Annotated in this window: 47 protein-coding genes and 1 tRNA gene (2 of these 48 cut by a window edge); 7 read left to right on the forward strand and 41 right to left on the reverse strand. The window is 44.6% G+C overall.

Translation table 11 applies throughout. The features are described from left to right. Positions 1-1,153: the 5' portion of an LptF/LptG family permease gene (locus tag EWM62_RS16375; protein ID WP_129877757.1), read on the reverse strand. 269 nt of this gene lie to the left of the window's left edge; 1,153 of the gene's 1,422 nt are visible here — the first part of the coding sequence; the start codon lies at positions 1,151-1,153; its stop codon lies off the left edge, out of view. Positions 1,154-1,248: 95 nt separating this feature from the next. Beyond that, the gene (locus EWM62_RS16380) at positions 1,249-1,629 is read right to left on the reverse strand and encodes an START-like domain-containing protein (protein WP_129877758.1); all 381 of its coding nucleotides are present in this window, start codon (positions 1,627-1,629) and stop codon (positions 1,249-1,251) included. Positions 1,630-1,976: 347 nt separating this feature from the next. Between EWM62_RS16380 and EWM62_RS16385 the strand changes: the two genes are divergently transcribed. From EWM62_RS16385 to EWM62_RS16395, 3 genes are all read left to right on the forward strand, one after another. Next, positions 1,977-2,050 (forward strand) — tRNA-Met (locus EWM62_RS16385). A gap of 46 nt (positions 2,051-2,096) precedes the next feature. Then, positions 2,097-2,324, forward strand: a complete 228-nt coding sequence (locus tag EWM62_RS16390; RefSeq protein ID WP_129877759.1) for a GIY-YIG nuclease family protein — start codon at positions 2,097-2,099, stop codon at positions 2,322-2,324. A gap of 194 nt (positions 2,325-2,518) precedes the next feature. Continuing rightward, the gene (locus EWM62_RS16395; protein ID WP_129877760.1) at positions 2,519-2,866 is read left to right on the forward strand and encodes a hypothetical protein; all 348 of its coding nucleotides are present in this window, start codon (positions 2,519-2,521) and stop codon (positions 2,864-2,866) included. Between the two features lie 71 nt (positions 2,867-2,937). Here the strand turns inward: EWM62_RS16395 and EWM62_RS16400 are convergent, their stop codons facing one another. Beyond that, positions 2,938-5,295: an alpha-L-rhamnosidase-related protein gene (locus EWM62_RS16400; protein WP_129877761.1), complete on the reverse strand. Its 2,358-nt coding sequence runs from the start codon at positions 5,293-5,295 to the stop codon at positions 2,938-2,940. Positions 5,296-5,387: 92 nt separating this feature from the next. On the opposite strand from EWM62_RS16400, the gene EWM62_RS16405 reads away from it, so the two are divergent. Next, entirely contained in the window at positions 5,388-8,048 is a 2,661-nt protein-coding gene (locus EWM62_RS16405) for a glycoside hydrolase family 2 protein (RefSeq protein ID WP_129877762.1), read from the forward strand. 8 nt (positions 8,049-8,056) lie between these two features. On the opposite strand, the gene EWM62_RS16410 is transcribed toward EWM62_RS16405, so the two are convergent. The 20 genes from EWM62_RS16410 to EWM62_RS16495 all read right to left on the reverse strand — a co-directional run bounded on the left by EWM62_RS16410 (position 8,057) and on the right by EWM62_RS16495 (position 38,381). Next, entirely contained in the window at positions 8,057-9,091 is a 1,035-nt protein-coding gene (locus EWM62_RS16410; protein ID WP_129877763.1) for a substrate-binding domain-containing protein, read from the reverse strand. 123 nt (positions 9,092-9,214) lie between these two features. Then, on the reverse strand, positions 9,215-10,438 hold the full coding sequence (locus tag EWM62_RS16415) for a sugar MFS transporter (protein WP_129877764.1): 1,224 nt from the start codon (positions 10,436-10,438) through the stop codon (positions 9,215-9,217). Between the two features lie 109 nt (positions 10,439-10,547). Continuing rightward, positions 10,548-12,824 carry a GH92 family glycosyl hydrolase gene (locus EWM62_RS16420; protein ID WP_129877765.1) on the reverse strand — a complete coding sequence of 759 codons (2,277 nt, stop codon included), beginning with the start codon at positions 12,822-12,824 and terminating at the stop codon, positions 10,548-10,550. 110 nt (positions 12,825-12,934) lie between these two features. Beyond that, on the reverse strand, positions 12,935-13,597 hold the full coding sequence (locus EWM62_RS16425; RefSeq protein WP_129877766.1) for an SGNH/GDSL hydrolase family protein: 663 nt from the start codon (positions 13,595-13,597) through the stop codon (positions 12,935-12,937). An 81-nt stretch (positions 13,598-13,678) separates the two neighbouring features. Further along, entirely contained in the window at positions 13,679-14,857 is a 1,179-nt protein-coding gene (locus tag EWM62_RS16430; RefSeq protein WP_129877767.1) for a DUF4185 domain-containing protein, read from the reverse strand. Positions 14,858-14,882: 25 nt separating this feature from the next. Continuing rightward, positions 14,883-16,049: a prolipoprotein diacylglyceryl transferase gene (locus EWM62_RS16435; RefSeq protein WP_129877768.1), complete on the reverse strand. Its 1,167-nt coding sequence runs from the start codon at positions 16,047-16,049 to the stop codon at positions 14,883-14,885. 114 nt (positions 16,050-16,163) lie between these two features. Continuing rightward, on the reverse strand, positions 16,164-19,280 hold the full coding sequence (locus EWM62_RS16440) for a SusC/RagA family TonB-linked outer membrane protein (protein WP_129877769.1): 3,117 nt from the start codon (positions 19,278-19,280) through the stop codon (positions 16,164-16,166). 38 nt (positions 19,281-19,318) lie between these two features. Next, on the reverse strand, positions 19,319-21,025 hold the full coding sequence (locus EWM62_RS16445) for a RagB/SusD family nutrient uptake outer membrane protein (protein ID WP_129877770.1): 1,707 nt from the start codon (positions 21,023-21,025) through the stop codon (positions 19,319-19,321). 26 nt (positions 21,026-21,051) lie between these two features. Then, positions 21,052-24,147: a SusC/RagA family TonB-linked outer membrane protein gene (locus EWM62_RS16450; RefSeq protein WP_129877771.1), complete on the reverse strand. Its 3,096-nt coding sequence runs from the start codon at positions 24,145-24,147 to the stop codon at positions 21,052-21,054. An 88-nt stretch (positions 24,148-24,235) separates the two neighbouring features. Then, the gene (locus tag EWM62_RS16455) at positions 24,236-25,240 is read right to left on the reverse strand and encodes a DUF4961 domain-containing protein (RefSeq protein ID WP_129877772.1); all 1,005 of its coding nucleotides are present in this window, start codon (positions 25,238-25,240) and stop codon (positions 24,236-24,238) included. Positions 25,241-25,261: 21 nt separating this feature from the next. Next, entirely contained in the window at positions 25,262-25,699 is a 438-nt protein-coding gene (locus EWM62_RS16460; protein WP_129877773.1) for a DUF5004 domain-containing protein, read from the reverse strand. An 18-nt stretch (positions 25,700-25,717) separates the two neighbouring features. Then, complete coding sequence (locus EWM62_RS19495; protein WP_203235067.1) at positions 25,718-26,533, reverse strand: RagB/SusD family nutrient uptake outer membrane protein; 816 nt, start codon at positions 26,531-26,533, stop codon at positions 25,718-25,720. Beyond that, positions 26,512-27,468 (reverse strand): RagB/SusD family nutrient uptake outer membrane protein, encoded by a 957-nt coding sequence (locus tag EWM62_RS19500; RefSeq protein ID WP_203235068.1) that lies wholly within the window; start codon positions 27,466-27,468, stop codon positions 26,512-26,514. The genes EWM62_RS19495 and EWM62_RS19500 overlap by 22 nt, the downstream gene beginning before the upstream one ends. A 294-nt stretch (positions 27,469-27,762) precedes the next feature. Then, positions 27,763-28,605 carry an alpha/beta hydrolase gene (locus EWM62_RS16470; RefSeq protein WP_238989375.1) on the reverse strand — a complete coding sequence of 281 codons (843 nt, stop codon included), beginning with the start codon at positions 28,603-28,605 and terminating at the stop codon, positions 27,763-27,765. Next, positions 28,605-29,414 carry a hypothetical protein gene (locus tag EWM62_RS19505; RefSeq protein ID WP_203235069.1) on the reverse strand — a complete coding sequence of 270 codons (810 nt, stop codon included), beginning with the start codon at positions 29,412-29,414 and terminating at the stop codon, positions 28,605-28,607. The genes EWM62_RS16470 and EWM62_RS19505 overlap by 1 nt, the downstream gene beginning before the upstream one ends. 62 nt (positions 29,415-29,476) lie before the next feature. Continuing rightward, complete coding sequence (locus EWM62_RS19510) at positions 29,477-29,989, reverse strand: GDSL-type esterase/lipase family protein (RefSeq protein ID WP_203235070.1); 513 nt, start codon at positions 29,987-29,989, stop codon at positions 29,477-29,479. 6 nt (positions 29,990-29,995) lie between these two features. Continuing rightward, positions 29,996-32,320: a GH92 family glycosyl hydrolase gene (locus EWM62_RS16480; protein ID WP_129877774.1), complete on the reverse strand. Its 2,325-nt coding sequence runs from the start codon at positions 32,318-32,320 to the stop codon at positions 29,996-29,998. A 202-nt stretch (positions 32,321-32,522) separates the two neighbouring features. Next, the gene (locus EWM62_RS16485; RefSeq protein ID WP_129877775.1) at positions 32,523-35,099 is read right to left on the reverse strand and encodes a glycoside hydrolase family 38 C-terminal domain-containing protein; all 2,577 of its coding nucleotides are present in this window, start codon (positions 35,097-35,099) and stop codon (positions 32,523-32,525) included. Positions 35,100-35,104: 5 nt separating this feature from the next. Beyond that, on the reverse strand, positions 35,105-36,493 hold the full coding sequence (locus EWM62_RS16490) for an SGNH/GDSL hydrolase family protein (RefSeq protein WP_129877776.1): 1,389 nt from the start codon (positions 36,491-36,493) through the stop codon (positions 35,105-35,107). Positions 36,494-37,043: 550 nt separating this feature from the next. Further along, entirely contained in the window at positions 37,044-38,381 is a 1,338-nt protein-coding gene (locus EWM62_RS16495) for an APC family permease (protein WP_162499860.1), read from the reverse strand. Positions 38,382-38,654: 273 nt separating this feature from the next. On the opposite strand from EWM62_RS16495, the gene EWM62_RS16500 reads away from it, so the two are divergent. Both EWM62_RS16500 and EWM62_RS16505 read left to right on the forward strand, forming a co-directional pair. Next, positions 38,655-38,903 (forward strand): hypothetical protein, encoded by a 249-nt coding sequence (locus tag EWM62_RS16500; protein ID WP_129877778.1) that lies wholly within the window; start codon positions 38,655-38,657, stop codon positions 38,901-38,903. Between the two features lie 26 nt (positions 38,904-38,929). Then, positions 38,930-39,733: a tRNA pseudouridine synthase A gene (locus EWM62_RS16505; protein WP_129877779.1), complete on the forward strand. Its 804-nt coding sequence runs from the start codon at positions 38,930-38,932 to the stop codon at positions 39,731-39,733. Between the two features lie 79 nt (positions 39,734-39,812). On the opposite strand, the gene EWM62_RS16510 is transcribed toward EWM62_RS16505, so the two are convergent. Next, entirely contained in the window at positions 39,813-40,616 is an 804-nt protein-coding gene (locus EWM62_RS16510) for a glycoside hydrolase family 16 protein (RefSeq protein ID WP_129877780.1), read from the reverse strand. 312 nt (positions 40,617-40,928) lie between these two features. Further along, a complete protein-coding gene (locus EWM62_RS16515; protein ID WP_129877781.1) occupies positions 40,929-42,689 on the reverse strand; it encodes a fasciclin domain-containing protein in 1,761 nt (586 codons plus the stop codon). A 193-nt stretch (positions 42,690-42,882) separates the two neighbouring features. Between EWM62_RS16515 and EWM62_RS16520 the strand changes: the two genes are divergently transcribed. After that, a complete protein-coding gene (locus EWM62_RS16520) occupies positions 42,883-44,253 on the forward strand; it encodes an APC family permease (protein ID WP_129877782.1) in 1,371 nt (456 codons plus the stop codon). Here the strand turns inward: EWM62_RS16520 and EWM62_RS16525 are convergent. From EWM62_RS16525 to EWM62_RS16600, 16 genes are all read right to left on the reverse strand, one after another. Next, positions 44,210-45,052 carry an amidohydrolase family protein gene (locus tag EWM62_RS16525; RefSeq protein WP_129877783.1) on the reverse strand — a complete coding sequence of 281 codons (843 nt, stop codon included), beginning with the start codon at positions 45,050-45,052 and terminating at the stop codon, positions 44,210-44,212. The genes EWM62_RS16520 and EWM62_RS16525 overlap by 44 nt on opposite strands. Beyond that, on the reverse strand, positions 45,039-45,896 hold the full coding sequence (locus EWM62_RS16530) for a fumarylacetoacetate hydrolase family protein (protein WP_129877784.1): 858 nt from the start codon (positions 45,894-45,896) through the stop codon (positions 45,039-45,041). The genes EWM62_RS16525 and EWM62_RS16530 overlap by 14 nt, the downstream gene beginning before the upstream one ends. Before the next feature lie 119 nt (positions 45,897-46,015). After that, complete coding sequence (locus tag EWM62_RS16535; RefSeq protein WP_129877785.1) at positions 46,016-46,780, reverse strand: SDR family NAD(P)-dependent oxidoreductase; 765 nt, start codon at positions 46,778-46,780, stop codon at positions 46,016-46,018. Positions 46,781-46,852: 72 nt separating this feature from the next. Beyond that, positions 46,853-48,517 carry a UxaA family hydrolase gene (locus EWM62_RS16540; RefSeq protein ID WP_129877786.1) on the reverse strand — a complete coding sequence of 555 codons (1,665 nt, stop codon included), beginning with the start codon at positions 48,515-48,517 and terminating at the stop codon, positions 46,853-46,855. Between the two features lie 167 nt (positions 48,518-48,684). Further along, positions 48,685-49,512 (reverse strand): OmpA/MotB family protein, encoded by an 828-nt coding sequence (locus EWM62_RS16545; protein WP_129877787.1) that lies wholly within the window; start codon positions 49,510-49,512, stop codon positions 48,685-48,687. 18 nt (positions 49,513-49,530) lie between these two features. Then, positions 49,531-50,193, reverse strand: coding sequence for a DUF2461 domain-containing protein (locus EWM62_RS16550; RefSeq protein ID WP_129877788.1), 663 nt, complete (start codon positions 50,191-50,193; stop codon positions 49,531-49,533). Between the two features lie 68 nt (positions 50,194-50,261). Continuing rightward, positions 50,262-50,537, reverse strand: coding sequence for a hypothetical protein (locus tag EWM62_RS16555; protein WP_129877789.1), 276 nt, complete (start codon positions 50,535-50,537; stop codon positions 50,262-50,264). A 9-nt stretch (positions 50,538-50,546) separates the two neighbouring features. Then, complete coding sequence (locus tag EWM62_RS16560; protein ID WP_129877790.1) at positions 50,547-51,122, reverse strand: DUF420 domain-containing protein; 576 nt, start codon at positions 51,120-51,122, stop codon at positions 50,547-50,549. An 89-nt stretch (positions 51,123-51,211) separates the two neighbouring features. Then, positions 51,212-51,910: an SCO family protein gene (locus EWM62_RS16565; protein WP_129877791.1), complete on the reverse strand. Its 699-nt coding sequence runs from the start codon at positions 51,908-51,910 to the stop codon at positions 51,212-51,214. Then, positions 51,910-52,257 carry a cytochrome C oxidase subunit IV family protein gene (locus EWM62_RS16570; RefSeq protein ID WP_129877792.1) on the reverse strand — a complete coding sequence of 116 codons (348 nt, stop codon included), beginning with the start codon at positions 52,255-52,257 and terminating at the stop codon, positions 51,910-51,912. The genes EWM62_RS16565 and EWM62_RS16570 overlap by 1 nt, the downstream gene beginning before the upstream one ends. 20 nt (positions 52,258-52,277) lie before the next feature. After that, the gene (locus EWM62_RS16575) at positions 52,278-52,997 is read right to left on the reverse strand and encodes a cytochrome c oxidase subunit 3 (protein WP_129877793.1); all 720 of its coding nucleotides are present in this window, start codon (positions 52,995-52,997) and stop codon (positions 52,278-52,280) included. 6 nt (positions 52,998-53,003) lie between these two features. Further along, entirely contained in the window at positions 53,004-53,588 is a 585-nt protein-coding gene (locus tag EWM62_RS16580) for a cytochrome c oxidase subunit 3 (RefSeq protein ID WP_238989376.1), read from the reverse strand. Then, positions 53,585-54,454: a heme o synthase gene (gene cyoE / locus EWM62_RS16585; RefSeq protein ID WP_129877794.1), complete on the reverse strand. Its 870-nt coding sequence runs from the start codon at positions 54,452-54,454 to the stop codon at positions 53,585-53,587. The genes EWM62_RS16580 and cyoE overlap by 4 nt, the downstream gene beginning before the upstream one ends. Beyond that, the gene (locus EWM62_RS16590) at positions 54,451-55,512 is read right to left on the reverse strand and encodes a COX15/CtaA family protein (RefSeq protein WP_129877795.1); all 1,062 of its coding nucleotides are present in this window, start codon (positions 55,510-55,512) and stop codon (positions 54,451-54,453) included. The genes cyoE and EWM62_RS16590 overlap by 4 nt, the downstream gene beginning before the upstream one ends. Before the next feature lie 108 nt (positions 55,513-55,620). Next, complete coding sequence (locus EWM62_RS16595; protein WP_394342866.1) at positions 55,621-57,399, reverse strand: cytochrome c oxidase subunit I; 1,779 nt, start codon at positions 57,397-57,399, stop codon at positions 55,621-55,623. Positions 57,400-57,532: 133 nt separating this feature from the next. Continuing rightward, positions 57,533-57,671: the end of a cytochrome c oxidase subunit II gene (locus EWM62_RS16600; protein WP_129877797.1), read on the reverse strand. The gene runs 1,061 nt beyond the window's last position; the window shows 139 of its 1,200 coding nt (coding positions 1,062-1,200); its start codon lies off the right edge, out of view; it ends in the stop codon at positions 57,533-57,535.

The following is a 57,671-nucleotide window of genomic DNA, read 5'->3' on the forward strand; positions in this document are numbered from 1 at the left end:
CCCCCAAAGGCGCACCGATCAGGAACAGTACTATACATGCTGCGCCCAGGGTGAATTTCTTTTGATACTCCATTATATAACGGCGTATACTTTTTGATGTTTCTTTGTGCCTGTCGGCGCGATTCTTTAAAATATCTATCACCTGGCGCACCTCGCTCGCCGAATTATTCAAAGCATTAAATTTCTCACTTACGCTTTTCAGCTTAATACTATCTGCCGGTACCACCTGCTTTATCTTTGATTTTTGAGGCATTGTAGTATATTTCAGGTTGGCCGCTACCAGCGCATAATTTCCGTTCACATTGCTGTCAACCTCCCTGTTTGCCGAATCGATATAGTGCTGAAGTTGGTGCAGGTTCATCATCATTGATGCGCTCCTAAATTCGTTCTCGTCGGTACGGGTCATCTTAAACCCATCTAAACTAAACTTTTGTTCGGTTTCTTTAAACCTAAAACGGGTAAGTCGTTTGCGGGGCATGGCGTTACCTTCGTCGCCGGGGCCTTCCATGTAACGTATACCATCTTTTAATTTAAGTATCAGGAACAGATCATCTTTAGACCGGTACATCAGGCCCGATTTTGCGAACAAAACATCCTGGTTGGTTTCCAGCGTACCTTTTGAGTAGATCATGATATCGTGCAGGGTTTGGCCGTCATCATCCTTTCTTTTTACGCGTATGGTGTATCCGGGGAAACGGTTGCTGAATATGTTTTCGGGCAGCAGATCGGCCGATTTTTGTTTACGGGCATCGTATAACAGCGAGTAATATTTAAGATTGGCCACCGGCAGCATATAATCCGAAAAAATAAACGCAGCGCCGCTAAGCACCAAAACAACTACCATCATGGGGTACATGGCGCGGCGCAGCGATATACCTGCCGATTTTATAGCAACCAGCTCGTAATTTTCGCCCAGGCTGCCATAGGTCATGATTGATGAAAGTAATACAGAGAGGGGCAATGCCATGGCTACGTTGGTTGCCGAATTATACATCATCAATTCGAGGATAATGTACCACTGGAAACCTTTGCCTATAAGATCATCGATGTATTTAAACAAAAATAACATCAGCAATACAAACATCACTATTAATAAGGTTACTATAAAAGGCCTTATAAATGATTTAAGCAGTAACAAATGTATTTTCTTCATCAGGGCAATTGCGTACAGGGATTGAAACGTATATGCGTGCAAATAATTGTTGCATACAAGCCGTTTTCACAGCGCAAAAATACAGAATAAAAATGTTAAGCGCCCAGGGTGCTTATGAGGTAATCAATTTGGTTGTCCCAGATGAGTTTGCGTTCGGCGATGGTTTCTTCAGTAGCAAAGTCGGTAATGCTAAGTGCCACATCGTTTGTTAGTTCGTCCTGAATAATTTCCATTTCAAAATAACATTGAGGCTCGTCATCCAGCCATTTAAACCTAACCAGTTTGTTCTCTTTAAGGGTTACCAGTTTGGCGTTTTGTTTCTCATCATCCCATGTAAACGTGTATATCTGGTCGCGCACGCTCACATCATCTGCAAACCACTGGGTAAGGCCGTTGGCTTCGTTCAGGAAAGTGTATAGTATTCTTGGTGACGATTTTATCTCGTACTCAATATTAAATTTCTTCTTCTCAGACATAGGGGTTCAATCGTTACAAAAATCAATCAAGGGGCAAAAGTGAACATTTTTTCTAAAGGAAGCGAATTTCTGCTATATTTGCAAACCTTTTTCGGGAACCATAGAAATATATATGAAGAAGGGTAAAATGTAAGGCGGGGTAGCTCAGATGGTTAGAGCGCAGGATTCATATCCGTTAGCAAACGGGCGGCAGTTCGATAAACAGATACTATCAGGAGCAAGTCCTGAAAAAATAAATACGGCGGGGTAGCTCAGATGGTTAGAGCGCAGGATTCATATCCGTTAGCCAACGGACGGCAGTTCGATAAACAGATACTATCAGGAGCAAGTCCTGAAAAAATAAATACGGCGGGGTAGCTCAGATGGTTAGAGCGCAGGATTCATAACCCTGAGGTCGGCAGTTCGATCCTGCTCCCCGCTACTTGTAGAAGGCCCCTTATGGGGCCTTCCTAATTTAATTACAACGTATGTTTACCGTCTACGTTTTGTATTCTCCTTCTTTTAACCAAATCTATATCGGGTATACATCCGACTTAAACAATCGCTTTACCTCTCATAACGAATTGGCAACAAAAGGTCATACGATAAAATACCGCCCCTGGATTATTGCATATACAGAAGAATATGACAACAAAGCTGCTGCAACAAAAAGAGAAAAGCAGCTAAAATCATCAAATGGCCGGGCGTTTAATTAAGATCTTACGAAATATAATGTATAAATGATGGCTGAAAATTTCATCTTATCAGGCATAAATAAATAATAAAGGATATATTTGTCCTTTATTATTTTATGTGTTAGATTTGTGCTGCTCAATTAACACTCGTCGAACTATATCAAATAAAAGGATAAAAAGATATTTATATATTATTAACAATCAATTTACATACCATGCTTACTATTAAACCAAACACCACTGCCAACTGGACCGTTAAACCAACAAGAACGATAGCTTTTAACCCTGTAAAAAGTTACCTTAAATATGCCGACAGCCAAAAGGGAAACCACACCCTGTGGTGGTTTGTAAACCTGATGGTGCATGGTAACCTGGTGCTGGCAGTGCCTGCAGTTTTAATTTATTACTACCATGCCCCGGTTATTATATTAGGTATTACCGTTATTGGCTTTTTTGGTAACCTGGTGGCCAATATGTGCGGAGCAGGTATCAGGGTAACGCTTACGGCATTTTTTGCCAGTTTGCTTATCAATATGGCTATGCTGCTAATTTTTATACTTTAACGCCTATGGCAATACAAATACGAAAGCCACCTTATCGGCGGCTTTCTATTGTATAATTTTAGGAATTATACCTAAATCAAAAACGAATTAGTACCTGCCTTTAACATATAGCGTTTGGCTTTCCAGATCAGTACGCCCGTAGTTTTTTGCGGCAGGCTGATATTTATTCGCCACTTGCCTTTATCAAAAGTATAAGCAGCGGCAATCTTCCCGTTTGGATGAGGCATTTCGCCACTTATGGTTGTTAGTGTACCTAAGTGAGGTTCGACTTTAACTTTAGCAAACCCCGGCGCATCGCTATCGATACCTAATACGGTCCTAAAAAACTCGATGTTAGGGCTTGCACCCCATGCATGGCAGTCGGACCGGGAGGTGTTAACATCAGAATACTCGGCCCAGGTGGTAAGCCCCATCGCTATATTCTGGCGGTAAATATCTAACCACTTCATATAGTCGTTACCCAAGCCTGCTTTTACCAGCGCCTGGTGCAGGTAATATTTAAAGTAAACCGAACATTGGGTTAAACTTGTATCGCTAAGCATCCTTTTAGCCACAGCCGGCATATTCGCATCGCTAACCGTTCCTGTAAGTATGGCCAATGCGTTAACATGCTGCGAGTAGCCGCTTCTCCCTTTGGTATCGGCATATAACCTATTTACAGGGTCCCAGTATTTACGCTGTATGGTAGCCTTTAACTGCGACGCCTTGGCAGAATAGATCCTGGCATAATCCTGTAAACCAATCTTGCCTTCCATTTCTGCAGCCCACTGGTAGGCCATAAGCAGTTGCAGGTCGTAAATAGCCGCGCTGCCATCCTTATCGCTTACTTCGCCCCACATATTACCGGCCCAATCAACAAAGGCCCAGTATGGCGTGTCTTTTAACGAGCCATCGGCCTGCTGATATTTGCTGAAAAAATCAAGCACGCCACGTTCGCCAAGCAGCTTGCCTTTAATAAAGTTATTATCGCCGCGGTACATCCAGTAATCGTGCAGCATGCCGATGTACCATAACGAAAAAGGAGATATAACCTGTGTTCCCCTCGAAGGGTAGCAACTGGCGGTTATGCCTTCGGGCAAGCGCGAGTGGTCCATTTGTGTTAGTGCATTTCGCGCCAGCCGGTTATCACTGGTATTATAGTACGATACCATGGCCTGTATGCGGGTATCGCCAATGTATTGCAGCTGCTCGTAATAAGGGCAATCCATATAAGTTTCCCAGGCGTTGAGCCTTGCGGTACGCCAGCCAATATCCAGCATTTGCTTTATCTCGGTATTGTCGGTATTTAATACCGAGACGCGTTTAAAGGGATAGCCGGTGAAAGTACCATAAAGGTCATCAATAACCAGCGGTTCATCTTTGGTTTGTACGATGAGCCTGATATAACGGAAAGTACGGAAGTTTAATGTAGTGTACGATTGCCCTTTGCTGCCATCCGCTATCAGGCTGTCTATCCGGCCAACAAATTCTTTCCCCTCTACATCGTTACGGTTGCCTTTAATAACGCCCTTGCTGCCTTTTTTGTAAAGCGATTCGGCGTAGCCGATGGAAATCCCCGCATCCTTACCGCCGCTAAAATTCAGGGTAACGTAAGCATTTGTTTCAAAGGTCTGATCAAGCAATATGGAGGCCAGCGTGTGCGCGGGTACGGTCACCTGCGCCTTATTCTCAGGGAACGTGGAAGGGACGCTTACATTAACCGCTCCCCGTAATTTAAGCAGGCGTTGGTAGGTCATTTCCCTTGCCGGCAAGGTAGAGGGCACCAACGCCCATTCAATGCCCCAGGCCGAACCTTTAAGCTTACCTTCTGTGAGCTGTGTTGTACCGGGCCAGGTGCTGTCGTCATAGCTCACCGTCGTCCAATCACCCTTAACAGCATGGTTCATATTTACCATTTCGCCTTTGCTGGCTGCAAAAAAATAACCTGGAATAGGCTGATGCCCAACATCTCGAAGGCACTTCCAGCTATTATTGGTATTTAATATTTCTTCGATTGATGAATTACCCTGCAAGATAAACCCTGTACGTACGCTGATCTGCGCTGCCGGGCTGTACTGGGCTTCGTTCCAAACCAGCGCAGCTACAGTATTTTTGCCTGTTGTAAGATACGGCGACAAGTCGACCGTTTCGTAGTTCCAATAGTAGGTATCACCCCGCGCAGGCCCTAAGGATACCAGGGTACCATTAACGTATAATTTATAGCGGTTATCTGCAGATACGTGTACAATAAAAGATGCCGGTTTAACCTTTAGCTCAATATTCTTGCGGAAATAAAAAACCCCGTAGCTTGTACCATTGTCACCGGGTGCGGTTACCCATTGCGCGTTCCATTGTTTTTTGGGAAGTTTTGCAGCTGTTGTTTGAGCAGAAGCTTGATCCGCAATGCCTAACCCAACTATTAAAAGTAATATCGTAAAAAAAGGCTTCATCAAGGTTTTATAAATTATGTCGCAATATAATAAATAGTTGTTAAATCGATTTAGCAAATTTTTTATAAATTGCACGCCGAAATAAAAACCGCATGCGCTCTACTTTTAAATTAACCTTAAGCATAGTGCTTTTACTGGTATTGCAAACCATAACAAAAGCACAATCCATAAAATTAAACTGGAAGCTGTTCCCGCAGAATGATAGCTTATATACTGTAAAGCAATTATCCTCCCCAGGATTCAGGACCAGCAATTGGATAGATGCCGTTGTGCCGGGCACTGTGTTTTATGCATATGTTAAGGCTGGTAAGGAAAAGGATCCCGATAATGCTGATAATATTTACAAGGTTGATAAATCAAAATACAATAAACCCTATTGGTACCGTACAACGTTTTTGTCTTCATCTTTTAAACCCGGCAAAACCATATGGCTCAATTTTAACGGTATACACAAACGGGGCGAGATCTATATAAACGGGCAGCATATAGGTACTATAAAGGGTATTGTAGAACGGGGCATTTATGATGTTACTAAATACCTGAATAAAAAAGCGCCAAACGTAATTTTGGTTTTGGTTGTACCGCCACGTAACGATCCTGAGCATAACCACCCCCTTGCCAACTGGGAAAGCCCAACCTACATACCCAGCGGGAGCTGGGATTGGATGCCCGCCGTACCCGGCTTAAACAGCGGAATTACCGATACTGTTAGCTTAACGGCTACCGGCCCCGTGGCGCTTCAGGACCCATCGGTACGCACCCATTTGCAGAACTTAAAAGCGGCAGACCTGACGGTGAGTGTTGATCTTAAAAATGCCTCCTCCAAACCGGTGAGCGGGATAGTGAAATTCATGATCAACCCCGGCAACATCACGGTAACCGGCCCTAAAATAACTTTGAAAGCCAGCAGCATGGAGACCGTGACTTATAGCAGCGAGCAGTTTCCGCAGCTGCATATTGATAACCCCAGGTTATGGTGGCCAAACGGCTACGGCGGCAAAGCCGACGGAACGCAGAACCTTTATACCTGCAGCGTTAGGTTTGATGCCGATGGCAGCGGCGTATCCGACAAGGCGACTAAAACCTTCGGGATAAGAAAGGTTACTGCCGATACAACATCGGTGAACGGGCCATTGCGGGTGTATGTTAACGATGTGCCGATACTTTTAAAAGGCGGTAACTGGGGCATGAGCGACTACATGCTTAAAGCACGAGGCAAGGATTACGAGACCCGCATCCGCTTTCACCAGGACATGAATTTTAATATCATCCGCAACTGGACCGGCGAAGTTACCGACGAGGCCTTTTATAACTACTGCGACAAGTACGGCATAATGGTTTGGGACGACTTTTGGCTGAACAATTTTGGCCAGATTGACAGCCTGGGTATTTTTAAAAGCAATGTCATTGAAAAGGTTAAAAAATTCAGGCACCACCCGTCCATAGTAATTTGGTGCGGCGCTAACGAGGGCGTGCCTGGTGGCAACCCCAACGGGCCGTTAAATAATACCATTAAGGCGGCCATTAAAGATAACGACAGTGATGACAAGCTGTACCTTGCCCGTTCAAATGCCGGCGAAACCAATCCGAATTTCTCCATTCATGGCGGCAGCCACATGCTATCGGGCAGCGGCCTTTGGAGCAACGCCGACCCTAAAACGTACTTTACCGATCCGCATAACGGGTATCTTTTCTCGAAAGACTCGTATGGCATGCGCAGCGAACTGGGCACCGCTACTTTTGTGAACGTGGAAAGCTTTAAAAAATTTATGCCGAAGGGTTATTGGGTTGCGCCTACCCCTGCTGCGGTGAACAGTAAAACCAATATGTGGGCGATGCACTATTTTAGTACAGATGGCGCCCTGGGAGGAGGAGCCAACCCTGTTACATACATCAACAGCGTTAACAACAGCTATGGCAAGGTAATATCGTTGGAAGATTTTTGCAAAAAAGCCCAGATGCTGAATGTGGAAACCATGAAAGCCATGTACGAATCGTGGAACGACCACATGTGGAAGGATGCCACCGGGATGCTGATATGGATGAGCCAGTCGGCTTACCCATCTATGATATGGCAGACATACGATTACTACTACGACCTTACCGGTGCTTATTTCGGCGCGAAAACGGCTTGCGAGCCGCTCCACATTCAATGGAATGTTGCCACAAATTCTGTTAAGGTAATTAACAACAAACCCTACGGTATAAAGGGCTTGCGCGCCGAAGCATTTGTTTACAATATGGATGGCAAAGCAGTACCCGAGTACAATATTTCAAAAACGCTAAACGTAGAGCCTACATCGGCTACCGAAGCTTTTATCGCGTTTAGTAATAATAACAAACAGCTGTTATCGGGTGTGCATTTCCTGAAACTCAAGCTTATCAACAAAGCCGGGCAATTGGTGTCTGAAAACTTTTATTGGATAGGTAATACCTATCTTGATTATACCGCCTTAAATAAAATGCCACATATTGGTACAAGCCTGGTTCAAAGCAAGGTTAAAGTATCTAATGCTAAAAACAGTGTTAATAAATTGCTTCAGTATAAGATCGTTAATAAATCAAAAACTACCGCTGCATTTGGTATCAGGGCGCAATTGGTAGATAAAAAGGGCAATCAGCTTTTACCTGCCATTTATAGCGATGGTTATTTTTCCCTGATGCAGGGCGAGGCAAAAACGTTTGAGGTAGAAATAGACCCCAAATTACTTACCAGGGGATATAAGTTGCAATTGAAGGCGTACAATAACTAAGTAGCGAGCTATTTAGCCACTGCCTTTTCGGCTTTTTTGGATGATCCCCGGATGTTGAAGTCAGTTTTAAGGATGATGGACTGAGAGCTAATGTGCTGGGATGAAGTGTTGAGTTTATTCAGCAATACCGTTATCACGCTATCTGCTATCGCCTCAATGGGCTGTGCTATCGCGCTAACCGGCGGTGAAAAAAGCTTGAAAACATCGTAATCATCAAAAGACACCAGCGCAAGATCATTTGGAACGGTTAGTCCAAGGCTATTAATTACCTTTAAGCCACAGGTGCCTACGTGATTGGTGCCAAAAAATACGGCGTCAAGGTTTTTATGTTTTTTGAGGAAAGCGCTTAGCGGCGCCATAATAAGTTCTTCGTCCTGGCTAAATACAATTTCCTGAATAAAGGGCTTTAAACCGTTCTCATCTAACGCGTTTTTATACCCTTGCAAACGCGCCTGCATTTGTGTTTGGTTTGATGCGAAAGTTATATATGCTATGTTTTTATACCCTTGCTGTACCAGGTGCATGGTAGCATTATAGGTACTGAAAAGATTATCTATTTCAACAAAATCGGTGTTTACTTTTGGCAGGTGCCTGTCAAACAGCACCACGGGCATACCGTCCTTTATCAGGGAGCTGATATCATCCTCAATGCCCTCGGGCGGGGCAATAATGTAACCGTCAACGTGCCTGTCGCGGAACATGCTGATCAGTTCGCGGGTTTTCTGCGTGTCGTTGTCAGTACTACAGTAAATAATTTTGTAGCCGTTTTTATAGGCACGGTCCTCTATCAGCCGGGCAATGGATGCAAAAAATGGGTTGGATATATCCTCTACCATCAGCCCTATAATGTTTGATTTACCCGTACGCAGGCTTTTAGCCAACGAGTTTGGCTTGTAACCTACTTCATCCACAAACTTCTGTACACGCTCAACCAGGTCCTTTCCTATCCTTTTCTCTTGCGCGCGGCCGTTCAGGATAAATGAAATTGTGGTTTTTGATACGTTTAGGTGGTTGGCAATATCAACAATAGAGAGTTTTTTCACGTGCTGTTTTAGTAATCAAATATAAATATAGTTAATAAAAATAGCATCTAATTATCATTAAATCGATTTAACAATAATTCGGGCTGAAATTTTAGCGCCATGGATACTGATAGATCATAATGCTTAAACGCTGCTCTTATTAAGTCGTTTGTAAGTTAACCCAAATACGAAGATGACCGCATAACAAATTATTGGCAGGTAGTAAGCCGTTGCCACATTGTGGTTGGCTATTTGCCCCATCAATAACGGGAATAAACCGCCGCCAACAACCCCCATTACTATGAATGATGATGCCTGCTGCGTTTGCTTACCCATATTTTTTAAACCCAGGCTAAATATGGTAGGAAACATGATACTGAAAAAGAAATTAATAAATAGTAAGGCAATAAAAGATGGCCAGCCATACCCCTGGGCCACAATAAGGCACATTACCATATTGCACAATGCAAAAGCCGCCAGCAGTTTACTGGGCGCAATATATCGCATCAGGAAGGTACCCGCAAAGCGACCGATCATCATCATTACCATACTTAACGAAAAAAAGTAGCCTGCCTTACCATCACTAAAATGCATGATATCGTGGCCGTAATTGATAAAGAACGCCCAGGTACCGCCTTGTGCGGCCACATTAAATAGCTGCGCCACAACCGCAAAAACAAAATGCTTGTGCTGAAAAAGCTTTTTATCCGCATGAGGCACCTCGGTTGGCGAATAAGAATCGGGCGAAACGCTATGAGGGTCTACCAATGCCGGAACTTTCACAAAAGAAAACGCCAGTGCTATTACCGCGATAACCGCTCCGATAACAATGTAAAGGTGTTTTACCGAAACAAGGTCCTGCTCCTGGCCAAAAATAAAATAGCTTCCGATGATAGGCCCGATAATACCCCCAACACCATTGAACGCCTGCGAAAAATTGATGCGCTGGTCGCTTGTACGCTGGTCGCCCAGGGATGCTACAAACGGATGGGCCACGGTTTCTAATGTTGCCATACCGCAGGCAAGGATAAATAAAGCGATCCTGAAAAAAGTAAACGATTGGGCATCAGCAGCCGGGATAAATAAAAATGCGCCCGCCGAGTAAAGCAGCAAGCCAAGCAACACGCCGTTTTTATACCCAAATCTCTTCATGAACAACCCCGCCGGGATGCCCATAACAAAGTATGCGCCAAATATGGAGAACTGCACATATGCCGATCGCGCCTTGCTTACATGCAAAACGTTCTGAAAATGCCGGTTTAACACATCGCCAAGTGTCATAGATATGCCCCACATTAAAAACAACGAGGTTACAAATATGAGTACTAACATGTACCTGCTTTCGGTAAACTTTGGCTTATCGTGCATTGGGCGATGGCTTAATTCAAGTTTAATTGGTTCTGTAAATTAAATCAAATCTTTACATCAACCAAAAGCTTATTGTTAAATTTTGGTCCGAAAGGTACGCGTATCAACACTAATCGGCCTTTGATAGCGAAAACGGTTTATCCTCAGCTGCCAAACCACGGGTTAAATTAGGCTTGTCGCCCATCTCCAGATGCAGGGTGCCGCCGTTCATGATATCAGTATGGCTTATCCAATTGTGCGTATAAGGTTTACCATTAAGCGTAGCCGACTGGATGTAAACATTCTGCTTGCTGTTGTTATTAGTCTCTACAATAAATTTATTACCGTTTTCGAGGGTAATGGTCATTTTGCTGAACAGCGGGCTGCCAATTACATATTGATCTGTACCGGGGCATACGCTGTAAAATCCGGCGGCGCTCAATACAAACCACGATGACATCTGCCCTTCGTCCTCGTCACCGGGGTAGCCGTTCTCTGTCGCGTTATACATTTTGTCCATTACTTCGCGCAGGTGCTGCTGGGCTTTCCAGGGCTGGCCGGCGTAGTTGTACATATACAGCATATGGTGGATAGGCTCGTTACCCTGTGCAAACTGGCCCATTTTAAAGGCCGCCATTTCGGTCATTTCGTGGATCACAGCACCGTATCCGCCAACCTTGATCGTACCCGGCTCGGTAAACACCGAATCCATCTTGGCCGTGAAATTTTTATCGCCGCCCATTAAGTTTATAAGCCCCTGCGTATCATGGAAAACCGACCACGTCCAGTGCCATGCATTGCCTTCGGTATATGGCCCGCCCCAATCCATCGGGTCGAAGGGCTCTATCCAGTTCCCCTTAGCATCTTTAGCGCGCATAAACTTTGTACCGGGATCGAAAAGGTTTTTATAGTTATACATTTGGCGGGCAAATACGTTCTCGTAGTATTTATTGCCGGTTGCCTTTGCCAGTTGATAGGCGCAAAAATCGTCGTAGGCAAACTCTAACGTCCAGGCAGTGGCTCCTTCTGTTTGTTTGGAGTAAGGCACATAGCCATCGGCAAAGTATTCTTTCCAGCCGGGGCGGCCGTTGGCGCTGCCCCATGGGCCTTTGTTTGTGGCCTCGTGATAATAAGCTTCAAGCGCCTGTTTCGGGTCAAATGTACGGATGCCCTTCATCCAGGCATCTGCCAGCAGGGAAATGGAGTGGTTACCCAGCATCCCGCCCGTTTCGCCAGGGAACGACCAGGCCGGCAGCCAGCCGCATTGTTTTTGCGCATCCAGCAGCGCCTGCACCAGTTGCCCCTCCATTTTGGGATGCATAATAGTATTCAGCGGGAACTGCGCCCTGAAGGTATCCCAAAATCCGTTATCGGTGTACATGTAACCATCGTGCAGTTTCCCGTCGTAAGGGCTGTAGTAATAAGGTTTACCTTCTTTATTATATTCAAAAAACTGGTGCGAGAAAAGATTTGCATGATAAAGGCACGAATAAAAAGTGGCTTTCTCTTCTTCGGTACCACCTTCTACCGCCATGCGACCAAGCAGGGTATTCCAAACCTTATCGGCAGCTTTGCGGGTATCGTTAAATGACCTGTATTTACCCAGCTCGGCTTGCAGCGTTACTTGGGCTTGCTCAGGGCTGATGTATGATGATGCCACCTTTGCCTGCACTGTTTCACCATCCTTAAACCTGATATAAGCCCCGGCGCCCTCGCCTTCGGCCTGTTTATTTTTAGCGCTCCGGCTGTTCTTTTTATTTTCCCAGGTGCCATAGTCGGCAAATGGTTTATCAAATGTGATAACGAAATAATTTTTAAAGTTTTGCGGTGCCCAGCGGCAGTTATTTACATAACCGGTTATTGTGCGTGTAGCCGGGTCTATTTTAACCCCGCTCATTTTTGTGTAGCCATCCAGCACCAGGTACGAGCCCTTCCCTTTCGGGAAGCTGAAACGCAGGTGTGCACCGCGCTCAGTAGGGCTCATTTCTGTTTTGATACCGTTATCAAACTTAACGCTGTAGTAGCTTGGCTGGGCTATCTCGTTATCATGGCTGAAGGTTGATGCCCGCTCATCTTCGTTCACTACCAACTTACCTGTTACCGGCATCAACGAAAACACGGCGTAGTCGTTCACCCATGAACTGCACTGATGCGATTGCTGAAACCCCCTTATCTTTTTCTCGAAGTACTGGTACTTCCACCCATCGCCATTTTTGCCGGTTTGGGGTGTCCAGGTGTTCATACCAAAAGGCAGTGCGGTAGCCGGGTAGGTATTACCGTACGAAAATTCGTATTTAGTGTTGGTGCCCTGGCGCGTATTCACATATTTAACCAGGTTGGCATGCTGGGCTTTTAAGGCACCTGCCGTAAACAATGCAACAACAAAAAAAAGTAGAGGCCTTTTCATATAATTTCCGGGGGTGTAATAATGCTTTTGTTAGGTTTTGATCTTAAAAAAAGGAGGCGCCACCGCCTCCTTCTAACCAATCAAACCCGATATATAATTAACCAAATCTGCTATTTAATAAGGGCTGCGTAAAACTCGTCGGCAACTAACTTGTTGCCGGCTGCATTTAAGTGCACCCCATCTACCGTAAGGATATCCCTATCCTTGTTCTGCGGATTATTCTTTAACCCATACTCGTGAAATAATTTTCTGAAATCAACCAGCCCGCAGTTGCTTTGCGCGGCAAGATCGCGGATGATTTGCGAATGTTTGTTCAGATCGCCATCCAGTTCGTTACTGTAGTCGGTTTTTTCGCCAACGCTTGCCGGTGTGCAAATGGTAACTTTGATGCCCTTTGCCTGAAACTTTTTGATAAGCGCTGTATAAAATTTGCCAAATTTATCCCAATCGGTACCGGTACCAAACATGCGTTTGTGCCATACATCGTTCACACCCACCCAAATAACTACTACATCGGGGTTTTTGGCCAGCACATCTTCTTCGTAACGCAGGTATAGGTCGTAGATCTTGTTTCCGCCTATGCCGGCACCTGCTACTTCATAATTGCCCGCCTTATTATTATCCTTCAGCTTTTGCTGAAATAAAGTGATGTAACCATCGGGCCGTACGCCGTATTCGGTAATAGAATCGCCAAAGAAAACGATCTTAACAGGCTTTTGGGTTTGGAAGCTGCACATAACTACAACTATCGCAAGCATAAAAAACTTTTTCATTTAAAAATGATTATCAGGTAATGCTAAATTGATTTAGCTAATGTATATAATATTTTTAAAGTAACAAATTATACTTTATAATTATTGGAATTTAACACGGATAAATCGCGGGCGGTATAAGTTGGGGTGCACTTTCAGGTCTTTTATAAACTCAAGTGAGTTAATGTTATAGCTGATAAGCAACTCGCCGGGTTTAGATAGCGTGGGGTGCGCCTTGGCATTGTAAACCACAAAGGTTTTTTCTGTAAGGTCAGCTTTGCAATCCCATAACTTTATTACCGGACCAAACGGGCCTATCGGGCTTGCACCTATGCGCATCCCCACGGTTGTGCTCATGCCGCCGTGTTGAAAAACCAATGCATAACGGCCATCCGGTAAAGCCGACAGGCTTAATTCATTAGATACCCCCGTAGTAACTGTCGCGGCTTTATTGATATCGCCGATCCATGAGTTACCGTCCCAAAAAGTCCATTTCTTAAAATCTTCAAAATCGACCGGAAGAACGCGCGCTACCGACAGGTTTTTAGCCATACCTGTAACGCCGTACACGTAGATATATCCATCGGGCTTTGGTGCGCCTGCACCTTTGGTATTTACGTATATGCCGGCCCCAAAAGAGCCTATTTCGTTTTTTCCATCGGTTAAATAAAGAGGCGTATCCATTTGTTTGGCATCTTTATATGGCGGCTGGTCGCCCGGCGCTAATTTAATAAGCGTGTTCCCTACTTCCCTAAAGCCAAAAGGCCCGCTGCCTACATTTCGTACACGGTAACCAAATATATAAGTGGCCTTATTGGCCTGGTTTACAAAACCATCGCCCAGCCAATAGTAATCGCTGCTATCTGCTTTAGGGGTTGCCGGGATAAAAAGGGATTCGGCTTCACCCTTTTTATCGGTATCCCAGTAAAATTTTATTTGGGCTGCAATTGGCTTGTTGCCGTTTAGTACCGCTACCGCGTTATGGATCATTTTAAAACCGGGCGCCATAGTGTTGTCGCGGATCTCGCCTATCATGCTATCGCTGAATATGAAAAGGGTTTTAATATGTGGGCCTGATGGCTTGCTTTCTACCCCGTTTAAGGGTATAGTGTATATGCCGTCACCGCCGAACCAGCCGGTACTGCGTTTCAATAAAGCCGACCACTCGGGCGCTTCTTCTACAGTAAATTTAAGATCGGTTAGGTTTACAGATTTAGTTTGTGCGATGCTTTGGGACAACGCGGTGCAAATGTACAGACAAACAAGCGTAAGCCTTTTCATAAGGATCTAATCAATTAAATATAGTTTATGCAGGTTTACGGACAGGCTTAAAGCGTTTATAAGTAATGATAGCTATCCCAATAACACCACCAAGCAACATCAGGCCACCAATTAATTCTGCTTGTGTAAATGTAATACCTAAAAACCTGTAATTAAAATTTATGCGGATATGTTCTATTAAAAACCGCTCGCCGCCATTAAGGATAAGGTAAATACAAAACATTAGCCCCGGTATCTTTATTTTTTTACGGAAGGCCCACATCAACCCGAAAAACCCTATACAAAGCACCAACTCATAAAAAGATGTGGGATAAACGCCTTTTACAAGCTGGTTACAATAATTGCCATTACAGCCGGGTATAGGTACGCCTGCATTTATTGCGTTATGCGGATATTTAAAACTCCACATCCAATCGGGTACCCAGCTAAGCCAGTGGGGTTTGGCATTGTTGTTAATTATTCCCCAATCGCCATCGCCTGCCAGTTGGCAGCCTATACGGCCAATACCGTAGGCCAGCATCATACCGGGCGAGCCGATATCTGCCAGGTGTACCTGCTTCATCCCGTGGCGATAACCAATGTACAAATAAGTAAGAGCGCCAAATATTAACCCACCATAATATGCAAACCCGTTTGCCGAAAACAGTACCCCCACAGGGTTGTACCAAAACTGGCTTATATGGTCGGCTATATCAAAAAATTTAGCGCCAATAAACCCAAAAAAACCTACGCTGAATACGATGAGCCCCATCAATTGGTAAGGGTGCCGGGTTTGTTCAACCACTTTTGGTTTGGCTAACTGATGGCGTTTTTTATCTACATAAACCCATATTGCAAAGCCCGTTCCTGCTATTAAGCCCGCAATAAGGTTGCCATGGAGCGAAAGAATAAATCCGCGCGGGTTAACAGCAAAGCTATTGTAATTAAAAAGCGCTCCTAAAACTTTAAAACCGAAGGCAAAACCCAACAGGAAATTTACCCCCATATCTAACACAGAAGCAGGTGTCCCTAAAACAACCGTGCGTTTAAAAGCATGAATCTTGCTATTGGCTTCGTACCTTTTAAACTCCGAACTAAATACGATATAAGCTAACAAAAACGATAAGGCCACAAAAAACCCGAAGGTTTGTATGGGGAACAAAAACCGGGCATTGAACAGGTATTCAAACAGATCGCCGATAGTTGGAAACATATTGCTAATGTATAAAATACCCGTTAAATTCTGGTTGCACAGTGCCGGGCACCGGGGGTTGGAAAACAGGGACCAAACACTTTTAGATGCTGATCCCTGTTTGTATAAATCAGGCTAAAATCCCAACTGGATACCAAGGTTTATCACACGCTGGTTAATGTAGGCATCGCCCGCGGTGTTGGTCGAGATCTCGGGGTCCTGTTGATATTTATTATAGTTATCCCAGGTAAACAAGTTATAAGCACTCATATAGACCCTGGCGTTGTTGATCTTGAAAGGCAGTAGTTTGTTGGGCAGCTGATAGCCTATATCAATGGTTTTTAAGCGGATGTAGTATGCGTTAACCAACCAGTAATCGCTGAAGTAAGAGGTTGGGCTGTTAACCGATGTTGGGTTGAAACCTAACCTTGGAAAGTTTGCTGTAGTAGCTGTTGCAGGGGTCCATCTTTCCTGGTGAATAGGCTGAAACTGGCTCTGGAACGGCTCGATACCGGTACCCAATACCGCGAAGCTGTAGTTAAATGATCCCTGAAATAACACACTAACACTAAACCCTTTATAAACAGCCTGCAACGAAAGGCCCAGCGTAGTGTTTGGCAGGTTTGGATTACCTATAGCCCGTTTATCAAACACGTTGATCACACCATCGCCATTAAGGTCCTGGTAACGCAGGTCGCCGGGTTGTAAAGGGATACCGTTATCCGGCAAGGCAACCGGGTTACCTACATTTGAACCTTCGTGTGCATCCCTATAAGTAGTAATAGCGGCGATATCGTTAGCTGTATAATAGCCCAGGAAGTGATAACCATATTGCTGCCCTATAGAATAACCTGTTTCTGCCAGCCATGGATAAGCAGGGGCGGCTTCGTCTTTAAACAATATTTTGTTTTTAGCATACGAGAAAACCAGGCCGGTGTTGTACTGGAAGTCGCCGATGTTGCCATGATAGCTAATCTGCCCGTCGAAACCCTGGTTCTGGGTTTTACCAATATTAACAGCAGGCAGGTCGACACCCAATATTAAAGGTACACTGCCGGGTTTAATCAGCTGTTTATCCCGTACATCGTGAAAATAATCAAACGTTACCGATATCTTATCGTTAAACAAGTTCATATCCAATCCGATATCTAACTTGCGCGCGCGTTCCCAAACCACAAAAGGGTTGCCCAGCGCACCTTCGTAAATGGTAACATACTCCTGCTGCGACTGGCCGAAATTGTAGCCTCCGCCATTGTTATAAACCTGGTTATATACATAACGGTTACCGGGGGCAGCATCAGAACCCACCAAGCCGTAACTGGCCCTCAATTTAAACAGGCTGAATATAGGCAACGCCTTTGAAAAGAAATCTTCTTTTGCCAGGTTGTAGCCCACACTCACTGCCGGGAACACCCCAAAACGATGGTCGGCTGCAAAACGGTCGGTACCGTTATAAGCTACGTTAAAGTCTATCAGGTATTTTTGCTTATAATCGTACCCCACTTTACCGGATACCCCCCTGAATTTTTGCGGCACTCCAACCAGGTCTGCCGACAGCAGGTTGGCCGCATACAAGGTATTTGCTGTTTGATTGAACAGTACCATGCCCGAAAAATGATGAGCGGCACTGAAGGTGCGGTCGTAGTTAAGAAATACCTGTAAGTTGTAATTATTGGTGTTGATATCGGTATTACCCGTTAACCCGTAGTTTTGATAAACATAAGTTGCACCAGGGCGAAGCGAATACTGACCTGTTACAGCATCGTAGTGATACGCCGGGATACCTTCGTTAAATATCTGTTTGGTGTATTGCTCTGTGCTTGAGTAAGCAATGCGGCCTGTTAACGATAGCCCGTTGGTTAGTGCATCCAGTTTTTGGGTGGCCCCAAACAGGAAGTTAAAATCAGTTCGGCGCGAGTGCTGGTAACCACCCGTGGCCAGCCTTGCATTCAGCGTAGGCAGGTGATCGGGGTTAAACGATGAATAAGCATAGCTATATGAACCGTTGGGGTTTAAATAGGGTGCTGTGAATGGGGTTTCTTTGGTGAAATTGTACACTTCGCCAACCGCGTTTTGATTATACGGTTGGTTAAGGTCAGAAAAACGCGTGGTGACATCTAAACGCAGGTCGAGTGTTTTATTCACCTTCAGATCGAGGTTAGACCGAAAGTTATACCTGCGGAAGTAGTAGTTGGTGTTCACTAAACTTTGCGGGTCGGCAAAATCACGTACCAGGCCATTTTGATTTAACGCACCGCCTGATATAAAATATTTTAAAGCGTTAGACCCGCCCGAGATATCTAAATTAGCATTTGCCTGGTAGCTTTGCTTTTTAAAGATCTTATCGTACCAGTTCACATTAGGATGGCCGTATGGGTCATCATTATTTTTAAAATGATCGAGATCTGACTGACTGAAGGATTGCTGAAGGCCATCATTCACCTGTGCCTCGTTTATCAGCAAAGCAGCGTTATACGAATCCAGAAATTGTGGTGTTTTGGTTGGCTGCTGCATACCCGCCTCTACCCTTACATTAACTTTTGGGGTACCGGCTTTACCACGCCTGGTAGTTACTACAAGTACGCCATTGGCACCCTTAATACCATAAACAGCGGTGGTAGATGCATCTTTAAGGATCGAAATGCTTTCAATTTCGTTTACGTTTATTTGCTGTAACTGGTCATAACTGTATTCAATATCATCTACAATTATCAGCGGCTGGTTGCCTGCCGGGTTTAACGAACTTACCCCGCGAATGTAAAAGTCTGATGCATCCTTACCCGGCTGGCCCGATCCCTGTTGCGAAAAGAACCCCGGTAATTTACCGGTAAGCGCGTTTTGCACGTTTGCTGTTGGTACAGTACGGATATCGCTTGCCGAGATAGAGCTAACCGCCCCGGTGTTGGTGATACGTTTACGTGTACCATATGCAACTACCGATACCTCGTCCAAACCGTTGGTACTTGTTTGCATGATAATATCAAGCGCTTTGTCGCTTACTCTCACTTCCTGGTTTACGTATCCTATAAACCGTAATATAATCGTGTTCGACTGGCCTTTTAAGGTAAGTGTAAATTTACCATTCACGTCAGATATCGTGCCGTTGGTAAGTATGCCTTTTTCTACAACAGATACCCCCGGCAAAACCCCCGCTATATCGCGCACCTTACCGCTTACAGTTGTATTTTGCGCATACAAAGCCATCGGTAGTAACGTAATTATTATTTGAAAGAAAAGTATTATTTTTCTCATAGCTGCTTAATTAATTAGTTTAATTGATCTTCTGGTAATTACCATCCGGGGTTTTGTTTCATATTAGGGTTCTTTTGTACCTCATCGTACGGTATTGGGTATAAATACATTTTTGGTGCATCAAACCTGGTGGTTAATACGTTGGTGGGGTTGTAGCTTATTGCAGATCCTACTTTTGTGATAACCATACCTGTACGCGGCTGGTTCATGGTGGTTTCGGCCAGTTTCCACCGGCGGAGGTCCCAAAAGCGGCTTTCTTCAAATGCCAGCTCTACACGGCGCTCGGTATGTATCACAATACGCATTTCATCCTTTGTCATTCCGGCTTTTAAGCCATATTGGTTACCTGCGCCAGCTTCGATACCTGCGCGTTTACGAATGCTTATTAAAGCGTTGTATACATCAGTAGTTGGCCCTTCAGATTCGTTCAGCGCTTCGGCATAACCCAAAACAAGGTCGGCATAACGCATGATCAGCCAATCGGTACTATGCGAGCTGTAAGCATTGGCATCTTCAAAATTGCCCATAAACTTGCGCATGTAATAGCTTGTTTTTGTTTGCTGCAGCGTACCGTTTGGTTTGCTTTGGCCGCCTTCAAAAGTTTGTATTTCGCTGTTTAACCATTGTGCACCATTATAAATAATGGTGTAGGTAAGCCTTGGGTCGCGTTTAACATAGGGTTTTTCGTTATCGTAGCCTGATGCGGGGTCAGTAATTGGCAGCCCGTTTGCCATCGGGAATGCATCAACTAATTCCTGCGTTGGGCTTGTTTGGCCTTTACCTGTTGCAGCCGTAAAACCTACCGGCCCGTTGTTGGTTTCTACGTTATTGTTGTCGCCACCCTGGCGCATAAATAAAATCTCGGGGTTGTTCTGCGTTAAAAACACATCCTTAAAATTTGGCAGCAGCGAATAGGTGTTCAGATCCATTACAGCTTTTGCAGCAGTAGCGGCGGCAGCCCACCTGGAAGCATCAAAGCTGGTATAACCTGTTAAATTATTGGTTGCTGCTATATTGCCGCCGTTAAACAGCGGGCTTGCAGCATACAGTAATACCCTCGCCTTTAAAGCCATTGCCGAGCCTTTTGTAGGGCGGTGGCTATCTGCATCCGGGTCGCTTATCGGGTATACCAATAGCGAGTCTTTTATGGCATCGCACTCGCTTACTATGTATTTTACGCAATCGTCAAAAGAGTTGCGTGGTAAGGCTATATCGTCAGATATGGTGTAAACCCGGTTGCCCATTAACGGTACGCCGCCATAGCGTTTTATCAATTCAAAATAAAACATCGCACGTAAAAAACGGGCTTCGCTTTTCCATACATATTTCATGGAATAGCCATTGTATTTAGCCAGTACCGGCACCACATCTATATTATTTATAAACTCGTTTGCCTGGCGGATGCCTGCGTAATAAGTGCCAAATAAATTCTCATCGCCGGGTAGCGTATACGAGTTGTATGCCGCTGTAGACAGTATGGTAACAACGTTTGATGGGCTGGATGCTGAAGATATGGCATCGTCGCTTGCCGCGTCGAGGTAATCGCCGCCAACACGGTTGTGGCCGTTCCTTAATACAGAATATACACCATACAAATATTTTTGCGCATTAACTCCGGCCGAGTCCCTTGGATCAAAAATTTTATCAAGTGGGACTTTATCTACAGGTATCTGCTCGTATTTTTTGCAACCTGAAATTGCCAGTATCACTGCTATGGCTGCTATAATTATTTTGTAATTTTTCATGCTCGTATTTTTATAATGGCCAAAGTTTAAAGCTTAACGGTAACACCAACGTTTACTACCCTTTGTATGGGGTAAGCCCCATTGCTTACCTCGGGGTCTATCCCTTTGTAACCATAAAAGGTTACCAGGTTTTCGCCGTTTGCAAATACCCTTACTCCCGATAATCTTAATGTTCTTATCCACTGGTAAGGCAGGTTATATCCTACCTCGGCATTTTTCAGCCTGATGTAATCGCCGGAGCGTAAGTAAAGTGTAGAGTTGGCTGTATTATTGGCATTGCCCAGCGATAAGCGCGGAAGCGTAGCCGTGGCCGCTGTTTCGGGCGTCCACCTGCCGGTTAGGCCGTCATAGCCCTGGCCTGCGTAGGTAAGGCCCAAAAAGCCGATGCCTGCAAAGCTGTTACTCATGGCGTTATTGAACATAAACTCCCTGTTTTTTAACCCCTGGATGATCATGCTGAAGCTGAAGCCCTTGTAATTAAAGCCCAGCGATGTGCCGTAGTATAGTAGCGGTTTTTCGTTTCCGAGAGAGGAAATATCAAATTGGTTGATCACGCCATCGTTGTTCAAATCTTTGTACTTTACATCGCCCGCTTTAGCAGTATAACCTGTTATAGTCGGGCTGCTTGCCGCCTCTTCTGCGTCTTTAAAGAAACCTAATGCGGTATAGCCGTAAACAGCGCCGGTTGACCTGCCCGTGCGGCGCAGCCACGGATATGGCGACGGCGTTTCATCGCTGTAAATGCTTTTAGATGATTGCAGCGATGCATTACCTGATATAAAGTAATTAAAATCGCCAACGTTGTTTTGGTATGTTACCGTAAGCTCTTCGCCCTGGTTAAGTACTATACCAATATTTTCGACAGAGTACGGTGCACCTAACAATAAGCTGTTACGGCCACGTACCTGTAACAGATCTTTATACCTGTCGTGATAATAATCAAAGGTTAATTTAAGATGATTGTTAAACAGGCCTATATCTGCTCCTACATCAATCTTATCGGCTTTTTCCCAACTAATGAATGGGTTGGCTAACTGGTCGGCGTAAACGCCTTGGACATCGCCGCGCACAACACCTGTGCTGTATTGATACCCGTTTGGCGAGCTGTAAGTTTGAACAAAGTTATAGTAGCCTACGTTATCTACGTTGGCGTTACCGGTACGGCCGTAAGTAGCGCGCCACTTCCATGATGAGATCCAGCTAAAATTATCTTTAACAAAATCTTCTTTACCCATTTGCCAGCCTATACCGCCCGCGTAAAACAAACCAAATTGCTTGCCCGGCGGGTACCTGTTGTAGCCGCTGCGGTTTACCGCGCCTTCTATAAAGTATTTTCCATCATAATTATACCCGGCTTTAAAAGCCTCGTTTGTGGTTACGCTTGTTAAATCGAAGTTGAGGTTTACCGAACGGGTATCGTATAACACCATACCTGTAACATTATGCTTGCCAAATTGCCTGTCGTAATTAACGGATAGCTGCGCGAACGAATAGCGGGCGTTTGATATGCTGGTAAAATTATTTATCTGCGCTATGGGCGAGCCGACACTGGCATAACTGCTATCGGGCTTTAATAAAAACGAGTTGTTTTGTAACGATCTGTTAAGCAACCCCTGCGATGACAGCGCCATATTACCTTTAGCCTTACCCGAAAGGCCCGGTGTAATACTGCTCATATCATAGGTTAGATCTAAGTTGGCCAATACATCGTTACTGCTTGTGCGCTGGTAACCAGAAAATTGTGTTTGCGATAAAAGGTTGTTGGTAAATGTTGTTGTACCACCAAAAGAGCCATCGAGGTTTGTGGCGGGATAAGCATTGTTTGGTGTCGAATATATGCCGCTAAGGATATTTCCGTATCCCGCGCCAGGTTGAGTACCCGACTGGATACGCCCAAACAATTGCAGATCTACAATGAATTTTTTGGTAACATTAACCGTTACGTTTGAATTGATAATGTACCGGTTAAGGTTGTTATTGGTATTGTATGGCACCGATGATGCTGTTTTAAACATCCCATCCTGGTTAAGGTAATTTAACGATACGTTATACCGGGCTATTTCCGAGCCGCCGCTCACATTTAGTTTATAACTGGCCATGGGCGAATTTTTACGCAATAAGGTATTGTACCAGTTAACATCCGGGTGGCGCGATGGGTCGGAATGATCGCGGTAGGCATTAAAATCCGCGGCGCTGTAAATGGGCAGCTTACCATCATTTTGTAAAGCCTCGTTATACAGGTAAGCGTATTGATAGGCCGGCAAAGGCGATGGCAACCCAAGCGGCGATTGCAAGCCTGTTTGCGCGGTAAACGAAATGCGGGGTGTACCTGCCAGCGCACGCTTGGTGGTAATTAATAAAACACCCCTGGAGCTGTTTACACCTAATAAAATATTTGAAAGCCCATCCTTTAACACCGATACCGATTCAATACTCTCCGGATCAAGCGATGCTATTTCGCGCTGTACACCATCTATAATGGTAATTGGCACCTGTCCGCGCAGCGATAATCCAAATTCGGTATTATCATTGGGCGAATAGTTGTTGTGCGCTACAACATTCCCTATAAAATCGGCGTGGGTTTGCGCGGTAGTTTGCGGTGTTGCAAAACCACTGTACTGAAATGTATTTAAGCCTGCAAGCTGCCCCGGCAGGGCGTAGGTATATAGTGTTGCGGGCGTAGTAGTAAGCTGGTTAGTATAAACGGTTGATATAGCGCCCAGGTTTTTGCTTACATCGGCAGTACCGTATAGCACATCAATTTTAGATGGCGCTTTAATGTAGGTATCAATAAGCCTAACCGTTATTTCCTGGTTACCTTTTACTTTTACCTGTTGCACATTATAATTTGGATACTTAAACACCAGTATTGTGTTGATAGCGGCGTTGATTTCAAAACGGCCGTACATATCGGTACTGGCAGTATCTGATGTCCCCTTAACCGCCACCTTTACACCTTTTAAAGGCTTGGCATATTCATCAAGTACGACACCACCGGCCATGCCGGGGCGGGCATTAATTTTCGCGGTGGTATCCTGCTGCATGGCGTGGCTGCTTGTGCCCACAGCCAGCATCAGTATCACCAAAGCCGTAAAATATTTATTTAAGTAGCATTTAGCCATTGTGTAAAGTTTAAATTGTTGGCAAAAAATAAAATATCGTTTTAGCAGGGTTGCATTAATTGCTTATCCCCCGGTTTATTAAAGCTTATCATCCGCACTTAAATGTATATACAAACGGCTCCAGGGTGTTCCCATACCCTACTTTGGTTGTACCCGCTTTATCGGTTACGAAGTACTCCATCTTAGTAATCGTTTGCGCATCGGTGGTATTAAAAAATGCCTTAGGCCAAAAAGTTAACCGGTACCGCTTACTTGTGGGTGATGTTTGCACCAGTTTTGTTTTATCAGTTTGCTCGCATACGGCTATGGTTTTGCCGTCGCTGGTGTAGGCTGTTGCACACAAGTACAGCTCGTTTTTGCCACTAAGCGGGGTATCTGCAACATTACCATCAAAAGTGAGGGTTACAAAATCGTTATCTAAAGATTTAGGAGGGTCGACAATAGTAAGCTGCGGGTTACAAAAGTCTACCAGATCGCCGCTGCCGCCTGTAACTTCAAAACATGTTTTTGACATTACAACACTATAATAAGTACCATTACTATCGCTGGTGAAGCCATTACCGCTATCGGTAATTACATAGCCCAGTTTTACAAGTGTGTTATTGTTATCGGCACCAACTTTTAAGTTTATCAATATATCGCCGGTAAAAGTGTTACCGTTGTGAGTGTATGATTTTTCTGACTGGTAGGCAACCCACTCCATATCATCAATAAGGTTAGCACCAATACCAAAGGTTTTTTTCATGTACGCAGGCCAGGTTAGCCCGCCGCCGTTTTTTGGCAGGGTAGCATCAGTTAAAAGCGTCATTACGCCGCCGCCCAATGCCTCGCTGTTGTAAGTAATTTTAGCGTTTTGCGCGGTTTTCCAACCCTTTGGCACCAAAAAACCAAATATCAGGTAATCCGGCCCGCCATTACCTGCGGTGGGTATATTGATATGCACCGTAATGGGTACTGTTGAACCTACAGTGGCGGCGGCCGGCTGGTCTACGCCGGTAATTTCTTCGCCGCAGCAGGCCAGCATAATACCCAATATAAGACAGGTACATGCCCTCCATAATTTTTTACCTTTTATATGTAAATTTGATCTCATAATCTGTTTTTTGATATTGGCTTAATTAACTCTTTGCAGTACGTACACGTAAGAATTATTGGAGCAGCCCGGGCTAAAAGTGAGGCTGAGCTGCCTTTTGCCGTTTACTATAGGATATGTAAATGCTGTTGACACTGCCGTACCGCCTGTTGCTGTAAATGTAATTTTATAAGGGTACTGCGGGTCGTCGAGGGTAAACACCCCATCCTGGTTCACTATAAAAGGCAGCTTGTTGGTAAGCTTATAACCAGTGCCGTCAAAGCTTATCCTAAACTGGGTAAAATCTACCAGCGCGGCCAGGTCTGTACCGTTACGGGTTGCTGATATTACCTGCCAGCTTCCGCTCACATCCTTCAACGCTTCCTGTTGCGGCAATACCTTTTCTGTTTTGCACGATGCCGCCATTAAAACTACCATCAGCAGCAGCAGCACATGTTTTATGTTATAATTCTTTTTCATTCAATTATTTTGTGAATATTAATAACCGGGGTTTTGGATCAGTTCGGGCGATTTGGCCACTTCGCTTTGCGGTATAGGCCACAAGTACATTGCCGTACGGAAATTACGTTTACGCACATTAAAAATTTTGTAGGTAGCCGCGTTTCCGTTACGGGTGATCTCCATCCCCTTTGTTTGTATGTTATCGGTTTGCTCGGCTATTTTCCAGCGGCGCACATCCCAAAAACGGTGTTCTTCAAACGCAAGTTCGATACGGCGCTCGTTTTGTATGGCTAAACGCATTTGTTCCTGGTTTAAACCGGTGGGCAACTGATATGGAGACAAACCGGCCCTTTGCCTGATAGCTTCTACCGCCGCATACACATCTCCCGAAGGCCCATTGTACTCATTAGCGGCTTCTGCATAATCAAGCAGTATTTCGGCATAGCGTATCAAAGGCAGCACCCTGTTGGTACGGTGCTGAAAATCCTGCGATACCGCATTAGGCGAAAGCATTTTGTTGGTGTAATACCCGGTAGATGTACCTATGTATACAGCATCGGGCCCGGTTGATACACCTTTGTAAGTACCCTGGTAAATATTAATAGGAGAAAACCCCGAAACCAGCCTGTTTTGCAGGGGAGTTTGATCGCGGATGACGGTAAAATCCAAACGCGGGTCGCGATCGGTGTAGGGGTCTTGCGGATTGTATCCTGAGGTGGGGTCGGTAATAGCCTTTCCATTTTTCATTGGGAAAGCATCAACCAGTCCCTGTAAAGGGAAAGCCCCGTTTTTACCAGTGCGCGATGGCGGCTGGAATAATTCTTCCAGATCTACATTATTTGTAGGGCGCATCTGTTCAAATATATACTCGCTATTATACCGCTTGGTAAAAGAACCTGAAAACCAATGCCGGGGGTAGAATTATCTACATTTAAACTAAATGCACCCAGGCTTATAACAGCCTCTGCAGCATCCTGCGCCAGCTTCCACCTTTCTTTGTTATAGGCCGGGTAACCTAAAAGCGCATCATTTTTTGTGCCGGTAAGCGATTGCCCATTAAATAAGGGGCTTGCAGCATACAAAAGCACCCTTGCTTTAAGTGCCAGGCAAGCGCCTTTTGATGCCCGGCCATAATCTACCCCGCTTTGCGCGTTTGGCAGGTCCTGTGCCGCCGCATCACATTCAGATATGATATAGTTTACGCACTCTTCGTATGTATTACGGGTAGCAGGGATCTTATCGGTGTAGTTATAGATGCTATCGCCCACTAAATGCACACCGCCATAATGTTTAAGTAAAATGGCATAATACCAGGCCCTTAAAAAGCGCGCTTCGGCCTTCATCTGTGTTTTTACAAAATTATTAATGGGTACGTTAGGCAGGTTTTTTAAAAGCTGGTTAACCGACCTGATATTGGTATACGATTTTTTATAGGCATCATCAGTAACAACCGCAGCGTTAATGGTACCGGTTTCCCAGGCTAACGCGGTAGACCCACCCGAATTATACACTTCGGCCTCATCTGAGGAAGCATCTAACCCGCCGTTAGGTGTTTGATGAAAAACATCGGGCCCATAGGTAAACCGCTTTGCCGAAGCACTAAACCCAACATTTTCATAAATGCCGGCCAAAAATCTTACAGTATTGGTACTATCCTTAAAAACAGTTTCCTCTGTTAGGTTTGATGTAGTGGTCTGGCTCAGGAAACCTTCCTTTTTACATGATGCGAAAATAAACAGCATCATGAAAAATGAATAAGCAGTAAACTGAAAGTAAATTTTTTTCATACTATAGGGTTATAATAATAAAAGGCATTAAGCTTGGCGTATTATATTAAGCATCAAAAAATCGTTTTAGCATTTTAATAAAACGCACTATCCCGATCTTCACTTTGGCTTAAATAATTGGTTTATAATTATTGGTGTATAATTTCAATGCTAATATAAGTTGTAAAAACGATTTAGCAAACTTTTTTTGAACATTTTTTTTCTTTTGATAAATCATACTCATAACTGCAACGGTTTATCATTTTAATAAGTTTTATAGCAGAGATGCCCCATATTTACAAAAGGTGCATCCATTTACTTTGCATTGCTAAAGTACCTGCTAAAAAACAGCGCCTGATAGTTTATAGCGTTGCCCCAGTACTCCCATGAGTGCGCTCCCGGCCGCACCGTATAATCGTGAGGAATCTTTCGCTGCAGTAACTTTTCGTGCAATTCCTGGTTGCCGCTGTACATGCCATCATCATAACCACAATCAAACGTAAGGGCCAAAGTGTTAGGTTTAAGCAGGTAAACTAAGCTAACAACACAATGTTGTTCCCATATATCCGGGTGTTCGCTGTATTTGCCTAATACCTGCTCAATGCCATAGCTATCAGGAAACTGGCGTATATCCAATACCCCGCTCATGCTGCCCGCAGCCCCAAAAATGTCCTGGTGCTTAAAGGCCAGGAAAAGCGCACCATGCCCGCCCATGCTCAGGCCTGTGATGGCCCTGCCTTTTCGGTTAGTAATAGTAGCATAATGTTTATCAATATAATTTACCAGTTCGGTAGCCACATACGTTTCGTACATCCATTCTTTATTCATAGGGCTATCAAAATACCAGCCTGCAAAGTTGCCATCGGGGCAAACTATCAACATGTGATAGGTATCTGCCAGTTTAGTAATGGCAGGTATCTTTTTTATCCAGTCGCTATAGTTGCCGCTAAAACCATGCAACAGGTACATAACCGGATATTTTTTTGTTACAGAATAATCCGCGGGTTTTATAACTACCGCTTTTATATCCTTGCTCATAGCGACGCTGTGTGTAAGCGCCGTATCAACCGTGGCCGCGTTTGCTTTAAGCCAAAACGAAGTTGCAAAAGCGAGGAATAGCGTGACGATCTTTTTGGTGTTCATATTATCAGGCAGCATTATTTTGAAGCAATAATCTCTATACGGTGGGTTTGAGGTTTATTTATGGCGTAGATCTGGTTGGTTAATACGTTCATTTCCTTTTGCCATGCATCGCGCAGACTTTTGTAACGGGCGCGGCTGTAGTTGTCCTTGTTGCCATTCACAAAAATGTTTTTTGCAGCGTGTAGCTTAACCGAATCCATAGCGGCATTGTTGTCTTTAAATAACATGCCTTTATCCTTTAAAAAGTCGTATTCCATCCACATGTAATTGCGCAGGCGGCGTTCAATTTCCCACCGCTCTTCGTTAAGCTCGCGGACCTGGATAGCTTGCTGATATTGCGGTGTAGTAGAGATCCCGGCAAGGTTAATGCCCTTTGCAAATTCCGCTGCTGACCAACTGCCCATCTTCTCACCATCGATCAAAAGGTCATATTGCCCGTTTGAAAGGCTTTTTACAGTCAGCATTTCCCTGTTAAACTCGTCGGTAAAAGGGATCAGTTTCAACGCGTCTGATTGTTTTTTGCTGTTGCCCCATCCGCGCGGAATAGTATCAAGCGGATACGGCAGCGATTTAGCCAGATAGTTAAATGATAACAATTTAGCAGTAGATACCACATTTAAAACAGAACAGTTTACAGCCTTTGCCACAGTTTTATTAGCCGCATTGATATTTACATCGGCCACAACTTTATTGCCCAGCCCTTGTGCCTTCAGGAAGAGGTAAGCCATTACCAGGTGCCCGTTATTATCGGGGTGGATGCGGTCTCCGGGGGTTAAGCTAAACGTACTATCTGTTAACTGTTCACGTTTATTAGTGGCATCCATCGGGTGAAAAAAATCAACAAAGCCCCACCCGTTTTTCTTTGCTGATTCTTGCTGATGGTCTATCACTTTTGCAAGCGCTTCGCTCTTATGCGGGTAAATATTTTTTTGGTGAATTTTGTTGTCTCATCATACGGCGAACCACCTATCAATATCTTACGGATCTCGGTATGTTTTTTTAGTTTATCTTCTAAAGCAGCATAGGTTTTGTAGCTGTTTACCAGTCGCTTATCTATAAAATCCTGTGCATCGGGGCGGTACCACTCAAAGTAACCGGTATCATTCATACCCCAGGTAAGGGTTAAAACAGTGGGTTTACGGGCCAGCGCGTCGGCATCAATACGGTAAGCTATCTGGTTAATATCGTCGCCACCAATGCCTACGTTGTAACAAGTAATACGCTGATTGGGGAAATGCGTCATATAATACAGCCATATGTACGAATGGTAATGGCCGCCATCGGTAATGCTATTGCCCACAAAGGCGATCCTGTCGCCTGCTTTAAAGGGCGCTATATTCTGGGCGTTAACCCCAGCACTTAAACCGATACCAATAAGTAATGAATAGAGTTTCTTCATGTAATTTTAGTTTGTACCCCAGTTTTTATTGGGTTGGGCGCCCATGGTAAGTTCCAGTATGCCACCTGCGGCTATATCTTTATAATCAAGGTAACAATTGTTGTATGCGCGGCCATTTAGTTTTGCGCTTTGGATATAAATATTTGCTGGGGAGTTGTTTTTAGCAATAATGGTAAAAGATTGCCCTTTGGCGTATTTTGGATCGAGCTTTAAGGTTACTTTATCAAACACCGGGCTGGTGATCTCCTGGCGGGTATCTCCGGGACAAACGGGGTGCAATCCCGTGGCTGCCAGCACGTACCAGGCCGACATTTGTCCAACATCCTCGTTACCTACCAGGCCTTCAACCGAATTTTTGTAGGCCCTGCGGCAGATCTCGCGCGTCCATTTTTGGGTAAGCCAGGGCTGGCCAAGGCGATTATACAGGAAAGGAACATGGTGCACCGGCTCGTTGGCGTGATTGTAATAATCGTTCCACATCATGTTATCGGGTGTTTTGGCAAACAGATTGTTCAGGTCGGCAATTACTTTTTCTTTACCCCCCATCAATTGTACCATGCCATCCACGTCCTGCGGTACAAACCAGCCTTGCTGATAAGGGTTGGTTTCAAATGTGCCGTACCATTGTGTCATCCTGCCCGAATCCGGCCAGGCAACCCAATTACCGCTCTCGTCTTTGGGCCGGAACCACCCTTTATCCTTATCAAAAATATTTTTGTATGACATGCTGCGGGCGGTATACTTTTGCTCATCAGCCGGGTGTATTAACCATTTGGCCAGCTGCGCTACGCACCACTCGTTATAGGCGTACTCCAGCGTTTGGGCGATGCCTATAGAACCGGGCGCATAGCCTTTATCGCCATTACCAAATTTTTCTACCGAGCCTACCGAAAGTGCGTAAGCTTTATTTACATCATAATTGCGGATGCCTTTGGCGTAGGCATCGGCCAAAACCGATGTCATGGGGTTGCCCAGCATGCATCCGCTGTAAGCGTTCAATAGCTCCCAGCGTTCAAAATAATTCTTCTGTTTTTGATCGGCCAGTGTCACCATCGAGTTCACGAGGTCGTTCACCAGTGATGGGTTAATAATGGTTTGCAAAGGCATCTGGCTGCGGAATACATCCCATCCGCTAAAAATAGTACGCTTTTTAAACGCCGTGTTATAGTGTGATTCTCCATCTCCGCCGGGGTATTTGCCATCAACATCGCTGATGATGCGCGGGTCTATCATGGTGTGGTAAAGCGCGGTATAGAATACCTTTTTCTGATCGGTGGTGCCGCCCTTGATGCTCACTTTAGACAAAGCCTTATCCCACAGCGCAACAGCGCGACGGTGGGCGGCATCAAAATCCCAATCCTTAATTTCGGCAAGCAGGTTGTTTTTTGCGCCCGCTATACTGACAAAAGAAATGCCCGATTTCATTAATACCTGCTCGTTGGCCTTAGTGGCAAACTGGGTATAAAAGCCCAGGTGTTTTCCTTGTTTCTCTTTTATTCCTTTTAAGATAGCGGCATCAGCTACCTTTTCCTGATATTTATCGCTTCCTACTTCTTCACGTTTGCGTGCCCACCCGTCGGGGATATCGGCACTCCAGACCCCGTAGTCTTTTAACGGCTTACTAAATTTCGCGTAAAAATAAACCATATAATCGGCATGCCCATCGCCATTGCCCCAGCCGCCGCCATCTGGCGTACATTTCATCCAACCCTCGATGGTGTAGCTATCTACCACCTTTATATATTGCAAGGTAGATGTGCCCCCCACCCTGCGGGCCAGGTCTATCTGGATACGTGATAACTTATTTTGAGGGAAAGTAAAGCGCAGCATACCGCTATGCGCGGCGGCGGTCATTTCTGCCTTAACGTTGTAATCTGTCAGCAACGCGCTGTAATACCCGGCAGATGCTTTTTCGCTTTGTTTGGAGTATTGCGAGCGGTAACCGCCTTCGGGTTGCGCGATGGTGCCGGCTTTGGTTTTAAGTTTGCCGGTGGTAGGCATCACCAGGAAATTACCCAGATCGCCGTACCAGCCAATGCCGCTCATTTGGGTAAAGGCAAAACCTTCGATGCTGGTTTGCTCGTAGCTGTAGCCCGAGCCATTGTCGCCGCCGGTAATGGTATTGGGGCTTACCTGTACCATACCATAAGGTGTGGTTGCCCCCGGGAAGGTTTTGCCAAGGCCATGATAAACGCCTGCATTGGCAGTACTGGTACTTGCACCAATAAAAGGATTAACGTACGATGCAAGGTTTTGCGCGCTCAAAATTTGCGCTGTGGCAAAGCCAAGCGCAACGGTGACTGCAAGACGTTTTTTTATATGATAAAACATTTTACGAACGATAATTTTAGCCGGACGTTTGCGAACAACAGCGTCAAATTGATTATTGCTGCTGGCGTGCTCTTATCATATTATAGTATGATAAGGATAATCGGGCATTGATTTTAATTGGTATTAATATGGCCAAATTATATAAGAAAAAACGATTTAGCAAATTTTAGCTAAATTATTTTTCAAAGTCTGCTATTTTGTTTTAAATGCCCCTTGCATTAATAAGCCTAATAGTACGGATGCCAAATTTCGGCATTGCGATGGTAGTTGATATACCACCGCCCTTTAATTTAGTTGACGATAATCTTTTCACGGTTCGGCCATCCAACTCTGCTAAAATAACTTTATCGGCATTGCAATTAAATACAACATTGCTTTTCACACCACCCGCACCGGTATTAAACAGCCTTACCAGCATATCGTTACCCTCAAAATTAATGGCAGAAACCTCATAACCTTCAGGCACCTTAACAAGCGACCGGCCTGGCATAGCGGGCTGCGCAGACATAGCTACGGCTACTAAAGGTTCGTTCCAGTTATTACTTTGCTGCTGTATGCCTGCCTTATCCCATTTACCAGCGTGTGGTATTAAAGCATAGTTGATAGTTGTAGGGCCGGTTATTTTATGGTCCCTGCCCCATAAACCCATACCCGAATATTGGATATCCAGCCCCAAAGGAAAATCCCGCCCATGCGCGTAATTTGTGGTATGGTCGGTAAAAAGCGCCATGCCATATTGGTTATTATTATCGGTAACATCAACCCAGTTTAATATCACGTTGTTTTTTATGCTATCCCAACGGGTAAAAAATGTATTGGTTAGTTTGCTTTCGGTAACATCAAAGGGGGCGTTCTTGTAAACCTTTTCCCCCTGCAGGTTCAGCGGGAAATAAGCCAGCAGTTTATCCCTGTCATTATAAAATGCCTTCACCGGGTTATCCAGCTTATATGTATTTGCCGGCGTTGGCTGCCCGATGCCGGGGTTACCCTTCCAGTTGATATTTACGCCGAGATCGATCCGTGGCTGACCTTGTGCCACGGTTAACATCTGGGTATAATCGCTGCCGTTTATGGTGCCTTTTATTGCCAGCTTAATTTGCAGCGGACCGTTCTCTAACACTTCAACATTAGCCGGGTTATCGGCGGTTGATTTAAAGCCGCCATCGTTGTAAAAGTTACCCCGAAGCTCGTTAAAGCTGCGTGTGTTTTTGGGGTCGACGAACTGTTTGTTATTCAACTTTTTAGCGATAAGACTTTTAATAACACCGCCATGCGCCGGGTCGATAATAATCTTGTACAGATCTGTCTCCAGCAAGTAGCTGCCATCACCCAAAACAGAAACCGATGCGCCTTTTATTGCGGACGACTGATTGGTTTTCAACTGGTAAACCGAGTAACCCATAGCCGGCACCCGTGCCCTAAACAACAATTTTGTTTGATCGGCACTTAAGCGTGCAGGCACTTGTACGCCCTTGCTATCTAAAACAGTAACCGGCTTTGAACCTGTACCTGCGGGAGTTTCGACCGATACAAATTCATCGCGATCAGTTCCTGTGGTATTATAAACGGTAATGTAATTAGCGGCGACAGCTTTTTTATTGATAACAGCTTGCGCGTTGTTTATAATACTATCGCAAATGGCATTCGTATTAATCGTCCATTTGTTCACCTTATCTGCCCAGGTATCGCCATCCTTACCATTGTAAGGCACTATCCAGCAATCGTGATGCTGTGCTAAAAGTAGTGTGCGCCAGGCCGAATCAAGCTGCGCCTGCGGCCATTTAGTACCTGAGTAGATCTTTGCCATAGCAGCCATCTTTTCGGCTATTATCAGTTTATTTTCTGATACCCGCACCCGCTGCGCTATCTGCTGCATTACCTGCGAACCCCAAACCAGGCTCACCAGCATATCTTCCTGCGATACCTTCCAGTTTTGCCGGGCATCGTTTTTGGCTATGTTGCCGAAATAGTTGCGCCAGGTAGTATAAACGCTGGTTATCCCATTTTTTACACCCTTGCCTATAAAAGGCCCATTCTTCCAACCGGCGTCTTGCAGGGTCATACCTACAGGGTGCGCCATACCAGCCGCAAAGGCGGCGTTGATATATTGAGGCGAGTTATTCCAGGCGATTGTTTGCCAGGTAGACCTTGGGGCAAACTTTTCTACCTCGTACCGCGGCGATGCGATGATGGCCGTGCCATCGGGCCCAATCCAATTTACCAGTTGGCCGGCGTGGCCGCGGGCGTAACCGCCCCAGCAAGTGTTTGGATTTTTAAGCGAGGCATATTTAAACCCGAATGACTTAAGGATCTGGGGCAGCGCGCTGGTAAAGCAGGGTTCTTCTGATGAATAGCTACTAAACACAGCCCCGGGGAAATGCCTGCGCACCATCTTCATCCCATAGCTAAACTGCCGGATAATACTCTCGCCCGAGATGTTGTAATTATAGCTTTGCGCGTACTCGGGGTTCACATATTCTATGCGGCCGTTAAGTGATTGGTCCGCAAAAAGGGCTTTGAAATCAGCATAGGCATCAGGGTCTACCGCCATAGCCCTTGCCCAGGTTTCGGGCTCCAGTTCTATGTTGATCTTCCAGTTTGGGTTTTTCTTTAGCAGATCGGCCATGAAGCGGGTATTCCAATCAGGGTAGTGCCCCCAGATGCCGCCATGATAGCCATCTATATAATAGGCGGTTTGCGCCGATGCATACCTACTGTGCAACGTAGTAATAGTAACTATTAAAATAAAAAGGAAGCTTTTGTATAATTTAAAATTCATCAGGTTTAGTTAACTGCGGTGATCTCGAAACGGTGTGGTACGGGTTTATTGATTATATAGAGTTGGTTTATCAGCAGGTCAATTTCCTTTTGCCAGGCATCGCGGACGGCCTTAAAACGGGCCTTTTGATACGTTGGCAGGGTCATCGCCACAAAAAAATCCTTTTTCCCATATTTTTTTAGCGAATCTATGGTAGCATCGCTATCATTAAAAAGCAACCCTTTTGGCTTTAGTACGGAATAGTGCAGCCAATAATATTCGCGCAGGCGGCGTTCTATGGTCCAGCGTTCTTCATTGAGGTGCATTACCGCCATTGCCTGCTGGTACTGTGGTGTTGTGGTTATGGTTGCCAGGTTAATGCCCCGGGCATATTCTTCGGCGCTATAGGTTCCTATTGCTTTCCCATCTATTTTTAACAAGAGTTGTTTAGCATTAAGGCCTTTTACCGTCAAGATCTCCTGGTTAAATTCCTCGTTAAAGGGGATTATTTTCAAGGCCTCTGCCTGCGCTTTTTGCGGCCGCCCGAAACCGCCCGGAATAGTATCCATTGGGTATGGCAGCGCCTTTGCCAGGTAAGTAAAACTGATTTTATCCGCCGCTATAAACGGGTTGGTAATGATACAATTTTGCGACAGCTCTATCTTTTTGCTATCGGCATTTAAAGCAACATCCGCTATCTTTTTCCCGGCCAGCCCCTGGGCTTTCAGAAACAGCCAGGCCATCACCATCTGCGCGTCATTTGTAGGGTGTATGCGGTCGCTGCCCTGCAGCGTAAATGTCGAATCGCGTTGCTGCTCGCGTAAATTGATATCCATCATGGGCGCGCCAAAATCTACATAATCCCAATTGTTGCGTTTAGCCGCCCGCTGCTGTTCGACCGCCACCTGCCGCATAGCTGCATTTTTATTACTGATGTTAATAAACTTAGTTTTCGAAGTTCCGTCATATGGCGACGAGCCTATCATTATCTTTCTTACACCGGGGTGCTGCTTTAGCTTTGCTTCTATCAGCTTAAAACTTTTTAAAGACGCGGCTATTTTTGCCTGGTATGCAGAATCTGCTCTGGCGCCTTTTAAAAGCTGGTAACCTGTATCGTTCATCCCGAAGGTAAGTGTAATCACGGTTGGCTTTTTAGCGAATACGTCGCTATCAAGCCGCTCGTACATTTGTTGGGCCACATCTCCGCCGATACCAGCGTTAAAGATCTGAATACGGCTGTTTGGGAAATGCGTTAAATAATACAGCCATATGTAAGAGTGGTAATGCCCGCCATCGGTGATGCTGTTACCTGTGAACACCACCCTATCGCCGGGTTTAAAGGGTTCAATTGTTTGTGCGTTTAAGTTATCCGCTAAAAAAATAAATAAAAAGAAAGCAAGTAAACTTTGTTTCATGCCGGTAAAGTTATAAAAAGCTAAATTGATTTAGCAAGATTTATAATTTATTTAGAAATCCCCTGTTATTGTTACACAAACGTTAATACATTACCGTACTTGTTTATAGCATAGCTGTACCGGCTTATTATACAATACCTACGCAACGCGAAGACGTAGTAGCAGCGCTGAAGCGTACAGGGATGATTGGCGACGCGGCTTATCCCAACTCCGCATACGGGTATGGGCACTACGCTGGCTATGGTAGGCGCTTACTTATTGGCAGGTGAACTTTCTCGTCACACAGGCACGAAGATGCGTTTGCAGCTTACGAAAAACGGATGCGGCCATGTGTTGAAGACGTTCAAAACCTACCTCCCGGGGTTCCGTGGCTGGCGCATCCAAAATCTAAATTCGGGGTATCGGTAGTTAACACCGTAGCCGGAGTTTTGGCAAGCGGTGTTATTAAAAGATCAGTAATTTATTTACAAGTAAAAATAACGACGTGACGAAAGATAAATAAAACTCCCTGATTTTGACGTTTAGAAGTTACCTATTAAATCAAGGCGGGTTACTTATCTGCAAATAACTGTTTCTGTTTATTATTGTACAATTTCATTAGCAGATATATTACCGATAGTGCCGCGAGCGCTATGCTCATTCCAATTATTTCGGGATTTGTTAAACTGTAAAGCAACCATATAATAGTGACCGTAGCTAAAATTGGGACTGTTAACCCTCCCGGTATGGTGAAGGTTGTTTCGGCCTGTACTGGTTTTTTATATCGCAGTTTAATTGCGGCAAGCACAACGCCAAGGTATATTAAAAGCACAGATGCTGTCGATAAAACCACCAGTTGTTTAAATGCACCGAAAACTGCAAAAATATAGTCTATAGCTGCATATAGTATAATTGCTTTATGCGGGGTTATGTATTTGCTATGTATATCTCCTAAAAATTTGGGGAAAATGCCATCTTTTGCGCCGGCAAACAGTACGCGCGGTATGGCCAATATTGCCCCGCTTAAACTACCCAGCATAGAAACAGCAGCACCCACGGTTATCAGTATAATTCCGGTATAAGCAAACAATCGTTTAGACACTTCTGCAAGTGGTGCATCTTTATATAGCTGTAATTGTGTGCCCAACATACCTTGTGTAATAAGTTGAATGGCGATATATAGCAATAATACAAACGAGAGCCCTGATAAAATACCCAATGGTACTACCCTGGACGGATTTTTAAATTCGCCGCTATTGGCAACCGCGTTTTCGATACCGAGAAAGGCATAGAACAGGATAAGCGTAGCAGAGCCGATATTACCCAGCGTAAATGAACTTGTCCAGTTAAGATTTGCTGCCGAAATATGACTAACTCCAAAAATAACAAGCAGTACAAGCGGAACTATTTTGGCAAGAGTTGCTGCAATTACAAGATTTACGCCGCCCTTTGAGCCGCGGATATTTATCCACGCGAAAACAACCATTAGCAGCAGGAAGAACAAAGGCCTGAAAGTGGTATCTAAAGGCGGATAAAAATAACCAAGTGTTTTTGATAAACCGTTTGCAACTGCAGCATCAGATAAACAACAGCTTAGCCAAAATATATTGTTGGCTAAAAAACCTAACCATGGCCCAAACGCGGCTTCGATATAAGCATATGTTCCGCCGCTGCCTGTAACCTTGGTACCAACTTCGGCGAAACAAAGGGCAATTAAAAAAATCAGCAGCCCACAAATCAAAAAACAGATAATTGCGGCGGCGCCTAAATGTTCGGCCACTATTGCAGGCAATATAAATATCCCCGTACCTATGGTGATATTAATAACAGCACAGGCCAATCCAAATACGCCTATAGTGCGTTTAAGATTTCCTTTAATACTCGTGCCAACTGCCGGGTCGTCTGTCAAACAGTGATTTATAAAATTGTGATAGTCTTAAACGAAGTTAACAAACTGATTGCGAAATGCAAGCTATTTGACAACCTATCAGAAATCGCAACACAGCCTATGTTTGTTGCCCCCCTTGTGTACTGATCTGTTAATAAATACAAACGTTAAACGCAGTTGTAAGCGCTTGCAAATAAATCCAAACACGAATATTAGGACATGAAAATTTGGATAGGTAGTATACAATACCTTACTTGTTTATATTCATATTTGCATTATACTTAATATACTATCATGAAACACGAGGATGTGGTTGCAGCACTAAAGATTATTGCAGAAAAAGGCATGGCTATTAACATCAGCAAGACCGACTTGCAGGATTTACAAAAATATAACCTTATAGATGTTGCCAATGGCGAAGAGAGTAAACGGTCGCCTGCATGTACCCTAACCAAAAAAGGCCGGGTAATGCTTAAAGCAAACCTGCCAAAGCCCGATCCTGCTGATGAGGCGAAGCCTGAAGATGAAGAAATAACCGATTAACCCGCAGCTACATTTATCAAATATCCTTGCGCTACTTTTTCCATATCGGTTACCATGGTACAAATTACAGCGGGTGGCAAATACACCCGGATGGGATAGGCGTACAGCAAGTTTTAGAAAACTGTTTAAGCCAGGTTTTTAAAGTTCCTATCCGGATAGTTGGTTGCGGGCGTACCGATGCGCAGGTACACGCCAGTCAATTCTTTTTTCATGCAGATATAGTTACCCCATGGGATTTCGACCTCCCGTTCAGGCTTAACAATTTACTGCCCGATGATATAGCCGTTTTTGATATTATCCCGATGGATGGCCGGCAGCATGCCCGTTTTGATGCATATGAAAGGGGGTATGATTATTTCATCCATACCTATAAAGACCCTTTTTTAAGCGGTTTTAGTTCGATGTATCCGGTGAAAGATTGGGATACCGGCAGTATGAACCGCGCAGCAGTTTTGTTATTAAAATATAATGATTATCACGCATTCTGCAAAATGCCCGACAGGAACCAGCATACGCTCTGCAACATCAGTGCAGCCAAAATTTTTACAGATACAACCGGCGACCGGTTAAGGTTCCATATTTCGGCAAACCGCTTTTTAGGAAAGATGGTCAGGATCATCGCAGGTAAAATTATTGAGATAGGCACGGGGAAATTAAGCGTTGACGAATTTGAATCGCACCTGGCCGATCCGATGAAAGCGCAGGTTATTAAGCCAGCCTACCCACAGGGCTTATACCTTAGCAAGGTGACCTATCCTTACCTTGATGTTCCCTCACGCAGTCATTTTACACAGATGCTTTCCGGTGAAAATACATGGGTTAAATCTTAAGTAATCCTGTTAAAAAACAAAAGCCGTCTCATATGTAATTATGAAACGGCTTCTTTATTAAGATTTAAGTAAGGGGAAATTAGTTTGCTGTAAATTTAAAGCTGTGTATTACAATTTCTACACCCTGGCCATTTGATGGCGCCAAACCATTAAAACACCATAGGTTTAGCAAAACAGGCATGCTTTTCCCGCTGATGGATGTACCGGGGCTATTAAATGTTTTGGTTAGGAACAAATTGGTATCGCCGCTTTGAAAGCCATATAAGCTTTTGAACACTACGCTGGTGGCTGTACGTTTAAAGCGGTGTGTGGTATAAGTACCGCCCGGCGTAGAAAACTCCTGCGAGTAGCTGGCAGGCGCCGGTGCATCGCCCACTTTAGGAAAAATAGTGTAATTAAGATTTGGCCAGGCGCTGTTACCCCATCGTGCAAACTCAATGTCTATTTCGTCGCGGCCGTCAATGCCCGAGTAATCGAATAAACCCAGCACTATATTCTTATCCAGGTTGGCAATCGGGCCATCTATTTGCCATTGATAGGTACCAAAGCCAAAGCTTTGTGTGCTTGATATTTCGGCGCATTCCCAATGGTTATTAGATGGGTTTTTCGAGATCCTCAAATGCAGCCAACCGTTTGCATCAACCCAAACATTGTTGCCGCTCCAATAATTTGGGCCGGGGCCTTGTGTGCCGGCGGGTGCTTTTACATTCCAGGTGTATCCGCTCCACGATATGGTGGCCTGAGTGCGTAATTTCGAATCGGGAACAGCCGAGGTGGTTGCTTCAGCGGGTTTTGCGCCTTGCGGGGCTATTGTAGCCGTTTTTTCCTTGGTACATGCGGCAGCTAACAGCGCTGCAAATACAATGCAATAGATTTTTTTCATGGTTATAAATGATTTAAATGGTGAATAATTCAATTTATAAGATCAGGAAAGGCAAAACCAGTATCGCTTGCCCCGGCACAATTGTTTATCTATAAGTTTAATGGTTGCTTTTTAGATCAATCTTTATTCACTATTATTAACTTATATATAATACATTTTCTAAACAAGTGTATCAGAGCTGTTACATTTACCAACAGTTTTTAAATTTTTTTTAAATGTATTTATACTTAATACTCAACTTTAAAAAGTTTAGCAAACAAAAAAGCCCCTGCAGGTATCTGCAGGGGCTGATTATAAACTGTAAACTATTATTTATTGAAAAGTAATTTTTCTGATAGTACCTGCATCTGTGCCAACATATAACGCACCTTTGCTGTCTATCGCTATCGTATTTACACCGTTAAATCCGGCTGCTGCACCTATCCCGTCAATGTCAGACCCGGCACCGGCGCCACCGGCAATAGTGGTAACCACACCGCGTGGGTTTATCATACGTATCAGGAACTTTGACGTTCCATAGTCGTTATCACAAACATACAGGTTGCCTTTATTATCAAGCACAATGCCGAATGGGGAACCAAACTGGGCTGCCGTACCTACCCCATCCTTAGCAACATGGGTACTGTTCCCGGCAAGCACTTTTAAACCATTAGAATCTTTTACCCAAACGCGGCCGTTGGTGGCATCCGATACATAGGTTGTTGATCCTGATAGCGCAATACCATATGACGATACATTTGTGATACTTGCTTCGGCAGATAAAAATTCTGTTTTGCTTATTGCAATACTTACATTGCCTGCCGGTGTGATTTTTTGCAGGTTAGCGCCGCTATTGAATATGTATAAATTGTCCTGCGCGTCAAATTTCATAGCAGCTGTATACACTTTAAGATCAGCTTTTACAGGCGCTGTATAATTGGTGCCGGTGCCGGCCCACCATTCGGCCGTTGTTGGGGCCGCGGTGGCTGAACGGAATATTCCGCTAAACCCGCCGGCAATATTTGATTCTGTTGCAAAATAAAGTTGATTTTGACTGTCAACCCCTATGGCCCATAAACTTGTTTTGGGGTTTAAAACAGGGACATTGGTACCATCGCCATTAGGGTTAGGAAATAAGGGCCTGTAATAAGAGATCTGGCCTGCGCTATATTTAGCAAGGCGAGATGCCGGTATATTCCCATTATAATAATTATCTGTCCAGTAAATATTATCCGAGCCATCAATGGTTATACCTTGCACCGGCCCGCCTCCTGTACCTGTAACAGTAGATACATTTGCCTGTTGCACCGTTAAGTTTTGCGGGGCCGATACTGTACGGCCCTGCGTAGTAACTGTTAAAGCCCCTGCCGTTACGCCCTGCGGAACGGTGATCTGGATAGAATCCGGGCCGGCGATATGTATAGTAGCCGTTATATCGTCTATCTTAACAACGTTCTTATCGGCAGTGGCACCTAAGTTGCCGCCATAAATGGTTAACAACCACCCCGGGAAGGTTTTAACATCTGATACGCCTATGATATGCGGAAGCTCGCTGGTGTTAAACAAACCGGCCAGGCTAAATACTACCGCGTTATCGCCGGTAGATAATATGGTTATGTTCAAGTAAACGCCGTTTACATACCATTGGTCGTTTACCTTAGTTAGTAGCAGTTTTTTACCGCTCAGCGCTGTTAGTGTTGTGCCGCTGGTTACTTTGGTGATATCAATTTTTCCTACCACGATATAATCTCTCACCACCGATGAATCGGGCAGATAAACATCTTCAACAGCTGTTGTTTTCTTGCGGCTGGTAGTTTTTAGTGTGTAAGCTTTGTTTGATGGGGCAAAAACGGTTACCCCGGTTTCTACCTCTGCTTGTGTAAGGCCGGCCGATTTAAAATCAAGCGCAAACTGGCTTAAAGTATCTTTGCCTGCAAGCGCCTGCTCAACGTTAGTGGTTACCTGTTCAACGGTTGGCTTTTTAACCGGGTCGGGGCCGGGTTTAACAGGGTCGTTCTTTTTACAGGCTCCTGCGAAAAGGGCAATTAAAATGAGTAGCGAAAAATATTTCCCTACCTGAGATATCTTATTCATGATTAAGTATTTAGTGTTGTCAATTATAATATTAATTAACACGCCAAAACATACCCGAAAACGGGTATATTGAAGATTTATTTGTGTGCCGGTAACTCGTTACAAACCGCTGACCTAATAAATTTTGCCCGTTAAAGGTTAAAACTATTTTTGTACCTGTTAATTGATCATTTCCCCGCTTACAAAAAAATGCATGGCTGAAACTTCCCTGGTACGACGTCTTGGGCTGGCGCAAGCGACCGCGATAAACATGACCGATATGGTGGGTATCGGGCCGTTCATTACTTTGCCTATGGTAATCAGTATGATGAACGGGCCGTGGTTTTTATATGCCTGGCTGGCCGGTGCCGTGCTGTCTTTTATCGATGCCATGGTTTGGAGCGAACTGGGCGCGGCCTTCCCAAGAGCCGGCGGGTCCTACAATTTCCTGAAAGAAACCTATGGCAAAAAGGGGCCGGGCAAACTAATGAGCTTTTTGTTTGTGTGGCAAACCATGATACAGGCGCCGCTGGTGATCGCTTCGGCAGCCATCGGGTTTTCAAAATACTTTTCATACCTGCTGCCTTTAACCCGTACCCAGGAACGGATCATGAGCGGGAGCGTGGTGATCTGTATCATCATACTGCTTTACCGCAAAATAGAATCGATAGGCAAAATAAGCATGGTGCTTTGGGTGGGCGTATTGCTTACCATGATCTGGATAATAGCAGGCGGACTGGCGCATGGCAACTTTCTGTCGCCCATCAAACATATTAACGACGGACTTACCGTTAACTACGCCTTTGTTGCCGCTATCGGTTTTGCCAGCGTAAAAAGCGTTTACAGCTATTTAGGTTACTATAACGTTTGCCATTTAGGTGGCGAGATTATTAACCCATCTAAAAACATACCAAAAAGTATGTTTATCTCAATAGCAGGTATAGCGGTGTTGTATATGCTGATGAATGTGAGCGTTGTTAGCGTTATCCCCTGGCACCAGGCAAAGGACAGCGAGTTTGTGGTGAGTGAATTTATGGAGAAGTTATCCGGGCATGTAGCAGCAAAAATAGTTACCTGTTTAATATTGCTTGTGGCGTTCTCTTCCGTGTTTTCGGCCACGCTGGGTTATAGCCGCATCCCATATGCGGCCGCTGCCGACGGTGCCTTTTTTAAAGTGTTTGCCAAACTGCATCCCACAGGTAATTTCCCTTATATATCGTTGCTGGTTTTGGGTGGGATAGCCTTTGCATTCAGCCTGCTGTTTAAACTCAGCGATGTGATCAGCGCGATACTGGCCATGCGGATCCTGATCCAGTTCATCTCGCAGGCATTAGGCTTATACCTGCTGCGCAGGCGCAAAAGCGAAACCAATTTCCCCTATAAAATGCCGCTGTTCCCTATACCTATATTTTTGGCTATTGCCATGTGGGTAGGCATCCTGGTGTCAACGGGCTTCCATATGGTATTGGGCGGGTTAAGTGCCATTATATTAGGTACAATTGTGTACTTTACCAAAGCGAAGATGAATAAAGAATGGCCGTTTAAGCCGGCTCATCTAACCGGTAAAAATCCACAGCATTCTTAGCCCAAAAAGCTTCCTGCTCGTTTTGGCTTAATTTGCTAATGTAATTTTCAATTACGCTAAGTATGCCCTTATAGCCGCCTGCCACGTTGCATACGGGCCAGTCGGAACCGTACATTACGCGGTTTGCGCCGAATGCGTTGAATACGACATCAAGATAAGGCACAAAATCAGCAGGCTGCCAGTTTGCCCAGTCCGCCTCGGTAACCATGCCCGATATTTTACAGGAAACATTTGTGAACGCGGCCATGGCTTGCATATCTTCTTTCCAGCCGTCAATCCGTTTAGCTTTGATATAGGGTTTGGCCAGATGGTCTATCACCAAGCGCTGTTGAGGGAACGCTGCCACAAACTGCCTGGCATAAGGCAAATGGTTCGGCATGATCAGGATATCGTAGCTAAAACCATATTGACGCAGCAGGCCTATACCGTGCATAAAGTTTGGGTTCAGCATAAATTTTTCATCAGGTTCGCCTTGTAAAATATGGCGGAAACCTTTCATCAACTTTACTGTACTATAGTGCGTTAAACGTTCTTCAATGTTGTCAGCCATAAGGTCGACCCACCCCACAACGCCTTTTATAAAACTGTTTTTCGCGGCAAGTTCAAGCAGGAAATCGTTCTCGGCCTCTGTTTGGTCTACCTGTACCGCTACGCAGCCCTCAATACCGTTTTGCTGTAAAATGGGTTGCAGATCGGCAGGTAAAAAATCCTTTTGGATAGCCTGCATATCATCGTTGATCCAGCCGTGCCTTACCGCATCAAACAACCAAAAATGCTGGTGACTATCAATCTTTCGCATAAGCTTTAAGCACTTGTTTTGCTTCGCCCAGTCCATCAATACCTAACTCAACCACGTCGCCGGGTTTTAAATACAACGGCGGTTTCATGCCCAGGCCAACACCCGCCGGCGTACCTGTCGAGATCACATCGCCCGGCAACAGGGTCATGAACTGGCTGGTGTAAGCTATCAGATAAGGAATGTTAAATATCAGGTTTGATGTGCTGCCATCCTGCACGGTTTTACCGTTTAAAGTTAACCACAGGCGCAGGTTGTGCACGTCGGCTACCTCATCCGTGGTAGCCAAGAAAGGGCCTATGGGCGCAAAGGTATCGCAGCCTTTGCCCTTATCCCAGGTACCATTGCGTTCCAGCTGAAACTCCCTTTCAGATACATCGTTATGCAGGCAGTAGCCGGCCACATGATCCATCGCTTCGCTTTCTTCAATATACGATGCCTTTTTGCCAATCACCACGGCAAGCTCTACTTCCCAATCGGTTTTTACCGAATTTTTAGGGATGACGATATCGTCATTTGGCCCAACAAGCGCGGTGGTAGATTTAAAGAACAGGATAGGCTCTTTTGGCAAAGGCGCGTTGGTTTCTTCGGCATGGTCTTTATAGTTAAGGCCAATACATACAATTTTTGAAGGTCGCGCGAAAGGGCTGCCTAAACGCTCGCCATCGGCGATCTTAGTTAGCTTGCCTTTGTTGGCGTCGACAAACTGCTGCAAACGTTTCAACCCATCCGCTTCAAAAAAAGCTTCGTTATAATCTTCGCCAAAGGCCGATGTATCATATTTCACATCATCAATAATAACACCGGTCTTTTCCTTGCCGGCCGCGCCGTATCGTATTAGTTTCATATTTGTTAGTTCATTGGTTCACTGGTTCACTGGTTCATTAGTTCATTGGGCTTGATGCTTCAGACTACATCTGCACATTTGAAATCTGCACATCCGCACATCTAAAATCTGCACATCTATCAGTTATTTAATTTAATAAAACCGCCATCAATGGGGTAATCGCAGCCTGTGATGAAGCCCGCTTCGTCGCTGCACAGGTATAGGGCCAGTGCGGCTACTTCTTCGGGTTTGCCCATGCGGCCAATGGGCTGGCTTTTTGATAATTTTTCAAATATCTCGTCCTCGCGGCCGGGATAATTTTTGGAGATAAAACCATCCACAAACGGTGTATGCACCCTCGCCGGCGATATGGTATTGCAGCGGATATTATCCGCCAGGTAATCGCGCGCTACCGAAAGGCTCATGGCTATAATAGCACCCTTGCTCATGGAGTAGGCGAACCTATCGGTAATGCCCACCGTAGCCGCTATGGATGCCATGTTGAGGATCACCCCGCCGCCATTAGCCTTCATCACCGGGATAGCTGCATACAGGGCATTGTAAGCGCCTTTAACATTCACATTATATATGCGATCAAGGTCAGCTTCGGTGGTGCCTTCCAGGCTGCCTACGTGTGCTATACCGGCATTGTTCACCAATACATCAACCTTGCCAACCTGCCTAAAAACATCCAGCACCTGCTCCTGTTTGCTTATATCGGCGGTGTAGCCAAAGGCACTGCCCCGGGCGGCTTTTATTTCGTCGATGGTTTGCGCCGCGGCATCCGTATTCAGTTCGATGATGTGCACCGTAGCGCCTTGTTGGGCAAACAGCACCGATATGGCCCTACCTATGCCGCTGCCGCCCCCTGTTATTACTGCGTGTTTATTTTTTAAACTAAACATATATTTAAAATTGAGCTAAAAGCTAAAAGAAGAAAGATAAAAGCTTCGGACTTTCAACTTTCTGCTTTTAGCTTACAATGACACCCCTCTTTTCCAGGGGATAAAATCGTCTTGTCCTAATATTACCGCTTTGGGCTGCTTAAGGCCGCTGGCTACCTCTATCACATAATCCAGCATCCGGGTGGCCGATTGCGCGATGGTTTCCTCCCCCTCGATAATGGTACCGCAATTCAGGTCCAGTATATCGGGCATTTTGTTGAACACTGCTGTATTGGTAGCTATTTTGATGACCGGCGCAATAGGGTTACCCGTAGGCGTGCCCAAACCTGTAGTAAACAAAACCACGTTAGCGCCCGATGCTACTTCGGCAGTGGTGCTTTCCACATCGCTGCCGGGTGTGCATAATAAGTTAAGCCCGGGTTTGGTTACCTTTTCGGGGTAATCCAGCACATCAGTAACCGGCGAGGTGCCGCCTTTTTTTGCCGCTCCTGCAGATTTTATGGCATCTGTGATCAACCCGTCCCGGATATTGCCCGGCGATGGGTTGGCGTAAAAGCCTGAGCCATCCGCCTCCGCACGCGCATTGTAGGTTCGCATCAGGTCCATAAACTTCAGCGCTTCGGCTTCATCTGCACAGCGGTCGCTCATTTCCTGCTCCACACCGCAAAGCTCGGGGAACTCGGCAAGGATCACGTTGCCACCGAGGCCTACCAGGATATCCGACAGGTAACCCAACGCAGGGTTTGCCGAAATGCCCGAAAACCCATCCGAGCCACCGCACTCCAGCCCAATACAGAGCTTTGATAAAGGCGCGGGTTGGCGCTGTTGTTGGTTAGCTTCCATCAGCCCGGCAAAAGTTTGTTTAAGGGCTTCGTGCAATAGCTTACTTTCGGTACCAATTTTTTGCTGCTCCAGCATTACCAGTGGCTTGCTGAAGTTAGGGTCACGTTTTTGGATCTCGGTTTGTAAAATACCCGCCTGCGCATGCTGGCAACCCAAACTAAGTACCGTTGCACCTGCCACATTGGGGTGGGTGATGTATCCGGCCAGTAAACCGCACAAGGAATCGCTATCGGTACGGGTGCCGCCGCAGCCCATGTCATGGTTCAGGAATTTTATCCCGTCTATATTTTCGAATAGTTTTTTAGTGGTTTGCGCTTCGGGCGATAGCTGCAGGTCGGCCTGTAAAATATCGGCCGCCGTTTTGCCCGAACGGTACATTTCTACCAGGTTATCAACCTCGCTTTCGTAACCGCGTGGTTTGGCAAAGCCAAGCTTGGCCGATAGGGCTTCCTTTAGCACGTTGATGTTCCTATTCTCGCAAAAAACCAGCGGGATCACCAGCCAGTAATTGGCCGTACCCACCGAGCCATCCGCGCGGTGGAAACCCATAAATGTTTTATCGCGATAAGCATCGGCAGCAGCCGGTACTACCCAATTTGTTTTACGGCTGCCCAGTTTAAAATCGTCCGATGCGTGTTTAATATTATTAACCGTTAGGGCGGTGCCCTGCGGGATGTGCTCGCAGGCCTTACCTACCAATACCCCATACATATGAATAGGCGCTTCGGGTTCCAGCGCGGCAATGGTGAATTTGTGCTTGGCTTCAACCGGGGTATGCAGGGTAAAGGTATGCCCACCAAAGTTTATTGGTGTACCAGCGCTAAGGTTGGTTAACGCCACCAGCACATTATCGGCCGGGTGTATCTGTATGTAGGTATGTTTTTCTGCAGGCATAGCTTATGGGTAAGCTTATAAATGGTTTCCGTTTTACGAATATAGAAAAGCTTATAATTATTTAATGTAAAAATTACGTTTAATGTAAAATAATGTGGACAAAAAAAATCCCCCACAAGGTGAGGGATTTGCTATGATGGATTATCTTACTGAAAAGATGGATTATTTTATTTACTGATCAAATTATACAATTCATCCAGTTTTGGCGACAGTACAATTTCAATACGCCTGTTCCTGGATAGTGCCTCGGGTGTGTTGGCGGTATCGATCGGCTGGAACTCGCCTTTACCGGTAGCGGTTAACCTTTTAGGGTCGATGTTCTCGGTCTCGGTTAAGTAACGGGTAACCGATGTAGCGCGCAGTACACTCAGGTCCCAGTTATCTTTTATCTGGCCAAGGTTTTTTATCTTCTTGTTATCGGTATGGCCCTCAACGGCAATATTGATATCGGCCTCTTTGTTTAGCACGGCTGCCAGTTGCTTAAGCGCTTGTTTACCCTTCTCGTCTATTACAATACTACCCGACGGGAACAGCAATTTATCTGTTAACGATACATAAACCTTACCATTACGGATATCAACCGTAAGCCCGCTTTGCTGGAAACCAAGCAATGCCTTTTGCAATTTTTCCTTCAGCGCGTTTGTGGCTTCATCGCGTTTGCGCAAAATCTCTTCCACCTCTTTAAGGCGTGCTTCGCGTTTTTGCAGGTCGGTAGATAGCTGGCTTACCTTTGATGAGCTGGCATTGTAGTTTTTATCAAGGGCGTTATATTTATCATTTAGTCCGCTGTAATTACCTTTTAAGGTCGCCAGTTCCTGGCGGATGCGCGAAGTATCGGCTATCAGTTGTGATACCTGCTCTTCTAACGTGGCGGTACGGGTAGCCAATGAATCGCGCTCGGCTAATAATGCCTTATGCTTTTTAGGCGACATGATGACGCACGATTGCAGCGCGGAAACCAGGAGAGCGGCTAACAATAAGTGTTTAAATTTCATGATATGTAGATTAATAGGTTAAGCAATAGCATTCTTCAGGAAAATATTCAGGGGGTATAGCTTGCTGCAAATATCAACTATCAGCCCGGCAGCATCTTTAGATATTACTTCCTTATCCTTTAAGGGGTGAGAAACGATAAAGCTTTTCAACTTCAGCAGATCGATATTCTCGTTATCCGCGTCGTAGCCTTTTGGTGTTGTTTTCAGCTGGTCCTGCGCCCTGAAATCGCCAAACAGTTTTACAAATCCCTTATCGTTAATTATCCTTTTTAGATCGTTTGCATTATAGTCAATTTCCTGGCGGATGGCTTTCAGGTGTTCGGCTTCGGGCATCCAGTAACCGCCGGCTATAAATGATTTACCCGGCTGGATCTGCAGGTAATACTCTACCCCGCCCAATTTAGAGCCCTGGGTTGGCAGGCTTATGCCAAAATTATTTTTATATGGTGTTTTGTTTTTGCTGAAGCGTATGTCGCGGTAAATGCGCATTACACATTTTTTGGGATCAAGGTCGGCGCTAACGCTGGGGTCAACTTTATGCAGTTTGGTGATGACATTGGCCGCAAGGTCAATCACATTTTCGCGCGCCTTGTCGTATCTTTCTTTATTAGCCTGGAACCACTCCCTTTTATTGTTATCAACAAGCTCTTTTAAAAAATCAAGCGTTTGGGATTGTATCATCCAAAAAATCTCTTTTATTTTAAGCCCACAGCAAGTTCCACCATGAACTATGATCTATGAACCTTTAACTAATTTAAATTAAGCTTTTCGCTGCGGATATTCAGTTCAACATCTTTACGTCGATATTTTTTATACCAAATGTAACCCGCAACGGCAACGGCCAGGTATGGTGCGGCCAGCAGGTACATAATGCCATTATTTAAACCATTGGTTGTTTTTGCGCCGCTTTTCGCATTTGTTTCCACATTAGACGCACACATGGCACATTGCGCTTTTACAGGTACAACACTGCATACCAGCAAACCCATAACCAAAACGATATATACAAACTTTAATTTTTTCATGTAAGTACTTTAAAAATGATAGTACGGCCTGATCATCAAATATACAACAACACCCGATACTGTAACGAATAACCATATAGGAAACGCCCATCTTACCAATTTCTTATGTTTTTGCACCTGCATTTGCAGGCCACGGTAAAAACTTAACAATATTAATGGTAAAACGCCTGCCGCAAGTATAATGTGGGGCACCAAAACGGAGAGATAGATCGTCCTTAAGCTACCTGCAGCTGCACGCTCGCTGTCAGAAAGAATGCCGTCGCCATTTGCATCGCCGTAAATAGTATCGCTACGCATTAAGTAATGAAATAAGATGTATGATACCAGGAACAACGATGACAGGCAAAAGGTTGTTATGTTCAATCGTTTATGAATGGTGATCTTCCCTTGTTTAATAAAGTATAATGATGTTAGCAGTAGTATACTGCATGTACCGTTAATAAAAGCATTGAGTAAAGGCAGATATGGCGTAAATGCCGGCGGCGTAGCGGGGCCGGGTATCAGGTGGCGGTTAAGTACAATAACTACGGTGATAACAAATATGGTTACACCGGTAACAAATCTAAATATGAATTTATCGGTCATTTTGTTGAGTATGGATTAATGACAAAAGATCAAGCACTAACTGGATTAAACAAGCTCCTGTCTTTCGCCAGCAATCTTTGTTCTTGTATCTAATACAACGCTTTATCAACCTTGCGTAATTCTTCGGCTATCAGCACCTTTATCTCGTCGTTAAGCTTAGTGATTTCTGCGGCATTGGTGCCATTATAATAGCCCCTTATGCGTTTTTCGGCATCTATCAGTATCAATTTGTCGCTGTAAATAAAATCGTCCTGGCTTTTTTGCACGGCATTCACCAAAAAGCCGTTGCGGGCCAGGTTGTAAGTTGTAGCAGTATCGCCAGATAAAAAAAGCCATTTATTGGTCGCCTCAAATTGCGAGCTATACTTTTTTAAAACCGGCGGCGTATCCCGTGCCGGGTCAACCGTTATAGATGTAAAGTAAACCATCGGGTTTTTGCGGTAGGCGTATACCAGTTCGCTGATGTTTTTATTTACCGTGGTGCAAATTTGCGGGCAGTTGGTATAAAAAAAGCTGGCTACAAATAACTTTTTATCAAAGTTTTTGAAGGACACCTGCCTGCCGTTCTGGTCCACCAGGTTAAAATCGCCCAGCTTATGGTAAATGGTATCGGGGATGTATTTGCCGTGAAACTTATGCCCCGTTTTGGCAACCACTTTTGGCCCATAAAACGATAGCGGCTTGTACCTGTTTTTACCCTTGGCGGTTAGCAAATAATATAAAAATCCCGGTAACGCTAATATCATTACCAGGATCACTATTTTTTTCAGGACGTATCCTTTACGCATTATGCCCTAAGGTCTATCCAGTAATGGCTTTCGTTTGTAAGCACTAATATCAAGCCTATAATAAATAATATAGGCACTATAATACACAAGGCTAACCCAATTCGCTCGAATTTTAAGTGCATGAAATATGCAACAATGTAAAAAGCTTTAAATAGAGTTAAAACTATGTAAATAGGATTTGCATAATGCAACGGGATGTAGTTTGATGGCACTAACCAAAGTGCAATAATAAACTCCACAACCGTTATACCCAATAATATCAGGAATACATTTATGATTTTTTTACGGGTCATTCCTTCGCCGTGGCCGTGCTCATCGTGATGAACTTCTGCTGATTCTGATGACATATGTTTATCAGTTAAATTTTTTAAACTAAGTAAAAGAAAGTAAATACAAACACCCAAACAAGGTCTACAAAGTGCCAGTAAAGGCCAACTTTTTCGATCATTAAATAGCTGCCGCGTTTTTGGTATGTACCTGCCAACACGTTTATGGTGATAATGATATTGATAATAACACCGCTAAATACGTGAAAACCGTGGAAGCCCGTTATGGTGAAAAATAAATTTGCGAATTGCTGGGCGTATGTACCATAAGTTGCTTCGGCCCCTCCCTTAAATAAGTGCTTCAACTCTTCCATATTAGGGATACTACCCCACCAAAAACCTTCGTGGTGCAGGTGTGTCCACTCTAATGCCTGGCAGCCTAAAAAGGTAAAGCCCCCAATAATAGTTGCTATCATCCACCAAAACACTTCTTTTTTTGCCATACGATGGCCCGCCTCTACCGCTAATACCATTGTAACCGAGCTAAGGATGAGGATAAACGTCATTAAACCCACAAATACAAGGGGTTTGCCGCTGTCATACAAGCCGGGTACCGATTGGAAAACCAGATCGGGCGCAGGCCAGCTGCTTGAGCTAAAACGCAATGAGCCATAGGCAATTAGCAATGACGAAAAGGTAAACGCATCCGAAAGGAGGAAAAACCACATCATCATTTTACCGTACTCAACATTAAACGGAGATTTACCTCCAGACCACGGCGTGGTTTTTACTTCATCAATAGGTGATAATTGTGCACTCATGAGTTTTTATTGTTGGTTCAAAAGTAAAAAAACATACAGATAAATCCATATAATATCGACAAAATGCCAAAAAATAGAAGACATCTGCATACTGTATAAATTTCTAACCTGCTCTATACTGCGGTAACAACGCCAAAGCGTATTACCCAATAACAGCAAGCCGGCTAAAATGTGTAGTAAATGCATCCATATAAATACATATACGAAAGATTGTGTTGCATTTGGATTGGAAAAATAAACGCCCATACCGGGTAAAAGTATAAGCCAGGCGTATACCTGTATCGCGAAAAAAGCAACGCCTAAAAGTATGGTTAATAACAGGTATAACCGTTGCCTGCCGTACTGCAGGGCCTTTGCAGCCCGCGAGGCCATAAACAACGTAACACTGCTTAATACCATTACAGCAGTACTGTAAAGAAAAATATCAGGCAGTTTCATACCCATGGTGTGGGCTTTGGTACCGCCTATGTAAACTATAAAACCACTGGTTAACGCCGCAAAAAACATAAACGATGTGAATATGAAGATCCACATGTTGAATTTTTTGGGTGCCAGGTTCAATCTATCTTCTTGCTGTAACTGAGACATCATTTTCCAATAAAATCAAATAAAAACATTAGCTGCACAACCGGCAGGTAATAAAACGATCCAAACATTAACTTACGGGCGCTGCTTATTTCGCGCGTGCGCATTAAGTTAAATGCCTGGTATATAAATATTAAACTCATTAATAGCGATACTATTGCCAAAACAATACCGGCGTTATGGTTTAAATAGGGCAACAAGCTTACAGGCAATAATGCCAATGTTGTTACAAAGGTGATAATAGCACTTGTGCTATCGCGCTTGCCCGATGGCAGCAGCCTAAAACCCGCCAGTTTATAGTCATCATCCAAAACCCAGGCAATGGCCCAAAAATGCGGAAACTGCCATACAAACTGTATAGCGAATAATATAAGCGCTATCTCGTCAATTTTGGGGTGGGCCGCCACATAACCAATAAGCGGTGGCAATGCGCCCGGTATAGCCCCTACAAAAACCGCTATGGGCGATTTACGTTTTAAGGGTGTATAAGCAAAGGCATACAATATAACCGAGAATATAGATAAGAACCCTGTAGTGGGGTTAAGCTTGCCTAATAAATAGGTGCCCACTATGGCCATTAATAAGCTAAGCACAAGCGCCTGTCCGTTAGTCATGCGGCCAGATGGCAGCGGGCGGTCTGATGTACGGGTCATCAGGCGGTCAAGGTCCTTTTCAATGATCTCGTTAAAGCCGTTTGCCGCCGATGTTACCAGGAAACCTCCAACTATCAGCATCAGCCAGTTGCTCCAAAACTCATGGCTGCTCCAATCAATAGGCCCGTTAACTTTACTACCTATAACAAATGATATAGAGGCCGAAAAAACCACCAGCAGCGTTAAGCGTAATTTTACCAGCTTTATAAAATCTTTCATTTGCCTGCCCCCTGCACGTTTACCGAACTAAATAAATTCAACAATAGATAAAACTGGGCTCCAAATAATAAGCTTGCCAATATTATATGTGATGCCTGTGCAAACGGCGGCAACGCCCAGTACGATAAAAATATGCCGGTTACTATTTGCAGCATTATCATTAAAAAGTTAAAGCTCATTAACTGCTGCTGTATAGAGTGCCTGTTAAACCCTTTACGTATCAGTACATATAATACCAGGTTTGCAAGTAATACTATTACAGCTACATCCCTGTGCTGTGCAAATATATCGCCGGCACGGGTTACCCAGCTTTCGCGGTAGCTGCCCTCTAAATGGCTTGCAACGGCGTCAATCTTCTCGCGCACCTCGGTACCAAATGTTATCTGTAATATGCTTAAGGCTAAAACCACAATAGTAACAATGGCCACTAATGGCTTACGCTGTACTTTGTACCTGCCCTGTACCCTGGCCATATGATAGGTTGCAATACTAATGGCCAATATAGCCAGCGCTATAAGCATGTGCACGGTAACTATCCAGGCAACTAAATTTGTTGATACCACTATTGACCCCAGCCATCCCTGGAAACCAACCAGTACAAGGTTAAATATGCTTAATGACGCTATCAGCTTGCTGCTTTTCCAATATTGAAAAGAAAACACAGCGCAAAGAAATAATAACACGCCCGAAAGAGCGCCTATTAGCCTGTTCACATACTCTGTCCAGGTGCGGGCACTGTTAAATTCTTCGGGCACCAGTATCGATTTGTCGTTACGGATGCGCGTTGCCAGTTGGCTGTATCCAAAAACATCAAGCATTTTTGCAAACTTTTGATTTTTAGCCAGGCGTTTATCTGCATAAACCTTTTTGTAATTAGCGGGCAGCTCGGATATGCTGGTTGGCGGCACATAACGGCCAAAACACTTAGGCCAATCGGGGCAGCCCATACCCGAACCGGTACTGCGCACAACCCCACCGGCCAGTATCAGCACAAAAAGCACAATGATAGTTATGAGGTTAACTTTTAGAAATGTATTGCCGGGTGCTTTTATGCTCATCTTCTAAACTAAACAATTTGAAAATTTGATGATTTGAAGATTTGAAAACTTATTTTCAAACTGCTTAATTTTCAAACTTTCAAATTGCTTAATTTTCAAATTAAGGTATTACTTTACTTCTTCGTTACTCTTTTGAGTATTTGCCCATTTAGTATGTTCCTCTAAACCTGTAGGGTTATCCTCAAAATCATGCGGAAGGTTTGAGCTCATGGTTTGTGAAAGCGGAACCGTTTGTGGTATAAAATCCTCTTCGGCGCCAGGCTTGCTGTAATCATATGGCCAACGGTAAACGGTTGGGATCTCGCCCGGCCAGTTACCATGTAAATGCTCAACAGGTGTGGTCCACTCCAGGGTATTTGAGTGCCATGGGTTTTGCGGCGCTTTTTTGCCCCAGAATATAGAGTGTATAAAGTTAAACAGGAATGCTACCTGCGCTACAGCCGACATAATTGCCGCCCATGTAATAAATGTATTTACAGATAACCACTGTTTCATCGATTCAAACTCGGTGAATGCATAGTAACGGCGTGGTACACCATCTAAGCCCATAAAGTGCATTGGGAAGAACACCAGGTAAGCGCCAATAAACGTTAACCAAAAGTGCAGGTAACCCAAACGCTCGTCCATCATGCGGCCAAACATTTTAGGGAACCAGTGATAAACACCCGCAAGCATACCAAATATAGCAGCCGAACCCATTACCAGGTGGAAGTGGGCAACCACAAAGTAAGTATCGTGCAGGTTGATATCCAGCGCGGCGTTACCCAGGAATATACCGGTTAAACCACCGGAGATAAAGAACGATACCATCCCGATAGCAAACAGCATAGCTGATGTAAAACGGATGTTACCACGCCACAAGGTAGCCAGCCAGTTAAATGTTTTTACTGCCGATGGTACCGCGATGATGAGCGTGGTGATCATGAACACACCGCCCAGGAACGGATTCATGCCCGTTACAAACATGTGGTGGCCCCATACAATAAACGATAGTACGGTAATACCTATAAGCGAGTAAACCATGGCGTGGTAACCAAAAATTGGCTTACGCGAGTTTACCGACATAACTTCGGACGAGATACCCATCGCAGGCATAATTACAATGTACACCTCGGGGTGGCCCAGGAACCAGAACAAATGCTGGAACAGTATAGGGCTACCGCCTTCGTAAGGCTGTACCTGCGTACCGTTCAGCACGATATCTGAAAGGTAAAAGCTTGTACCAAAGCTGCGGTCAAATATCAATAGCACCACACCGGCAACAAGTACCGGGAATGATAACACACCCAATATAGCGGTAAGGAACAGCGCCCATACCGATAGTGGCATTTTCCAAAGGTCCATACCTTTGGTACGCATGTTTAATATAGTACTTACATAGTTTATACCTGCCATTAACTGCGATGCAATAAACAGTACCATACTTATTAACCAAAGCGTCATACCCATACCAGATCCCGGCATGGCTTTAGGCAGTGCTGATAAAGGCGGGTATATTGTCCAGCCACCGCTTGCAGGGCCTTTTTGTACCAGGAACGATGAAAGCATAATAACACTGGCCAAAAAGAAGAACCAGTACGAAAGCATGTTCATGAAAGGCGAAGCCATATCGCGTACACCCAGTTGCAATGGTATCAAAAGGTTGGCAAAAGTACCGCTCAAACCTGCGGTTAGTACAAAAAACACCATTATGGTACCATGTATGGTAACCAGCGCCAGGTAAAAGTTAGAATCTAAACGCCCGCCCGGTGCAAAACGGCCTAATAATGTTTCCATTAATGGGAACGATTTTTCAGGGTAAGCTAACTGGATCCTGAACAGAACTGATAATATCATGGCGATAAAAGCCATTGTAATACCTGTTATAAGGAATTGCTTGGCAATCATCTTGTGATCCTGACTAAAAACGTATGTGTTCAGGAACGTTGCTTTATGATGATGTTGTCCGTGATCGTCTTCGTGATGAACTACTCCGTGATCTTGAACTGATAATGTTGACATACTCGCTAATCTTTTTGTATTAATTGTTTAACGCTAACCTGTTTGGTTGTACTTCTTTTTTCTCTGCAGCAAAATTCAAAGATTTTTTAACCTTATCTGTAAGATATGGCTTTTGCTGCGCTATCCATCCCTGGTATTCGGCCTCTGTAACCACACGT

This window comes from Mucilaginibacter terrigena (assembly GCF_004168255.1).
Lineage (GTDB): Bacteria > Bacteroidota > Bacteroidia > Sphingobacteriales > Sphingobacteriaceae > Mucilaginibacter > Mucilaginibacter terrigena.

Coding starts and splice junctions, on each gene's coding strand:
- EWM62_RS16435 (WP_129877768.1), bottom strand. CDS start 16,049: ATGTTTCCAACTATCGGCGATCTGTTTGAATACCTGTTCAATGCCCGG.
- EWM62_RS16545 (WP_129877787.1), bottom strand. CDS start 49,512: ATGAAATTTAAACACTTATTGTTAGCCGCTCTCCTGGTTTCCGCGCTG.
- EWM62_RS16395 (WP_129877760.1), top strand. CDS start 2,519: ATGCTTACTATTAAACCAAACACCACTGCCAACTGGACCGTTAAACCA.
- EWM62_RS16540 (WP_129877786.1), bottom strand. CDS start 48,517: ATGCCTGCAGAAAAACATACCTACATACAGATACACCCGGCCGATAAT.
- EWM62_RS16405 (WP_129877762.1), top strand. CDS start 5,388: ATGCGCTCTACTTTTAAATTAACCTTAAGCATAGTGCTTTTACTGGTA.
- EWM62_RS16590 (WP_129877795.1), bottom strand. CDS start 55,512: ATGAGCATAAAAGCACCCGGCAATACATTTCTAAAAGTTAACCTCATA.
- EWM62_RS16480 (WP_129877774.1), bottom strand. CDS start 32,320: ATGTTTTATCATATAAAAAAACGTCTTGCAGTCACCGTTGCGCTTGGC.
- EWM62_RS19505 (WP_203235069.1), bottom strand. CDS start 29,414: ATGGATGCCACTAATAAACGTGAACAGTTAACAGATAGTACGTTTAGC.
- EWM62_RS19510 (WP_203235070.1), bottom strand. CDS start 29,989: ATGAAGAAACTCTATTCATTACTTATTGGTATCGGTTTAAGTGCTGGG.
- EWM62_RS16485 (WP_129877775.1), bottom strand. CDS start 35,099: ATGAATTTTAAATTATACAAAAGCTTCCTTTTTATTTTAATAGTTACT.
- EWM62_RS16565 (WP_129877791.1), bottom strand. CDS start 51,910: ATGCGTAAAGGATACGTCCTGAAAAAAATAGTGATCCTGGTAATGATA.
- EWM62_RS16595 (WP_394342866.1), bottom strand. CDS start 57,399: ATGATTGCCAAGCAATTCCTTATAACAGGTATTACAATGGCTTTTATC.
- EWM62_RS16550 (WP_129877788.1), bottom strand. CDS start 50,193: ATGATACAATCCCAAACGCTTGATTTTTTAAAAGAGCTTGTTGATAAC.
- EWM62_RS16575 (WP_129877793.1), bottom strand. CDS start 52,997: ATGAGTGCACAATTATCACCTATTGATGAAGTAAAAACCACGCCGTGG.
- EWM62_RS19500 (WP_203235068.1), bottom strand. CDS start 27,468: ATGAAAAAAATTTACTTTCAGTTTACTGCTTATTCATTTTTCATGATG.
- EWM62_RS16515 (WP_129877781.1), bottom strand. CDS start 42,689: ATGAATAAGATATCTCAGGTAGGGAAATATTTTTCGCTACTCATTTTA.
- EWM62_RS16530 (WP_129877784.1), bottom strand. CDS start 45,896: ATGAAACTAATACGATACGGCGCGGCCGGCAAGGAAAAGACCGGTGTT.
- EWM62_RS16420 (WP_129877765.1), bottom strand. CDS start 12,824: ATGAAAAGGCCTCTACTTTTTTTTGTTGTTGCATTGTTTACGGCAGGT.
- cyoE (WP_129877794.1), bottom strand. CDS start 54,454: ATGAAAGATTTTATAAAGCTGGTAAAATTACGCTTAACGCTGCTGGTG.
- EWM62_RS16400 (WP_129877761.1), bottom strand. CDS start 5,295: ATGAAGCCTTTTTTTACGATATTACTTTTAATAGTTGGGTTAGGCATT.
- EWM62_RS16430 (WP_129877767.1), bottom strand. CDS start 14,857: ATGAAAAGGCTTACGCTTGTTTGTCTGTACATTTGCACCGCGTTGTCC.
- EWM62_RS16390 (WP_129877759.1), top strand. CDS start 2,097: ATGTTTACCGTCTACGTTTTGTATTCTCCTTCTTTTAACCAAATCTAT.
- EWM62_RS16570 (WP_129877792.1), bottom strand. CDS start 52,257: ATGTCATCAGAATCAGCAGAAGTTCATCACGATGAGCACGGCCACGGC.
- EWM62_RS16380 (WP_129877758.1), bottom strand. CDS start 1,629: ATGTCTGAGAAGAAGAAATTTAATATTGAGTACGAGATAAAATCGTCA.
- EWM62_RS16450 (WP_129877771.1), bottom strand. CDS start 24,147: ATGGCTAAATGCTACTTAAATAAATATTTTACGGCTTTGGTGATACTG.
- EWM62_RS16455 (WP_129877772.1), bottom strand. CDS start 25,240: ATGAGATCAAATTTACATATAAAAGGTAAAAAATTATGGAGGGCATGT.
- EWM62_RS16425 (WP_129877766.1), bottom strand. CDS start 13,597: ATGAAAAAGTTTTTTATGCTTGCGATAGTTGTAGTTATGTGCAGCTTC.
- EWM62_RS16500 (WP_129877778.1), top strand. CDS start 38,655: ATGAAACACGAGGATGTGGTTGCAGCACTAAAGATTATTGCAGAAAAA.
- EWM62_RS16560 (WP_129877790.1), bottom strand. CDS start 51,122: ATGACCGATAAATTCATATTTAGATTTGTTACCGGTGTAACCATATTT.
- EWM62_RS16555 (WP_129877789.1), bottom strand. CDS start 50,537: ATGAAAAAATTAAAGTTTGTATATATCGTTTTGGTTATGGGTTTGCTG.
- EWM62_RS16520 (WP_129877782.1), top strand. CDS start 42,883: ATGGCTGAAACTTCCCTGGTACGACGTCTTGGGCTGGCGCAAGCGACC.
- EWM62_RS16490 (WP_129877776.1), bottom strand. CDS start 36,493: ATGAAACAAAGTTTACTTGCTTTCTTTTTATTTATTTTTTTAGCGGAT.
- EWM62_RS16415 (WP_129877764.1), bottom strand. CDS start 10,438: ATGCACGATAAGCCAAAGTTTACCGAAAGCAGGTACATGTTAGTACTC.
- EWM62_RS16440 (WP_129877769.1), bottom strand. CDS start 19,280: ATGAGAAAAATAATACTTTTCTTTCAAATAATAATTACGTTACTACCG.
- EWM62_RS19495 (WP_203235067.1), bottom strand. CDS start 26,533: ATGCGCCCTACAAATAATGTAGATCTGGAAGAATTATTCCAGCCGCCA.
- EWM62_RS16470 (WP_238989375.1), bottom strand. CDS start 28,605: ATGCTGCCTGATAATATGAACACCAAAAAGATCGTCACGCTATTCCTC.
- EWM62_RS16580 (WP_238989376.1), bottom strand. CDS start 53,588: ATGATGTCTCAGTTACAGCAAGAAGATAGATTGAACCTGGCACCCAAA.
- EWM62_RS16535 (WP_129877785.1), bottom strand. CDS start 46,780: ATGTTTAGTTTAAAAAATAAACACGCAGTAATAACAGGGGGCGGCAGC.
- EWM62_RS16460 (WP_129877773.1), bottom strand. CDS start 25,699: ATGAAAAAGAATTATAACATAAAACATGTGCTGCTGCTGCTGATGGTA.
- EWM62_RS16525 (WP_129877783.1), bottom strand. CDS start 45,052: ATGCGAAAGATTGATAGTCACCAGCATTTTTGGTTGTTTGATGCGGTA.
- EWM62_RS16445 (WP_129877770.1), bottom strand. CDS start 21,025: ATGAAAAATTACAAAATAATTATAGCAGCCATAGCAGTGATACTGGCA.
- EWM62_RS16510 (WP_129877780.1), bottom strand. CDS start 40,616: ATGAAAAAAATCTATTGCATTGTATTTGCAGCGCTGTTAGCTGCCGCA.